26 protein-coding genes and 1 pseudogene (1 of these 27 only partly in view) are annotated in these 48,944 nt (G+C 68.8%); 15 read left to right on the top strand and 12 right to left on the bottom strand.

What is annotated here, in order from left to right; genetic code table 11:
- A partial coding sequence (locus FHS42_RS39225) for a transposase (protein WP_184576871.1) occupies positions 1–85 on the top strand: 85 nt, incomplete at its 5' end.
- Between the two features lie 310 nt (positions 86–395).
- Here the strand turns inward: FHS42_RS39225 and FHS42_RS28085 are convergent.
- Positions 396–1,001: an HD domain-containing protein gene (locus FHS42_RS28085; RefSeq protein ID WP_184576829.1), complete on the bottom strand. Its 606-nt coding sequence runs from the start codon at positions 999–1,001 to the stop codon at positions 396–398.
- 155 nt (positions 1,002–1,156) lie between these two features.
- Positions 1,157–2,185: a saccharopine dehydrogenase family protein gene (locus FHS42_RS28080; protein ID WP_184576826.1), complete on the bottom strand. Its 1,029-nt coding sequence runs from the start codon at positions 2,183–2,185 to the stop codon at positions 1,157–1,159.
- 111 nt (positions 2,186–2,296) lie between these two features.
- Here FHS42_RS28080 and FHS42_RS28075 point away from each other — a divergent pair, with 111 nt between their 5' ends.
- Both FHS42_RS28075 and FHS42_RS28070 read left to right on the top strand, forming a co-directional pair.
- Positions 2,297–3,262, top strand: a complete 966-nt coding sequence (locus FHS42_RS28075) for a helix-turn-helix domain-containing protein (RefSeq protein ID WP_184576824.1) — start codon at positions 2,297–2,299, stop codon at positions 3,260–3,262.
- 109 nt (positions 3,263–3,371) lie between these two features.
- The gene (locus tag FHS42_RS28070; RefSeq protein ID WP_184576821.1) at positions 3,372–3,587 is read left to right on the top strand and encodes a hypothetical protein; all 216 of its coding nucleotides are present in this window, start codon (positions 3,372–3,374) and stop codon (positions 3,585–3,587) included.
- Positions 3,588–4,050: 463 nt separating this feature from the next.
- Here the strand turns inward: FHS42_RS28070 and FHS42_RS28065 are convergent, their stop codons facing one another.
- The gene (locus FHS42_RS28065; protein ID WP_037751662.1) at positions 4,051–4,254 is read right to left on the bottom strand and encodes a cold-shock protein; all 204 of its coding nucleotides are present in this window, start codon (positions 4,252–4,254) and stop codon (positions 4,051–4,053) included.
- 178 nt (positions 4,255–4,432) lie between these two features.
- Positions 4,433–4,618: a hypothetical protein gene (locus FHS42_RS28060; RefSeq protein ID WP_184576818.1), complete on the bottom strand. Its 186-nt coding sequence runs from the start codon at positions 4,616–4,618 to the stop codon at positions 4,433–4,435.
- A 62-nt stretch (positions 4,619–4,680) separates the two neighbouring features.
- On the opposite strand from FHS42_RS28060, the pseudogene FHS42_RS37575 reads away from it, so the two are divergent.
- Positions 4,681–4,848: pseudogene (locus tag FHS42_RS37575) on the top strand (MmyB family transcriptional regulator); the annotation flags it as partial.
- A gap of 111 nt (positions 4,849–4,959) precedes the next feature.
- Here FHS42_RS37575 and FHS42_RS28050 read toward each other — a convergent pair.
- Positions 4,960–5,916 carry an Lrp/AsnC family transcriptional regulator gene (locus FHS42_RS28050; RefSeq protein WP_184576815.1) on the bottom strand — a complete coding sequence of 319 codons (957 nt, stop codon included), beginning with the start codon at positions 5,914–5,916 and terminating at the stop codon, positions 4,960–4,962.
- A 195-nt stretch (positions 5,917–6,111) separates the two neighbouring features.
- Between FHS42_RS28050 and FHS42_RS28045 the strand changes: the two genes are divergently transcribed.
- Positions 6,112–7,119, top strand: coding sequence for an isopenicillin N synthase family dioxygenase (locus tag FHS42_RS28045; RefSeq protein WP_184576813.1), 1,008 nt, complete (start codon positions 6,112–6,114; stop codon positions 7,117–7,119).
- Between the two features lie 214 nt (positions 7,120–7,333).
- On the opposite strand, the gene FHS42_RS28040 is transcribed toward FHS42_RS28045, so the two are convergent.
- The gene (locus tag FHS42_RS28040; RefSeq protein WP_184576810.1) at positions 7,334–8,194 is read right to left on the bottom strand and encodes an efflux MFS transporter permease; all 861 of its coding nucleotides are present in this window, start codon (positions 8,192–8,194) and stop codon (positions 7,334–7,336) included.
- 117 nt (positions 8,195–8,311) lie between these two features.
- Here FHS42_RS28040 and FHS42_RS28035 point away from each other — a divergent pair, with 117 nt between their 5' ends.
- Complete coding sequence (locus FHS42_RS28035; protein WP_184576808.1) at positions 8,312–9,247, top strand: alpha/beta hydrolase family protein; 936 nt, start codon at positions 8,312–8,314, stop codon at positions 9,245–9,247.
- Positions 9,248–9,311: 64 nt separating this feature from the next.
- On the opposite strand, the gene FHS42_RS28030 is transcribed toward FHS42_RS28035, so the two are convergent.
- The gene (locus FHS42_RS28030; protein WP_221476950.1) at positions 9,312–9,719 is read right to left on the bottom strand and encodes a hypothetical protein; all 408 of its coding nucleotides are present in this window, start codon (positions 9,717–9,719) and stop codon (positions 9,312–9,314) included.
- Positions 9,720–9,840: 121 nt separating this feature from the next.
- Between FHS42_RS28030 and FHS42_RS28025 the strand changes: the two genes are divergently transcribed.
- The gene (locus tag FHS42_RS28025; RefSeq protein ID WP_184576805.1) at positions 9,841–10,443 is read left to right on the top strand and encodes an ArsR/SmtB family transcription factor; all 603 of its coding nucleotides are present in this window, start codon (positions 9,841–9,843) and stop codon (positions 10,441–10,443) included.
- An 82-nt stretch (positions 10,444–10,525) separates the two neighbouring features.
- Here the strand turns inward: FHS42_RS28025 and FHS42_RS28020 are convergent, their stop codons facing one another.
- Positions 10,526–11,077, bottom strand: a complete 552-nt coding sequence (locus tag FHS42_RS28020) for a YciI family protein (protein ID WP_184576802.1) — start codon at positions 11,075–11,077, stop codon at positions 10,526–10,528.
- A 419-nt stretch (positions 11,078–11,496) separates the two neighbouring features.
- Here FHS42_RS28020 and FHS42_RS28015 point away from each other — a divergent pair, with 419 nt between their 5' ends.
- A complete protein-coding gene (locus FHS42_RS28015) occupies positions 11,497–12,435 on the top strand; it encodes a VOC family protein (RefSeq protein WP_184576865.1) in 939 nt (312 codons plus the stop codon).
- Between the two features lie 260 nt (positions 12,436–12,695).
- Here the strand turns inward: FHS42_RS28015 and FHS42_RS28010 are convergent, their stop codons facing one another.
- A complete protein-coding gene (locus FHS42_RS28010; RefSeq protein WP_184576799.1) occupies positions 12,696–13,127 on the bottom strand; it encodes a MarR family winged helix-turn-helix transcriptional regulator in 432 nt (143 codons plus the stop codon).
- A 136-nt stretch (positions 13,128–13,263) separates the two neighbouring features.
- Between FHS42_RS28010 and FHS42_RS28005 the strand changes: the two genes are divergently transcribed.
- Positions 13,264–14,649, top strand: a complete 1,386-nt coding sequence (locus tag FHS42_RS28005; protein WP_184576796.1) for an aldehyde dehydrogenase family protein — start codon at positions 13,264–13,266, stop codon at positions 14,647–14,649.
- An 85-nt stretch (positions 14,650–14,734) separates the two neighbouring features.
- The gene (locus tag FHS42_RS28000) at positions 14,735–15,223 is read left to right on the top strand and encodes a hypothetical protein (RefSeq protein ID WP_246495506.1); all 489 of its coding nucleotides are present in this window, start codon (positions 14,735–14,737) and stop codon (positions 15,221–15,223) included.
- 224 nt (positions 15,224–15,447) lie between these two features.
- Here the strand turns inward: FHS42_RS28000 and FHS42_RS27995 are convergent, their stop codons facing one another.
- On the bottom strand, positions 15,448–16,992 hold the full coding sequence (locus FHS42_RS27995; RefSeq protein ID WP_184576793.1) for an isocitrate lyase/phosphoenolpyruvate mutase family protein: 1,545 nt from the start codon (positions 16,990–16,992) through the stop codon (positions 15,448–15,450).
- A 65-nt stretch (positions 16,993–17,057) separates the two neighbouring features.
- Between FHS42_RS27995 and FHS42_RS27990 the strand changes: the two genes are divergently transcribed.
- Positions 17,058–17,735 carry an ArsR/SmtB family transcription factor gene (locus tag FHS42_RS27990; RefSeq protein WP_184576790.1) on the top strand — a complete coding sequence of 226 codons (678 nt, stop codon included), beginning with the start codon at positions 17,058–17,060 and terminating at the stop codon, positions 17,733–17,735.
- A gap of 412 nt (positions 17,736–18,147) precedes the next feature.
- On the opposite strand, the gene FHS42_RS27985 is transcribed toward FHS42_RS27990, so the two are convergent.
- Together FHS42_RS27985 and FHS42_RS27980 are read right to left on the bottom strand one after the other, a co-directional pair.
- A complete protein-coding gene (locus FHS42_RS27985; RefSeq protein ID WP_184576788.1) occupies positions 18,148–19,077 on the bottom strand; it encodes a PIG-L deacetylase family protein in 930 nt (309 codons plus the stop codon).
- 181 nt (positions 19,078–19,258) lie between these two features.
- Positions 19,259–21,271 (bottom strand): bifunctional serine/threonine-protein kinase/glutamate ABC transporter substrate-binding protein, encoded by a 2,013-nt coding sequence (locus tag FHS42_RS27980; protein WP_184576858.1) that lies wholly within the window; start codon positions 21,269–21,271, stop codon positions 19,259–19,261.
- Positions 21,272–23,665: 2,394 nt separating this feature from the next.
- Between FHS42_RS27980 and FHS42_RS27975 the strand changes: the two genes are divergently transcribed.
- From FHS42_RS27975 to FHS42_RS27960, 4 genes are all read left to right on the top strand, one after another.
- Positions 23,666–24,439: an AfsR/SARP family transcriptional regulator gene (locus FHS42_RS27975; RefSeq protein WP_184576786.1), complete on the top strand. Its 774-nt coding sequence runs from the start codon at positions 23,666–23,668 to the stop codon at positions 24,437–24,439.
- Positions 24,440–24,983: 544 nt separating this feature from the next.
- Complete coding sequence (locus tag FHS42_RS27970; RefSeq protein WP_184576784.1) at positions 24,984–33,011, top strand: type I polyketide synthase; 8,028 nt, start codon at positions 24,984–24,986, stop codon at positions 33,009–33,011.
- Between the two features lie 63 nt (positions 33,012–33,074).
- Positions 33,075–43,562 carry a type I polyketide synthase gene (locus FHS42_RS27965; RefSeq protein WP_446696886.1) on the top strand — a complete coding sequence of 3,496 codons (10,488 nt, stop codon included), beginning with the start codon at positions 33,075–33,077 and terminating at the stop codon, positions 43,560–43,562.
- Positions 43,563–43,608: 46 nt separating this feature from the next.
- Positions 43,609–48,944 carry the 5' portion of a type I polyketide synthase gene (locus tag FHS42_RS27960; RefSeq protein ID WP_246495504.1) on the top strand. It continues 175 nt past the right edge of the window, so only the first 5,336 of its 5,511 coding nucleotides appear in the window; it begins with the start codon at positions 43,609–43,611; its stop codon lies beyond the right edge, outside the window.

Raw genomic sequence — 48,944 nt, 5'->3', positions numbered from 1 at the left:
CCCGTCCTACTTCGCCGCGTCATGCGGCGGCGCACCACTGAGCATCGTCAAGAACTACATCGAAAACCAGAAGCGACCGGCGTGACCGTCACCCCCAAGACGCAGAGATCTCCGGCGCTACGCGCCTCCAGACCAAGGATCGCATTCCCGCCCGGCCTAAAGGCCGGAATTCCCTGCGAAGATCAAGGGATGGACGACGACAATCGACCAGTACGTTGTTGATCCACCGGTCAAGGTCGGGCCAGGTTCGATGCGCAGTTCCTGGCAGTTCCTCGTACGAAACGTCACCGCGACAGTCCGGCGCGCTACACGTCCGTGTCCGCGACCAGGCGGCATCCACCGCGCTTGACGCCCCCTTACCGATGCCGCATGACAAGCCCTTGAACCCACCGGCCTCAGTTGTGGTCGAGCGGATTGGACGCAGTCCGTTCCGCCCACTTTCCCGCTACCAGCCCCGCCGCCGCGCACCCCGGCTTACGTTCCGCCTGGTTCTGGAACAGACGTACGAAGGACTCGGCAAAGCCAAGCCGCGGGTACGCCGCAACGAGCGCGTCCTTGAAAGCCGGGTCGAACGCTTCCAAACCGGTCCCAGAAACGTCCGCGCTGGTCCCCACCTGCAACAGACGACTCTCCATGTCCACGTCCGGAGCGACGTCGCCCCGCATGTGCAGCACGATCAGTTCAGCCGCGCGGTCGCGTCGCTCAGTCGGCCAGCCGAGACCGGCCGTGAAGACCCGGGCCAGGTGGCCACTGGCCTCTTCAAAGGGGAGCGTGTGACTGTCGAAGGGCGGAACGAGAGCTAGGTCGTGGAGCAACGCCGACACAAAGAACAGCTCACGGTCGAAGTCGAAGCCACGCGCCCTCGCCCAGGCCGCACCGAAGAAATACGACCGCACACAGTGGTGGTACAACGCCTCGTCAGCGTATTCCTCGCAGACCGAACGCGCCGCCTCCGCCGCCCGCCCCACCGGTACGCGCACCCCTGCAACCTCGGTCAACATCCGCCCACCTCCTCATTCGAACACCGTTCCGCTCTGCGCAGCTTAGCCGGGGCCGGGCTCCCACCTCGGTGCGCGTTGCCGGCCGCAGCACCAGGCGCAGCGGACAGCGGACCGTTGATGAGTGCTGCCGCACGCAGCACCGCAGCACCGGGTCGCTAGGGGCGCAGGTCAAGTGCGATGTGCGGGGAGAGCGCACGAAGGAAGTCGGGTGCGTCGAAGATGTGTCCTGCGGAGGCGACGCCGACCGCCTTGGTCCGTCCCGTGAGGATGCGCTCAACCGCTTCCACCACGAGCGGCGCGGTGACGGCGTAGATGTCCTGACCGTGGGCCACGGCGCGCCGTTCGGTTTGGCCCGAGCGTACGACGACATCGACAAGGAAGGTCTGAGCGGACCGCCCGCGTTCGTCAACCGCAGCCGGCGTCGGTGTGTCCGGGGCCGAGACGTCCCGGGCCGCGTTGGCCGTCATGTAGGTGCGCACTTCGGGGATGGGCAGGTGGCTGGGTACGGTCACGACGTCGGCCATCGTGAACTCCCCGATGACGGGCAGGGGCCCCATCGGGTCGGGAAAGGGCCACTCCAGCATGGGCGGTGCGTCGTAACGGTGCTCCAGGCGTCCGTTGGTGTAGCGGATACGCCGACCGTCTCGACGTTGCCGAGAGACCGCGCCCGCCGAGCGGGTCCCGGCGGTGGGGTGCCAACTGCTCAGTGCGTACGCGATGTGTGCCTCGTCGGCCACTGTCCAGTCACCCATCGCCGCGGTGACCAGCAGGTCGCCCAAGCCGCCGAAGAAGGCCATCGCCGGGACGATCACGGCTCCCCTGTCCCGCGCCCGGTCGGCGAAGTGCTCGAACGTGTCAACGCTGGCCTCGATCTCGGCCGCCACGTCCAGATACGGAATTCCGGCCCGCAAGGCCGCTTCGATCACGGGGGCAGCCGTCGTGGCGAACGGCCCGGCGCAGTTGATCACGGCCGCCGCTCCGACCAGCGCGCGGTCGAGCGAGGCCGGGTCGTCAACCGACGCCGGGCAGGCCTGCGACTCGGTTTCGTACGCCAGCGCCTTCAGCTTGTCGGCGTCGCGGCCGACGAGTACGGGGAGAAAACCACGCTCTCTCAGCTCCGCCGACACGAACCGCCCGGTGTGCCCGTACGCGCCGAACACCGCCACCATCTTGTGGGACCTCATGGGTTCTCCCCCGCTCTTGAACGATCTGCTGCGGTCTGTCATGAGCATCCTGGCGAAGATCGGCACCCCACCGTGATTGTCTGGAACGCCATGCCTCGTACAATTTCGGACATGACCACCGTCGCCCTGGCCGTCACCGATGGCATGCTGCATTTCGAATTGGCCCTGGCCTGCGAGGTGTTTGGGGCCGACATGACCGGCGCGGCGGACCCCTGGTACCGCTTCTCGGTCTGTGGTCCGAGCACCGTGTCGTTCGGCCGCTTCACCCTGGAGCCCGACTACGGACTCGACCACCTCCCGCACGCCGACACCGTGATCGTTCCGGGCTGGGCCGACGTGGACCAGGACCCATCGGCCGAGCTGATCGGGGCGGTGCGCGCGGCCCATGAGGCGGGCGCACGCGTGGCCTCCCTTTGCACGGGCGCCTTCGTGCTGGCCGCAGCCGGTCTGCTGGACGGCAAGTGCGCGACCACTCACTGGGCGCACGCGCGGGTGCTGGCCGAGCGCCACCCCTTGGTGACGGTGGACCCGGATGTCCTCTACGTGGACAGCGGCAGCGTGCTCACCTCCGCCGGCAAGGCCGCCGCCATGGACCTGTGCCTGCACCTCGTCCGCCTCGACCACGGCTCGTCGATCGCCAACACGATCGCCCGCCGCCTGGTCGTACCGCCGCACCGGGACGGCGGCCAGGCCCAGTTCGTGACCACCCCAGTCCCCGCCCCCGGCAACCACCCGCTCGCCGCACTCTTCCCCTGGGCACTCGAACGGCTGGACCATCCGCTCACCGTGGAGGATTTGGCCCGCCAGGCGCGGATGAGCTCACGCAACCTGGGCCGCCACTTCAGGTCAGTGACCGGCACCACCCCATTGCAATGGCTGCTCAGCCAACGTATCCGCCACGCCCAGGAGTTGTTGGAGACCACCGACGTCACCATCGACACCATCGCGGCGGCCACCGGCATGGGCACCGCCACGACGCTACGCCGACAGTTCAACCGGACGGTAGGCGTGCCGCCGGACACCTACCGGCGCACCTTCCGCTCGCGCGCCCGCTCCAACCGCCACGGGAGCCTGTGAGGTTGGCAAGCTGCGCGTGGATGCGTCGCACGAGTTCCCGGCCCTGCCACCTACACGTCGCAGTCCGACCAGGGGAAGTCGTGGAATTCACGAAAGGAACAGGTTAGCGATGCTGGCGTTGACTTCGACGCCGGCGGCATGCAGCGCCGGCACGCGGAAGGGCTGTACACGCTGCCCAAGCTCCGAGGGCCCCGTCATCCACGTCGTTCATGCCATCCACGTCGCCTCCGTCATCCACGTCATCCACGTCATCCACGTCATCTACGTGAATGTCGATGCCGAGCAGCGGAAGGTTTCCGGCGGAGAAGGTTTCGGCGTCGGCTAGATAGAGGTGGCCGTAAGGAAGGGCATGGCCGGCGCTGGGTGCCACGGCGAGCACCATCTCAGGCAGCAGGCCCGGTACTCCTCCTGGTCGATCGGGGTGACGATCGGGGTGACGTAGGAGACGGCCCGGTTGTCGTCGCAGGTGTCCTGCGAACCCGCCTCGTGGGTGACGGGCGTCTAAAGGTCTTGCAGCAGCCGAGCCCAGCCAGCGGAGTCGGTGAAGTCGGTCCGGATGACGGGAATGGCGTCTATGCAGGGCAGGCGTACGGGCCGTTGGTGGCGATTCATGCCATGGACCCTAAAGCCAGCCACTGACAGCCAGGCGCTGAAGTGGGCCTACGACGTCCGTAACCCCGATTGGCCCCTGTCACCGGTTTTCACCGGCTGGCGAGCGCTGTGCTCATTGCGGCGTCATACGAACTAGGGCCCGGAGCGTCTGCTCCGGGCCCTAGTGACACCCGAGCCTAGGCGGGGGTGATGTTCTCCGCCTGCGGGCCCTTCTGGCCCTGGGTGATGTCGAAGGTGACCGCTTGGCCTTCCTGCAGCTCGCGGAAGCCGGAGGCGTTGATGTTGGAGTAGTGCGCAAAGACGTCAGGTCCGCCGCCGTCTTGGGCGATGAAACCGAAACCCTTTTCGGCGTTGAACCACTTCACGGTTCCGCTAGCCATGCTGAGCCTTCCAGTCGATATCGAATCCGCACCGCGCGAATCCGGAGGTAGTCGCCCTGGTCCGGCACAGCACAGCAAAGCGCCCGCGCGAAAGCGCGGGCAGGCACTGCGAACCACGGCATCTGACAGCGACGCTACACCGCGAAACTGGCTCTCACCAGAGAGCAATAGACGCGATTCAGCGGTTGTACTCCTCATCGAACAAATCGCTCATCACTGCTGTGACAGTCCGGCGCGCGAACCCAACCGGCCACCAGGCACCGCGGTGCGTGCGACAGGGATACCAAAGGCGCCCATTGGTGCCCAAAAGCAGCAAGTCGGGGGTGACGGTCTGGCCGGCGTTGCGCTGGTGCAGCTCGGCCATGAGTTCGCTCTCGCCGCCGCGCAGCGCGCTCGGATGGGTGGCCGGGTCTCCCCGCTTTCGCGGCGAGTTGGCTGAATCATGACGTACGCCCCATATCAACGTTACGCAAGCGTCTGCGCCACTCCGAGCTGGTCGAGCTCGCCCTGGACTGCCACACCCTGCTGCTGCCCGGCACCGACGTGCGGCTGGTGCTCTCCACCGCGGAAGCGGGCAGCCCCAGCGCCGCCGCACTCGCTCGACTCGGCACCCGCAGCGCGTTGACCCAGCTCACCCCCGGTGGCGGAAGGCACCCAGCGGGATCAGTTCGGGGCCTGTTTCGGCTCCGCACCCAAGCGACGAGCTCAGGGAATGGTGGGCGCGAGACGCTTGATCTCCCGAAGAACGGGGGCCGTCTCGATGCTCTGGATGCCGGGGAGGGGGCCGATGCGTTGGTCGAGGTAGTCGTACAGCTCGTGGGCGTCCCGAAAGACGCCGCTGGCGACCAGGTTGGAGGTGCCCGTGACCGCCGCCGCGAAAGGGATTTCGGGGTGCGTGGCAAGGGTCTCCCCCACGGTCCGCAGATGTGCGGGAGCCACGCGCATCCACAGCCGGGTACTCATGTGGTAGCCGAGGAGTACGGGATCGAAGTCCACGGCGAAGCACAACGCGCCCTCGCCGCGTAGCCGTTCGAGGTGGCGCTGAACACTGGAGGGTGAGCGTCCGGTGGCCGCGCCGAGTTCGGGCAGGGTCGCGCGGCCGTCCGCGGCCAGCTCCGTGAAGAGGGTGCGGTCGGTGGCGTCCAGCTTCAGGGGCGGAGTGCGCGCGCCGGAATCCACCGCGCCAGCGCTCGTTGCCGGGAGTAGCCGGCTGCCGTGCCAGGTGCTGGTGGCCCCGGCGAAAATTCGCATCATGCAGTGCGCGCCAACGGAGAGCACGTGCGGCGTACGGGGCAGCTTGTGGAGCAGCAGCGCGTCGCGCTCGTCAGCGGTACGCGTGGTGACGGCGCAGTACAGCTCCGTACCGCCGGACGCGAGCGTGACCCAACTCGTGTCGGAGCGGCGGGCCAGAGCCTTGGCGATGGTCCCCGCGGCGTCGGGAGTGCAGTGCAGTCGCACCAGCCAGCGTGTGAGCCCAAGGCGTGCGGGGACAGGCTGGCCGACGATGCGTAGGCCCAGCGTACGCAGCCGCTGGTAGCGGCGCGCCACCGTGCGCTCGGAGACCTCCAGGCAGTGCGCGAGGTGGCTGAAGGGGGCCCGGCCATCGAGCTGTAGGAGATGCAGCAGGTGTTGGTCAGCTTCCCCTAAGGCGCTGGAATCCACCGCGTCAAGCCTTTCGTTTGCCGGATCGTACCGACCTGCAGGGTATGGCTTGGGGCCGCCACGGCAGAGCGCGGAAGGTGGTCGGGACGCGCCCAGTGCGGCAGCCGAACTCACCAGCACACGGTGGGACTTGCCCATGGTCGCCGCCCTGCACGCTGCGCACTGGCCCTGTTCGCACACCGAAGGAGAATCACCATGACCACCACACCACGGGAGCGCCGTCCCGTGACGGTCCTGGACGGATATGTCCCCGTCATCGATCTGTCCATGGCACGGCAGGAGGGAAGCCGGGCCGCCGTGGCCCAGGCCATCGGCCACGCCTGCGAGAATTCCGGCTTCTTCACCGTCGTCGGACACGGGGTGGGGCAGGACCTGATCGACCGTGTGTACGCGCTCACCAAGGAGTTCTTCGAACTCCCATCGAAGGAGAAGGCCAAGACCGTCAGCGGCCCCGGTACCGGCGGACTGCGGTACTCCGCAGGCAGCGCGGGTAAGAGCATGGGCCTGGACACGCCTCCCGACCTGTGCGAGATCTTCACCTCGAACGTCCTCGGCGACCGTGGCGCGGACCGCCAGGCGATGACCGGCGACGCTAGCGCGCCGTGGAGCCGAACCAATGTCTGGCCATCCACGCCGCAGGCGTTTGAGGAAACCTGGATTGCCTACGGACAGGCGATGGAGCGCCTCGGCGCGGAGCTGATGGGGCTGTTCGCCCTCGCTCTTGGACTCGACGCGCACTTCTTCGACGACAAGATCGACAAGCACATCTCCACGATCGTCGCCAACTACTACTACCCGCAGCTCACTCCCCCGCTGCCGGGTCAAATGCGCAAGGGCCCGCACACCGATTGGGGCAACCTGACCATTTTGTACCAGGACGAGATCGGCGGGCTCCAGGTTCGGCAGGAAGGGCAGGGGTGGCGTGATGTCCCCTACCTTCCGGGGAGTTTCGTCATCAACATCGGCGACATGATGGCCTTTTGGACGGGCGGGCACTGGGTTTCGACCCTGCATCGGGTGCTGAACCCGGTGGCGGGCCACACTGGTTCACGGCTGTCCCTCCCGTTCTTCTATCTGCCCAACCACGACGCGGTGATCGAGCCACTCCCCCGGTTCAGCGGCGCCGAGGCGGCGCAGGGTCGCACCTCAGCGACCACACCGGGGCACTGGTACCGGGAGAAAATGGCGGCCACCTACTCCTGAGCACCCGGCGCGGGCAGCCTGCTCCCGCCCCCGGACGGCCTTACGGGTGACCGGCCGCCGTATCCCTGGGGTCCCACAGCCCCGGGGAGTCACGGCGGCCGGTGCCGCGCCAAAGGCCCCCGTCTCGCCGCACACGGCCGCAGTGGGCCAGGGGCTGCACCATCGGCGGTCGGGAGGTGCAGCCCCCGGGAGGCCGCGGAGCGCTAGTTGTCGGTTACCTCATCAGGTGCCGCGAGCAACAGCCCGGCGGCGGCTGCGAGTACCCCGACCAGTGAGTAGAGGAAAGCGGTGCGGAAGCCTTCGACGCCCGTGGCGCCCATGGAGGCTCCCACCAGCACCGCGAGCCCAAGAGCGCCACCCAACTGATCCACCGAGCGCTGGACGCCTGCCGCAGTCCCCGCGTCGTTCTCGGTGACGCCGTGCAGCGCCGCGTTTTGCAAGGCAAGGAGGCCGATCCCCATTCCGGCGCGACGCCCACCATGCCCGGCAGTACATCGACGGCGTACGCCCCCTGGTCGGGAAGGCGAGCCAGCCAGGCAAGCCCCGCCGTCGTGAACGCCAGCCCCAGCATCGCGGTGTACTTCATTCCCAGCACGCCGATGAGCCGAGGCACCTGGGAGATGGCAAAGAACAGCGCCGCACAAAACGGGAGGAAGGCCAGCCCTGCCTGGAGCGGGCCGAACCCGATCACGTCCTGCATATACAGCGTGAGGAGCAAGAAGGCGGTGGACAGCGCCGCGCTCAGCAGTACGGTCACGGCGTTGGCGACAGCCCGGGTGCGGTGGGTGAAGAAGGAGAGCGGTACGAGCGGGCGCCGCGTGCGCGCCTCCACGACGACGAAGGCGACCAGCAGCAATACACCTGCTGCGACCGCCAAGGGCGCCGACTCCAGCACTCCGTACACCAGGCTGAGCGGGCCCGCCGTCAGCAGTGCGGCGCCCGGCAGATCGAGGCGCCCGATGTGCAGGCGTGGCCCATCGGCCGGCAGGAGCCTCGGCGTGCGCAGCACCACCGCCGCCGCGAGCGGCACGTTGATGCCGAAGATCCAGCGCCAGTGCAGCAGTTCGGTCAGCACGCCGGACAGTTCGTAGCGGCAGCAGCTCGATCGCCACGAGGTCTTTTCGGCGACGGTGAAAACGAGTAAACGAGCGCGGCCGGCATTGGCTGCACCGCTACGGGGATACCTGAACCCATGACGAGTGATGAAGCTGTGCGCGAGGTCACTTTTGCCAACGGTGCGATGACCCTGGCGGGCTCCGTGATGTATCCCCGCACGAGTGAGGCGCGCGTGCCTGGGGTGGTCCTCATCGGCGGGTCCGGTGCGGCAGATCGGCACAATGACGGCTACTTGCTGCCGGTTCGTCAGCGGCTCGTGGACGCAGGCCTTGCGGTGCTGGCCTATGACAAGCGTGGAGTCGGTTCCTCCACAGGAGACTGGCGCAAGGCAACGTTGGGGGACTTGGCGAAGGATGCGGCAGCCGCGCTGGAGTTCCTCTGCCGTCAGCCTGACGTGCACGCTGATGCGGTGGGGCTGTTCGGCCACAGCGAGGGCGGCTGGGTCGCCTTGCGGGCCGGCGCGGGGCGGGATGACCTGGCCTGGGTCATTACCAGCGGCTGCCCCGGCGTAAGTCCTGCCGAGCAGGAGCGGTACGAGTTGGCCAGCCTTCTTCACACAACGCACCCGAATCCGCCCCCGCAACAGGCCCTGGACGAGCGACTCGCCCTGTACGACAGCCTCGTCCGAGCCGGGCGACGCGGCGCTGACTTCGCGGAAGTGACACGACTCATTGAGTCCGCAGGGAACCCCTCGTGGGTAGCTGGCCTGTGGGGACGCATGGACGAGTGCCTGTGGGAATTACTCAAGCGCAAGCAGGACCACGACCCGATTCGTGACGCCCTGCGCCTGCGGTGCCGGCATCTGGCCGTCTTCGGGGCTGCCGATCCGGTCGTACCCGTCACCAAGAGCATTCGCACGTTCACCGCCGCGGTCGGCAGCGTCGATCGCCATCCCCTGGCGACACTGACCGTGGAGGTCTTCCCGGAAGCTGACCATCGCGTTCAGGTGAAGGGAGGGTCGCAGTTCGCTCCGGGCTATCTCAGCACTGTGGTGCGCTGGATCGAGGGCTGAGCCGTGCCGCAATCGCGGGGAACCACGATCGTCGATCTCGTCCTGCGGCTGGGCATCCAGCGAGTCAGGTATGGACAGCCACCTGCCGCACCACAGTCACCTGCGTCACAACCACCACTGGCGTCCGCAGCGCGACGACAGCGCACAATGCCGCCAAGGGCAGCTCCAGCGTGCAGGCCAGCACCAGCGAGAACACGACGTCGTGGCCCGCCGTCATGACGTCGAACCAGGCGTCAACCAGCAACAACACGGCCGTCGCCATCGACGCCAACGGCGCCCGATGGCCACCACGCCGCACCAGCACCGCCGACGTCAGCAGACCGACGATCTCCAACGCGTCGAAACCGACCCAGGCGACTCGCCAATGCTGCGCTGGATAGGAATCCGGCAGCGTCGTCCACAGCACCGCGAGCCACGGCACCAGCGCCAGGCCAGCGGCTAACAGCAGCCTTCCCACCAGGTCTTTTCGCATCTCAACCCCCCAATGTTCTAGCGCCCGCTGACGCCTCAACAACCAACGTAGCGATTGCAGAGATATTCTGCAAACAACCTCTGCGATGTCTACAGAGGGTCTCTGCAGTACGCTGGTCGGCATGGTCGAGCGCTCCGAGCAGAGAGTCCTCACCGGCCCGGACCTCAAAGCCTTCTACAAGGCACTGTCCAACCCGGTGCGCCGCGACATCCTGAGCTACCTCGGAGAGCACGGCGAAGCGAACTCCACCAGCGTCGCCAAGGCGCTCGGCGAAAGCACCGGCACCACCAGCTACCACCTGCGTAAACTCGCCGACCTGAAGTTGATCGCCGAGATCGCAGAGCGATCCACCGGCCGCGAACGCTGGTGGAAGTCGCTCATGACGGACATCTTCACGCCGCCGGGCTTGGAACTGGCGGCTGACGAACGCGAGGCCGCGGTGAAGATCGGTGCGCTCAAGATGACCAATGACCTGAACCTGGTCGTGAGCGCATATTCGGGGTACGACTCCTCCGGGGGCTGGAACCAGATTTACCGCTCCGGAATGCGGATGACGAAGGAACAAGTCGCCGCGTTCGTGGAGGAGTACCGCACGTTGCTGCTCAAGTACGCGAGCGAGCCAGGCGACCACCCACCCGGCTCACGACAGATGGCCGTACGCCTGGTAGTTGTGCCTGACGAAGGCCCCTGGCCCACGATGCCGACCGAGCCGGACGACGAGTAGCGCCGCGGCAGGGCAATGCAGGGCAATGCAGGGCAATAGAGCCCTGGTAGCGAGGTGAGCCAAGGGCCGCGACGCCCTCAGGTCATGACGGCCGCCCGCCGAACTGCCAGTTGTGTACCTCAATGTCGGCGTACCGATCCGGGCTCAGTATGGCGCGTGCCGCTTCCGGGTCCGGCGCCTGGACCAGCGCGGCCGTGCCTAGCCAGGCGGTGCCGTTGTCGCTCAGCAGTGGTCCGTAGGTGATCAGGTCGTTCCGGTCGGGCGGCGCCGCGAGGTCGGCGGCAAGCCCTGCGCCGAGGCCGAGCACCAGATACCGGGGGCCACCGATCCGGCCGCCGGGGAAGTCCCACATGGTGCGCCCCAGCGTGTTGCGCCACCGGCGCAGCAACACGTCCCGAAACACGCCCGCCTGGTAGTTCGGCTCGTCCAAGGCGAACGCGCGGGCCGCGGCGAGGTCAGGCAGATCGACAATGTGCAGGCTGCCGGTGGGCGTGTCGCCATCGCTGGTGAGGGTCGGGCCCCGGGCAATCATCTCCTTCGCGTACCGGTCCATATAGGACCAGTGCTCTTCCAGTAGTTCGTCGCGCAGCGCTGTGGAGCCGGGCCGATCGCGGTGGTAGCAGAAAAACTCCATACCCGTAGGGTCTCTTCGACGAGGTAACCAGGTCGAGGGGGTTTCGCTTTCCGCATCGCGGCCCCATTTCGCTCTTCTTACCCTGGCGCGAGCTAGTGGTGTCGCAGGGCAAGGATGGCCCGTGCGCTGATGAGCGCGGCGTCGCGGATGGTCGCCAACGGCACTCTCTGCCTCGCCACCCTCCGGTTCAGCAGGCATACCACCGCAAATCCCACCGTAGGGCGCTGAGTTGCTCCGCCCTCACTCGAAGGACGTCGGAAACGGCTGGCGGCCGGCTACCGACCACGCGGATCGGGCTGGCCTGTTACGTCCTCACCTCGCCAAGGCTGACGGTGGTACTCGTGTATGGGCCGGTCGGTCCATTGCCCGGCCGCTGCGAGCACAAAGTGGTGCCCGTGCTCCGTCAACCGGGAGGAACGTTGGCCTCAACGCATCTCACGCATCTACGCCATGTCGATCTGGCGGTGCCTGAGCACGATAGACAGCTCGCCTTCTACACCGACATCTGGGGGCTGACCCGTACGGTCGGCGATACGGGCATATCTTTTTTGGCAGCACAAGGGTCGCCTGAACAGTTCGTAGTGAGGCTGCGCAAGGCCCCCGAGAAGCGGCTGGATCTGCTCGCTTTCGGTATCGCCGCGCGTGAGGACGTCGACGCTCTCGCCGAGCGGCTGGCAGCCGATGAGGTGCGGCTAGTGAGTGAGCCCGATGTGTTGTCCACCCCGGGCGGCGGTTACGGTTTCCGCTTTTTCGACGTGGACGGTCGCACCGTGGAGGTCTCCTCCAATGTCACGCCGCGCGAGCATCGGCGAATCGAGGCCGCGGAATCCATACCGGTGCGCCTGTCACATGTGGTGCTCAACTCGCCCGATATCGCGGTTACCACGGCGTGGTATCAGCAGCACCTTGGCTTTCGGCTCACCGACACCATGCACTCACCGCAGGACGGCGACCTGATGCACTTCCTGCGGATCAATCCGCAGCATCACTCCCTTGCGTTTTCGAAAGGGCCGCACACCTCTTTGCACCATGCCTCCTTTGAGCTCCGGGGCCTGGACGAGTATCTGCGAGCCTCCGGGCGGGCCATCCGATCGGGTGCCACCAAACTCTGGGGGCCCGGTCGGCATAAGGCGGGCGACAATGCCTTTACCTATTTCCTGGACCCGCACGGCAACACCGTGGAATACACCACCGAGATGGAGCAGGTGGACGAGGACACTTGGCACCCCCACATCTATGACGCCTCCCAGGCGGATGTGACCGACCAATGGGGCACGGCGAATCCGTGGGATGAACAGGTGGCCAAAGAGTCAATTAATGACCCTGACCACGGATGCTTCATCGCTCCCCCGCTATGAAGCCCAGCGTTCACGCGCCTGAACAGACCACCGGCCTGGGGAGAGTCGCTATGGCTCGGAGTCGTGACGTGGGCGCGGGCGGTTGAGCAGCAGGTCGGCGGCGTAGACGCGAACCTCGACTCGGCTCTACAGGGCCGGCATCGCACCCTTTCGACATGTCCTCGTTTACGCAGTCGCCCGGCCAGCGCGACTGAGGCCAAGGCGCCGGCTACTTAGCGCGAGCGCTGCCGTTGTCGGTGGTGGTGCCCGTGGGCGGTGGCTCAGCGGTGGCTGAGTAGGTCGCCCAGCCGGCCCAGCAAGGGCAGCAGGTCCGCGCGTTCCTGCGGGGTGAGTGCTTCGAGGGCGGCGTGCACCGTGTACATCTCGGCCCGCAGGCGGGACGCCAGTGCGGTGCCTTCCGGTGTGCGGCTGGCCATCTTGCTTCGACGGTCGTCAGGAGACGGTGCGCGGCGGACCAGTCCGCGGGCCTCCATGCGGGCGATCAGGCCCGTGGCGTTGGAGGCGTCGCACACCAGGTGCTCGGCCACCGCGCGCATGGGCATCGGCTCGTTCAGCGCAATGAGAACGCGCGCTTGGGACGTGCTCAGGCCGTGCCGGGCAGCGGCTGCGGCGAGGTCGTCGTAGTGGCCCCTGACCACCAGGGCCAGCGGCTCCAGCAGGTCGGCCGCCGAGAAGGGCTCAGGGTGGGTCATAAGGTCCCATTCACTTGACATCATCAATATTTGGCGTTTACATGTTTCTCATTGATTGAGCATATCAAGTAATGGGGCGATCGCGCCGCTGAGCCCGACACCTGCACGCCGCCGCAGCGCCACAGAAGGAACATTCATGAGCCTGCCCGCCGCCACCCGTACCCCCAGCACCTCCAACAACGCCAGTAACCCCAGCAACCCCAGTGCGAGCGCCGCGCCCGAGTCTCCCGCCGAGATCGTCGCCCGGTTGCGCGCCACCTTCCGTACGGGGCGTACGGCACCGCTGTCCTGGCGCACCGGGCAGCTCCGCGCGCTGCGGGCCCTGCTGAGCGAGCACGGTGCCGATCTCGCTGAGGCCCTCCACGCCGACCTGGGCAAGAGCCGCACCGAGGCGTACCGCTCCGAGATTGACTTCACCCTCCGCGAGATCGACCACACCCTCGAACACCTCACTCAGTGGCTACGGCCCGAGCCCGTGCCCGTACCGGCCTCGTTGGGTCAGGCGAGCGCGTGGACGGTCTATGACCCGCTCGGTGTGATGCTCGTGATCGCGCCGTGGAACTACCCCGCTCAGCTACTCCTCGCCCCCATGGTCGGCGCCCTTGCGTCCGGCAACTGCGTGGTCGTCAAGCCCAGCGAGCTGGCCCCCGCCACCTCGGCCATCCTGGCCAGGTTGCTGCCTGCCTTCTTGGACACCGAGGCCGTTGCCGTGGTCGAAGGTGCCGTACCGGAGACCACCGCCCTGCTGGCAGAGCGTTTCGACCACATCTTCTACACCGGCAACGGCACCGTGGGCCGCATCGTGATGACCGCCGCTGCCCAGCACCTCACCCCGGTCACGCTCGAACTCGGGGGCAAGTCCCCCGCGTACGTCGACCGGGGCATCGATGTGGAGGCCGCTGCCGCGCGGCTGGCCGCAGGCAAGTTCCAAAACGCCGGGCAGACCTGCGTTGCCCCCGATTATGTGCTGGCCGACCCACAGACGGCGAAGGCGCTGGAAGGCGCGCTGACCAAGGCCATCGAGGCGCTGTACGGGGACGATCCGGCGCACTCCCCCGAGTACGGGCGCATCATCAACGAGCGACACTTCGACCGGCTCACGGCCCTGCTCGGCTCCGGCCGCACGGTGGTCGGCGGCGCGCATGACCGCGCGGCGAAGTACATCGCGCCCACCGTGCTCGCCGACGTCGCTCCCGACGCGCCCGTGATGCGCGAGGAGATTTTCGGGCCCGTGCTGCCCATCATCGAGGTCGCCGGGCTCGACGAGGCCATCCGCTTTATCAACGACCGGGACAAACCCCTGGCCCTGTATGCCTTCACCGACTCGCAAACCACCCGGGAACGGCTGGCCTCCGAGACCTCTTCCGGCGCCCTGGGACTCGGTCTGCCGCTGGCCCACCTGGCCGTCTCCGACCTGCCGTTCGGCGGTGTCGGCGAGAGCGGCATGGGCAGCTACCACGGCCGGTACTCGATCGAGACGTTCAGCCACCGCAAGGCCGTACTCGACAAACCACTCGGGTGACCAAATCGGGTGACCAAAGGCGAAGAGCCACCCAGCAGATGCTCACATGGTGAGCGCTCACGGGGGGAGTTGAGAGACTCCCGCCATGGGATCTTGGGCAACCTTGGGGCCGGCGCTGCTGTCTTTGGCGGGTGTCGCGCTCGGCGCGGGCGGATCGCTCTTTGGCCAGTACATGGTGTCGCGAGCGAGCACTCGGCAGCTTGAGGTACAGGAGTCGGCCGCGCATCGTGCGGAGCTCAAGCACGTGATCCTGAAGTTCTTGAGTATCGCGGCGCAGGTGGAGAAGGTGGCGTTCAGGCGTCAGCCCAGTGGCGAGACCGCGACCCATCCCGTACTCGACCAACTCGTCGATGACCTGTGGCTTGCGCAGGCGGAGATCGACCTGGCTGCCAGAAGCGAGCCCCTACGAGGTGCTACGTACCGCTATGCGGCGCGCCTTGCTGAGGCCGCCCGAGGCGAGACGGCCGACGCGTCGGCGCTGCGCGCGCCACAGGTGCAGTTCATGGACGCCGCGTACGACGACCTGTGGCCGGGACAGCGACGAAGCGTAGGACAAGCTCCGCCGGTTCCTTAGCTTGGGCTGTTACGCGGCGGGCGAGGGGCGGCCTGATGTCTCGGCGTGGTGGTGCGGCGCCTTGCGGCGATGGGTCGATTCGGCGCGGTCAGCGACCATCTGCGGCTGGAGCGCGACCACGGCTCCGGTGAGTACACCGTCGATACGAGCTCACTGTCGTTATCCTGCCGGCCGAAAACCGTTCGGGCCCCTGCGAGAGGCGTTCGCGCGAGCCTCCCGCTGTGCTACCTCGGTCCCCGTCTCGCTGTCGCCAGTTGCTGCACCTCAGCGTAGGAGGGGGCCGTCAGGTCCGCCGACTGGCCGTCTCGGATGGCCGTCGCGGTGGCAACGGCCGTCTCCAGGGCCCTGCGGTAGAGCAGCGAGCCGAGGCTTACCCTGCGCACACCCAGCGCGGCCAGCTCACGCAGGGCGGGGCCGGCCGGCGTGTACAGGATGTTCAACGGCACGAGGAGGGTGGCCGTCAACTCGGCGATCTTGTCCGGGTCCGAAAGGCCGGGCACGAACACCCCGTCCGCGCCCGCCTGTTCGTAGATCGCGAGGCGGGTCGCGGTCTGTTCCTGCTGGCGGCCCCACCAGTGGGTGTCGGTGCGTGCGTTCACGAACAGCGCTGGCACTGCCGCCTTGACGGCGGCGATCTTCGCCGCGTGCAGTTCCGCAGGGGCCAACGTGCCGTCAGGGCGGCCGTCTTCCAGGTTGACGCCCGCCGCGCCCGCGTCGTACAGCGCTCGGGCCAGCTCGGCCACCTCCTTCGGGTCGTCGCTGAAGCCGCCTTCGGCGTCAACGGTGAACAGGAAGGAGCCCTGTGCGAGCCGGCGGGACAGCGCCAAGGTCGCCTCGGCGGTGACGGCCGACCCGTCCGGCAGGCCGGCGGCGGCAGCCACCCCCAAGCTGGTGGTGCCGATGGCGGCGAACCCCTGCGCCGCCAGGGCGGCAGCGGAGGCGTAGTCCCAGGCATTGGGCAGCAGCAAGGGGGCTGCGGCCTGATCGTGCAGCCGAGCGAAGGGGGTCAGTGGGCGCTGAAGCAGACCGCCGGCCAGGGCGAGGGCATGGGCGCGACCGGGGCAGACGCGAGGTGGGGCGCCGAAGGCGAGGGGGACCGGGTGCGTGAGCTGGGCGGTCGCAAGATCGAGGAGCACCACGTCGCCTTCGGCGATCCCCCGGCCGGCGAGCTCGGTGGCCCTGACGGCGATGCGACGCATGGTCCGAGCAGGGGGATGCTCCCGCAGTACCCGGGCCAGTGGTCGATCGCCGCAGTCGGCTGCGGCCTCGACCAGCGCAGCCGTCGCCTCACACGCCTGCACCAGCAGCCCGATGCGGTTGGCCACCACCTCCAATGCGGCGTCATCCGCCGGCTCCGGCGCCAGTTGCCGCACCAGTTGGGCCACCGCCGCGTCCGCACCCGCGTCCGCGCCGCCCAAGTAGGCCCCGGCCACCACGATCACGGCCTCAGCGACCGCCCCGGGCGCCGGCATTCCCAGGGCCTGGGCGAGGCTGCGCACCACCCGTGTCCGGAGCTCCCCCGCGCGCCCTACCGCTGCCGCCTGCCACAGTGCGGCAGGCTCCAGCCGAGCCAGTTCAGCCTCGACCACGGCCCGCCGACGCCGGTGTGACTCCCCGGAGCTGAACCGGCACACCGTGGCACGCAGCCAGCCGATACTGGCCCCGACCGGGCCGTCGCCCGCAGTAGGCAACTCGGGGACAAGCGCCGGGTCGGCCAGCGCCGACAGCACGTCCACGTACCGGTCGAACGTATGCATCGTGTGCGTCATGGCCCTGACGATAGGGCCGTAACAGTTCGGCGCTGCCCGAACCATCTCTGCGGCATCATGACCCCATGCCCCCGCTCGCCGAGACCGCCAGCCTGCTTGCCGACCGCACCCGGGCCGCCTTCTGCCAGGTTCTCCTCGACGGCCGTGCCTGGACCGCGGGCGAGCTCGCCCGGCACGCCAAGGTCCAGCCCTCCACCGCCAGCGAGCAGCTCTCCCGCCTCGTCAAGGGCGGGCTGTTGACCGAGGAACGCCAGGGCCGACACCGCTATGTCCGGCTGGCCGGCCCGGAGGCGGCTGCCCTGATCGAGGCCGTCGCCGCATACGCCCCCGACTCCCCTCGTCCGCAAAACCTACGCCAATCGGTACGACTCAACGCCGAGGCCAGGGCCCGCACCTGCTACGACCACCTCGCGGGCCAGTTGGGCGTGGCCCTGGCCGACGCGATGATCACCCGAGGACTGGTCGCCGATGACTCCGGGCTCGCCGTCACCCCGGCGGGCCGAGCCTGGTTGGCCGATGCCCTGGGCTATCAGCGGCCTGCGGGCGCCCGACGCCCCTTGGTGCGAAGCTGCCTGGATTGGACAGAACGCCGCCCTCATCTGGCCGGAGTGCTGGGCGCGACCCTGTGCGCGACCGCGCTGGAGCGGCAGTGGGTGCAGCGGGTGGGCTCCGGGCGCGCCGTGAAGGTGACGTCGATGGGGGTGCAGGCGTTCGAGGAACTGCTGGGAGCGAAGGTCAGCTAGTGCCTGCGCCGCAGACTCGTCGCTTGTTCGGGTACGACTGCTGCTGGCGATGTGGCGGTGCCTCGTCGTGGTCCGAGGTTGGAGCCGTCGTTGCTGTCGGTTCTTTAGCGTGTGGCGGGGAAACGTTATGCCCGTAGGGCGTCATCCACCGGATGCGGCGCGAACGAGATCGCTGTGGCGCCGTGGTGAGTTGGCGCCGTCCGCGGGCCGCAAGCGGAAGTCATCGCGCTTTGTGACCTGCACATTTGGCCTGCCGGACGCGAGGTGCGCCACAACGTCTACGGCCCGGAGTCGTCGGAGCGCTGGCTGCTGGTCAAGTGGCACCCACCCGTGAGAGCGAGTCGGTGCAGTTCCGGCTGCCGCACCTGCCACCACAACTCACTCGTACTGATACGAACCCGCCCACGCGCTCCTACTTCCCCCGACCAGCCTTGTAGTGGGAAGGCAGCTCGTACACGAACTCCCGCGGGTCGTTGTATGCCTCCTCCAGCATGGTGGGCACACTGTGGTAACCGGCGGTGTAGAGGTTCCGGCTCGGGTCCCACGTGTTGTACGCGAGAATCGCGGCCCGCTTCTTCTTCATGTGCGCGGGCGGGATGTGGACCACGTAATCCGCGCCGCGGTCGCGCTGGTCGCGGCTGAACGCCTCGTAGGTGTAGATGTGGTTGAACCGGACGTCCTTCAGCTCACCGTTCTTCATGAGGAAGTACGCGGCGTCACTGCACGCCTTGTGCGTGGCGTTCGTGGGCCACTGCGGGTTGGTCGTGTCGAGCCATCCCGCGGTGAACTTGTGCGAGGCGCCCGGATACCGCTCGGCGAGCTCACGCACCTTGCCCCTGATCTTGTTGACGAAGGCCGTGTACTCGCTGGGCGTGCCGTAAGCGTCGTCGGGGAGCTTGAAGTTGATGACCTTGTCAACGCCGATGGCCTTGGCCGACAGCATGAACTCCGACGTACGGCCCGAGACCACCTCAGGCGTGCCCTGCTTCGTCTGCCACCCCAGCTCGTGGTAGTGGTTCGGGGCCGAGCACTTCTCTCCCAGATAGGTGCACGGGAACGCGTTGAGGTTTTCCGCTATGCCTCCGTTTTCGCCCTTGGACACCAGGACCAGGTAGACCGGTCTCCCGGCGGCCTTGTGCTCCAGGATGGTGCCGGCCATCCCGATCGCCTCGTCGTCCTGGTGCGGCGAGTAGAAGATCGCGGGGGCCGTCGCCGCAGCGGCGCTGGACGTACCCAAAGATCCGTGGAGCGCGACGCCCGCGGCTGTCAGGCCGGCGGCGGTCAGTACCGACCTCCGGGAGAGACCGGCTGAGACGGCATCATCGTGATGAGGGGCGGACATGCGGCGGCTCCTGGTTTCGTCGTACGCTGCGCCCGCCCAGTCGCGCACGAGAGACCGGGCGGGCGCAGCGGCTGTGTGTGTCGTCACGCTCCCAGGACTCGCTCACGTCCCGCTCACGTCCCGCTGACGTCGCCTCGCAGACGGCACCGAGCGGCGCGGACGGCACGAGCGGCGCGGACGGCTATGACGCCAGCAAGGGCACGTTTTTCTGTACGGCCTGGTCCCAGGCGCCATCGGTCGTCATGTTCGTCAGCGCCTTTTCCACCTTCCCCTTGAGCGGGCTGTCCTTGGGCAGGCCCACCCCGTACGGCTCGTCGCTCAGCTTGAGGCCCGCCAGCCGGAAGGCGCCCGGCTGCTGGGCGGCGTATCCGGCGAGGATCGCGTCATCGGTGGTGACCGCGTCAACCTTGCCGTCGCTCAGCGCGTCGATGCATTTTGCATAGGAGTCGTACTCCACGAGCTGGGCCTGTGGCGCGATCTGGGACTTGAGGCGGGCGGCTGGGGACGAGCCGGCGGCCGAGCAGACCTTCTTCCCGTTCAGATCCGATGGCCCGTGCACCGAGGTGTTGTCGGCGGCCAGCAGCACATCTTGGTGTGCGGTGAGGTAGGGGCCCGCGAAGTCAATCTGCTGCGAGCGGCTCGCGTTGATGGTGTACGTGGCCACGACGAAATCGGCTTTGTGACCAGCCAGCACGCTCTCACGGTTGCTGCTGTGCACTTCCTTCCACGTGATGTCGGCGTCCTTGATGCCGAGCGAGCGGGCGATGTATTTCGCTACGTCTATGTCGAGCCCGGCGTAGCTGCCGTCCAATTGCCGCAAGCCCAGTCCTGGCTGGTCGGCCTTGACTCCGATGGTGATCTTTTCGCCGTTCCCGGTCTCGGTGCCTGCATGGGCGGGTGATTCGGCGCCGGGCGCCGTGGGGGTGGCCGTGGAGTCGCTGCCCTGCGAGGGGCGGTCGCTGGCGTTGTCTGAACCGCCATCGGGAAGCAGAACCCATATCAAGGCCCCCGCCAGCGCCGCCGCGCCGACCCCGGAGGCGTACAGCCAGATCCGTTTGGTCCGCGGGGCGGGCTGTGGGGGCGCAGTGGCCTGTAGTGGCGCGGAGTAGGGGGTGGGTGTGGGCGGCGGGTAGGAGGGCGCGGGGAGGCGCGGGGCGACCTCCGGTGGGGCCAGGTGGTAGGAGTCCGGGGCTGCGGCGGACGACGGGGAGTGGGGGCCAGGCGCTGCGAGCGGGGCGACGCCGGGCGACGGCGCGGGGGAGTCGGGAGCTGCGGCCGGGGCGGCGCGCGGGGCCGGGGCCGTGCTGGTCGGCTCGGCACTGGCCGACTCGGCACTGGCCGACTCGGCACTGGCCGACTCGGCGGATGCGGGCTTGTGTGCCTCGGCCGCCACCGCCGCCAAGAGCCGGTCGAGGGCTGTGGCGTCGGGCCGCGCCCCCGGGTCGCGGGAGAGCAACGCCTGGAGCGGCGTGGTGAGTGTTCCCGCAGTGCGGGGCGGGGGGACGTCCTCGCCGACGATGGCCGCGAGGGTGGCGAGCGTGTTGGCGCGGCGCATGGGGTGGCGCCCCTCCACCGCCACGTACAGCATCATGCCGAGTGACCACAGGTCAGCCGCCGCGTCACCGTCCTGCCCCGCGGCACGCTCGGGCGCCATGTACTCGGGGGTGCCGATCATGGAGCCGGCGGCCGTGAGCATGGTGGAGCCCTGAATGGCGGCGATGCCGAAGTCGGTGAGGACCGGATGGCCATCGGGGCGGATGAGGACGTTGGCGGGTTTGACGTCCCGGTGCTGAATGCCGGCCGCGTGCACGGCGACCAGCCCAGCCAACACCCCGCGGCCCAGGGCCGCCGCATCGACCGGTGCGAGGGGCCCACGGGCCAGGCGGTCTTGGACGTTCTCACCGGCGATGAGTTCCATGACCAGCCAGGGGTACGCGTGCTCGGCACCATCCACGATGTGATAGATCGTCACCACATGGGGATGGCTGATGCGGGCCAAGGCGCGGGCCTCACGCAGTACGCGCGCGCGGAGCTGCTGGGCGCCAGCCGGATCGGCCTCGGCGAGTGCGGGGTCGGGCGGGCGCACCTCCTTGAGTGCCACATCCCGATCCAGCGCCAGGTCCCTAGCACGCCACACCGTGCCCATGCCGCCACCGCCGAGCCGTTCGACCAGTTGGAACCGGCCGTCGATCACGCGCCCCACGCGTCCCCCTCACCCTCGCGCCGCCCGCATCTGTGCGGCGGCCCGCGGCCTCCCGACCCCGCCATGCCTGACTTTGCCACAAGGACGCGGCAGGCGAGCGGCCAGGCGGCACGAACACCGAGTAGCAGGCGCTGGTTTGGTGTGGCGGAGTGATGGGCGTGTGGGGCGGCGCGTTGGGACCCGGTCGGCGTGTGGCACAGGCAACTACCCGCACATACCGACCATTCCGCTAACGCAGTTCTGCTACTCAGCGCAAAACCAGCCGATCGGTGGCGAGTTGTTTTGGATGGACAGCTGCAAGGCGATGGACGACTTCCGGCACAAGCACCGACACGGCTCGATCTGTTGGTGTCCCCCGCCCGCGACTTTGGGCAGGTCTAAACCTCTTGGCGATTTCTCCACCACGTTCGCCGTCCGATCATTTCGCTGGCCAACGATGGCGTGATCGACGGGTTCACCTCGGGGCACTCCCGCGCCTTGGCCTGGGAGGTCGTGCTCGTTGTCTCAGGGCTAGCCGCACGCACCATGAACACGGTCGTGGGATACGGGACGCCCATCACCTTCTCGCTCTCTTCACGCTCTGCTGACCGTGGAGCCGACACCGGTGACCGGCGACGTCATGAACGACCTGAACATCACAGGGCAGGCTCCGGGCTCGACGAGCGGGACCCATCGGGCTACCGAGACGCGGCGCCACGACCGTTACGCGAGGCTGTGTGGTTGGTGGTGACGGCGAGGCTCGGGGCGGCAGTTGGCGGCGGGGTCCTCCTTCTTGCCTTCCCGCACCTTCCGAACCATCGCGCCTGTGCTCATCGGCGTCGCCGTGCTCCTCACGGCGCTACCACCACGCCTCGACCCCATCCTCCTCAGCCGACAACTCACCACGCTGCACCGCGGGTTCGTCCCGCCGATCGCTGCGATGTTCCCTACTCGCGTGCACGCGGAAACTTCGGAGCGGGCAAGAAATCCTGCTGTTCTCGTCCATGAGCATCCTTATACGCGAGCCGCTTCAGCAGGTGAACGGGTTGAGAACCTTACGAGGCCGACAAGGCCGGGCCAGCGCTGCCACACCGACCGTCCAATGGAAATCGACCCCGACACTCGGTCGCCCGGCCAACTCAACTCCCGAAAGATGTGGGCGGTTGATTCCTTAACCGGCTCGCCAGCTAGATATTTTCCGTGCCACGCCTGACGAATATTGCTTCAGCGCCCCAATGCCGATCATTCAGTCAACGCTATAGCCATTGTCTTGTATATGCACTGCGGATTAGCCACACTTAATCCCTCTTTCCATATCCGTCGCCGCCCATGACACCCGCTTCCTCCTCGATGTCGAGTCGTCGAGTCCGGCGACGTCCCTGGGCATTTCTCGAACCGCTGCCGGGCCGGCGCGTTCGGGGCATGCTCGGCAACGCCGACCGGGTGGCCGGCGGTCGCCAGCGTCCGCGACAGACGAGGGCGAGCCGTCGCGTGCATCTCAACCCCACGGCCCTGCGATGAGACGTGTGCTTTCTCACCGCACGCGCACTCACTTCCGTGCGCGTGGGTCGCCCATGACGGGCCGGTGTGCGGCGTTCCGGTTCGCGCGCGTACCGCTTGCCCGGACAGCGACGCCCATGCGCGAGGGGCGGCACCGGACTACGACCGGGCGCTTTGTTCCCCTCCGCCTTTGCCCCCAAACCACCGCGCCCGCGCCGCGTTACGGCTGCTGGGGGCGCTCCTCGGGGTCGCGGACCGGTTGCAGGGAATGATGTTTGCTCGGGGCCGGGCGCGGCGATATAGCCGCTCACGGCGAGGATCAGTTCGCCGAGACCGTGTCCAGGCACCGCCGCCCAGTACGGGACGCTCGCTCTTCGGCGCGCGGCGGTGGTTGATCGGCGAGCGACCTGGAAGGTGGCAGGTGCATGATCGTGGCCGTGCTTCCCGCCGGGCGCGTGGGCCGTCATAGGGCGCGACATCAGGCGCGTAGCCCGGTCCGTCCGCCGGCGAATAGGAGATTTTATTCAGAGATTAATGTTTCGATCGACTGAACGTTGTTCGTCAAGGGCGGTTAAGGGCTGCGAAGAAACACACACCGGTGGTTTGCGCAGCCGACGGAGCCTGAGCACAACCGTCCGCCTGCACCGAGAGAATGCCAACAGCTTGATAAAAGTGCTGGCCAGCAGCATGCACGGCTGCACTCCCCGGCTAGCCATCGCGCCCCAGTGACCGCCCCATATCAGTCGATGCGCGGCAAATCCAGTCCTTCACTTTCGCGTATGGGCAAGTACGCTGTCATTGCTCGTGTAAGAACCCGTGACCACACCTATCGGAGTTACCGCTTCCGCGTTCCGTCGCAACGTTCTATCGGCACATTCGGGGGTCTCGTCGACCATGGGTTATCCAGTGAATTTCAATGTCCTTGGTCCGGTCGGTGTAAGCGTTCACGACAAACAAGTAAGTCTCGGTTCGGCTCGGCAGCGCGCTGTTTTGTCTGCCCTGCTTCTCACGCCGGGCCAGCCGGTGACACCGGAGCAACTCACCGAGGCCGTCTGGCCGCGCAGGGCACCTGATGCGGCGATGGCGAATTTGCATAGCTATGTGTCTAACCTCCGGCGCACGCTGGAGCCGGACCGACCGCCACGCGGCCGGGATAATGTCCTGCGGCGCGAGGCGGCCGGCTACGTTCTTGCGGTCGAACCGGAGAGCATCGACGCGGTGCGCTTCGAGCGGCTGATGCAAGAGGGCCGGCGACTGCTGGTGGCCGGCATGCCCCGCAAGGCGAGCCGGCCGCTGGAGCGGGCGCTCGCGCTATGGCGCGGCGGTGCTCATCCGGAGGTCAGCGATTACACGCTAGGTGCTCAAGTAGCCGCACGGTTTGAGGAGCTGTGGTTACTTGCGTTGGAGAGCTACTGGGAAGCCGAGCTGGCGGAGGCCAGCGACACTTCGGTGATTGCCGCCGAGCTATCCGCCCTCAGCTTCAGGTTCCCCACCCGCGAGCGCTTTAGCTGGCTGCTGATGAAGGCGCTGTGGCACTCGGACCGTCGCGCCGAGGCAATCGACACGTACCACCGCACGCGGCGAACCCTGGCGGACGAGTACGGCATCGATCCCGGCGAACAGCTACAGAAGCTGTTCCGGCGGATTCTGTGCGGCGACCTGATGACCGAACGTCGCTGACCGAACCGCAGGTCGCGCATTTGTGAGGCACGCGCCGCCCGGACAGACCGCACCTGATGGGCGGCGCGAAGCCGATGACGGGCCCAGGACGGACAGCAGGAACGTGTCATGGGCATGCCCGCGACCAGCAAGCCGTCGGAGCGCTGGGGTGTTCGCGTACGACCCGTCATGCGAACACTCCAAGATGCCGCCAAGACGGCTCCAAGAGTGCCGTGGCAAGGTGCTGATCAGCGCGCGGGGCAGGCCCGGAAATCGACGGGGTCAGTGCCCTGCCCTTCGCGCGGGGACGAATCGATCGCCGTGGGCACAGGGGGGCGATGAAACGGGGGCAGGGCCCGGGTAGCCGGGCACCTGACGGGGGATCAGGCCAGTCCTACGCGGCCGGCGGCTCGCGCCGTGCGGCCGGCCCGGTGACGAGTCGCCGCCCGCTTCGCTCACGGAAATCCATGTGCACACGAGCCATCACCTTGACCGGTGGACCGGACGGTGAGACGAGTCGATGAGGAAGCCCGTGCCCCAGCCAAGCCATCAAACCGACCCAGTCGTGATCGTCGGAGTTGCGACCTGCCAGGAGTCCTGTGACGCGCTCGCCACGGGCGATGACTCCGCATTCTTCGACCTCCCGTCCGCGGCGGCAGCGGTGCCGTGCGCTGACCGGTCGCTGGCGCTGCGGCTCGCCTGGACCGCGCTGGAGGATGGCGGGATCGTTCCCGGCACGCTCGCCGGCGGCAGTAGGGCCGGGGTCTTCCTCAGTGCTTCCCCCAGCGGGCTCGCGGAACAGGTCGCCAGTGTCCTGCGGCTGGACGGCGAGCACGCCACTCTCAATGCGGCCGACCAGCCGGACTCCGCGGGCCTGACCCAGTCCGCGGTGCGAGCGGCCGTGGCACTCGCCGCCGACCACTTGCGGCGCGGCGACGTCGATCTCGCTATCGCCGGCGCTGTCGGCACGGACGCCGCCGGCACGAGCGGTGTCGTCCTCGTACTCCGACGCCACTCCCAGGCGGTGCGGGACGGGGGCCGGATGCACGGCGTACTGACCATGGACACAACGATGGTCACCGACGCCACCATCGCGTCCAAGGCGCCGGTCACCACGGACGGCGTCCTCGCCCTCGTCGGCGCGGGCCCAGCACCGGCCCTCGCCCCATCCGGTGGATCAACGGCCGACACCTCGGCGGCACGCAGCGACGACGTACCGCTCTTCACCGCGCCCGTAGCCCCCTTGGTGCTCTCCGGACACACGGATGCGGCCCTTCGGGCCAGCGCCAGGGCTCTGTACGAACTGGTCCAGACGGACCCCGCACTCGATGTCGCGGACCTCGGGCTGTCGCTGGCGACCACCCGATCGGTGTTCGCACGGCGAGCCGTTGTGCTCGCCGGCGACCGCGAGGACGCCCTGCACGGGCTGCGCGCGGTGGCTGAGGGGGCGTTCGCCCCGATGGTCATCCGCGCTGCCGTCCACGACGGTGACGGCGAGAGCGAGCAAGGCACGCAACGGCGCCCGGTCTTCGTCTTCCCGGGGCAGGGAACGCAGTGGCAGGGGATGGCCCTGGACTTGCTGGAATCCTCAGAGGTCTTCCGGCAGCACATGCGTGCCTGCGCGGATGCGCTGGAACCCCACGTCCCCTGGTCACTGCACGACGTGCTGCGTGGTGCGTCGGGCGCGCCCGCGATGGAGGCCGTGGACGTCGTCCAGCCCGTCTTGTTCGCCGTCATGGTCTCGCTCAGCGAACTGTGGCGCGCGTGCGGCCTGGAACCCGGCGCCGTGGTGGGCGCCAGTCTGGGCGAGATCGCCGCCGCCCAGGTCACCGGGGCACTCACGCTGGAGGACGCCGCCCAGGTGGTGGCGCTGTGGAGCCAGGCTCAGGCGGGCGCCATTGGCCAGGGCGACCTGGCCTCCGCCCTGCTGACCCGCGAGGAGTTGGCGGCACGGCTGGGGCGATGGGGCGATCGGCTGCATGTCGCGGGCACCAACGGCCCGCTCTCCGTGCTGTTCAGCGGCGATCGCGACGCCGTGGACGAACTCCTGGGCGAGCTGTCGGACGACGGCGTACGCGCAAGGAAGCTGGGCAACGACCTCGCGGCGCACTCACCGACCCTGCGACTCGACAGCGAGCGCCTCATCGACGGTCTTGCCGCGATCACCTCCCGCGCGTCGTCGGTCCCCTTCTACTCGTCGCTGACCGGCGGGCTCGTGGACACCACCGAGCTCGACGGTGCGTACTGGCACCACAACATCACCCGGGAAATTCGGTTTGAACAGGCCACGCGAGCCCTACTCGCCAACGGCTACCGAACTTTCCTGGAGGTGAGCCCGCACCCCGTTCTCCTCGGCGGAGTACAGGAAACCCTGGAGGACTGCGGGCTGAGCAGTCACGCCACCGTGGCCGCCACCCTGCGACGCGACCAGCCCGGCGTGGCCGCCCTCCTCACATCAATGGCGGAACTGCACGTGCGCGGAGTGACAGTGGACTGGGGCGCCGTCTTCCGGGGCTCGGGCGCCCGGCGCGTGGAACTGCCCACGTACCCCTTCGGCGCGGACGCAACCGACGCCACGACCGGGTCCGATACGGCCGCTGGCGACGGGCCCACCGCCTCGCTGCGCCGCCGGCTTGCTGGACGCACCGGCCACGAGCAGCACGCATGGCTGACGGAGCTGGTGTGCTCCCAGGTCATCGCACTGCGCGGGCTGCGGGCCATGGACGACAACGATGCGCGGCGACCGTTCAAGGACCTCGGTGTCGATTCGATGACCGCCGTTGAGGTACGCAACCGGCTGGTGGAAGCGACCGGGTTACCGTTGCCGATGACGCTGCTCTTCGACCACCCGACCGTCAACGCCGTCGTCGGTCAATTGCAGAGCGTCCTGCTCGCGCCGGAGGCCACAGCGTTCGAAGAACCGGCCGCAACCGCCCCGGGAACCGACGACGAGCCGATCGCCATCATCGCGATGAGTTGCCGGCTTCCCGGTGACGTCAGCACGCCGGACGGTCTGTGGAAACTGGTGGCGGACGGTACGGACGCCATCTCCTCCTTCCCCACGAACCGGGGTTGGGACGTGGAGGCCCTGTACGACACCGATCCGGACCGCCCCGGCACGACGTACACCCGCGAAGGCGGTTTCCTGCACGACGCCGACCTGTTCGACGCGGACTTCTTCACCATTGGTCCGCGGGAAGCGTTGGCGATGGACCCGCAACAACGGCTGCTCCTGGAGGCGTCCTGGGAGGCGTTCGAGCGCGCGGGCATCGACCCGGCCGCGCTGCGCGGCAGCCCGAGCGGGGTGTTTATCGGCGCGATGACGCAGGACTACGGCGAGCGCATGCACGAGGCATCCGAAAGCGCCAAGGGCCATGTGCTGACCGGCAACACCGTCAGCGTGCTGTCTGGACGCCTGTCGTACGTGTTCGGGTTAGCGGGCCCCGCGATCACCATCGACACGGCGTGCTCCTCGTCGCTGGTCGCTCTGCACCTGGCCGTGCAATCCCTACGCCGCGGTGAATCCACCATGGCCCTAGCCGGAGGCGCCGCCATCATGGCCGCCCCCGGCATGTTCGTCGAATTCAGCCGCCAACGCGGCCTCGCCCCAGACGGCCGCTGCAAAGCCTTCGCCGCCTCAGCAGACGGCACCGGCTGGGGCGAAGGCATCGGCGTACTCCTCCTCGAACGACTCTCCGACGCCCAACGCAACGGCCACCACATACTCGCCCTCGTACGCGGCTCCGCGATCAATCAGGACGGGGCATCCAACGGACTCACCGCGCCGAGCGGACCGGCCCAGCAGCGCGTCATCCGCCAAGCCCTGGCCGACGCACGACTGACCGGGGACCAGATCGACGCCGTAGAAGCGCACGGCACCGGCACCCGCCTCGGCGACCCCATCGAGGCCCAGGCCCTGCTGGCCACCTACGGGCGGCATCGGGCGGCGGGCAACGAGCCGCTGTGGCTAGGTTCGCTGAAGTCGAACATTGGCCACACGCAGGCCGCCGCGGGCGTCGCCGGGGTCATCAAAATGGTGCAGGCCATGCGGCACGGCGTACTACCGCGCACGCTGCACGTCGATGATCCCTCGGCGCACGTGGACTGGTCGTCCGACACCGTACGGCTTCTCACCGAGCAACAGGACTGGCCCGATATGGGACGCCCGCGCCGAGCCGCCGTCTCCTCCTTTGGCATTAGCGGCACCAACGCCCACGTCATCCTGGAAGAAGCCCCCCAACCGGCACCCGCACCGGAGTCAGAGGTGGCTGCTGAGACGGGGCCGGGGGTTGCGGTCGGTACGACCGTCGAGCCCGAAGCTTCGGTCACTCCCGTGGTGATTTCCGCGCGGGACCGGCACGCGCTCCAAGCCCAGGCGCAACAACTGGCCACGTACGTGGAAGACCACCCAGAAGCAGACCTCTACGACGTCGCTGACACGCTGCTGACGGCCAGGGCCACGTTCGAACACCGCGCCATCATCCTCGCCGAAAACCGCGCGCATCTGATCACCGAACTGCACGCCCTCGCCAACGGACACGACACCCCCCACACCGTCACCGGCCACGCCAACCACACCAAACCCGTCTTCGTCTTCCCCGGCCAGGGCTCCCAATGGACCGGCATGGCCACCGGGCTCCTCGACACCTCCGCCGTCTTCCGCGAATCCATAGCCGAATGTGAAAGCGCCCTCGCCCCGTACGTGGACTGGTCACTGACCGAAGCCCTGCGTAGTGAGCAACCACTAGAACGCGTAGACATCGTCCAACCCGCCCTCTTCGCCGTCATGGTCTCCCTCGCACGACTATGGCGCTCCCTAGGCGTTCACCCCACCGCCGTCATCGGCCACTCCCAAGGTGAAGTCGCCGCAGCCGTCACCGCCGGAGCCCTCACCCTCCACGACGGCGCCCGCATCACCGCACTCCGCAGCCAAGCCATCCACACCACCCTCACCGGCCACGGCACCATGGCCTCACTCCCCCTCACCACACACGACACCACCCAACTCCTCACACAGTGGCAAGACCGCCTCCACATCGCCGCCCACAACGGACCCCACACCACCGTCATCGCCGGCGAAACCACCGCAATCCAAGAACTCCTCACCCACTGCGAACAACACAACATCCGCGCACGACGCATCAACGTCAACTACGCATCGCATAGCCCCTACGTCGAAGCCATCCAACAACAACTCGCCCAAGACCTCGCCGACATCGCACCCACCACCAGTGACATCCCCTTCTACTCCACCGTCACCGGCACCCAACTCGACACCACACAACTCACCGCCCACTACTGGTACACCAACCTCCGCCAACCCGTCCTCCTCACCAACGCCACCACCACCGCACTCAACAACCACCACACCACCTACATCGAAATCAGCCCCCACCCCATCCTCACCCCCAGCATCGAAGACACCCTCGACAACCACACCAACACCGGCACCGGCACCGGCACCGGCACGACGAACAACACCACCCCCACCGCCACCATCACCAGCACCCTGCGCCGCGACCAAGGCAACTGGACCCAACTCCTCACCAACGCCGCCCAAATCGCCGTCCACGGCACCCCCGTCAACTGGACCACCCTCCATGGCAACGGACCACGACGCCAACTAGACCTCCCCACCTACCCCTTCCAACGACGGCGCTACTGGCTGGTCGCCTCCACCACGCCCGCCACCCCGCACACCACTGAACACCCCTTCCTCCACACTCACACCACCCTTGCCACCACCCACGACACCCTCTTCACCGGACACATCTCCACCCACACCCACCCCTGGCTCACCCACCACGCACTATGGAACACCCCACTCCTCCCCGGCACCGCACTCCTCGAACTCGCCCTCCACACCGCACACCACACCGGACTCCACCACCTCGAAGAGCTCACCCTCCACACCCCACTCCTCCTCCCCCACAACCAACCCCTCCACATCCAAATCCACATCGGCACCCCCAACACCACCGGACAACACCCCCTCACCATCCACTCCACCCCCCACACCAACCCACAGGGAGCGGACGACGGTGGATGGGTCGAGCACGCGGTGGGGGTCGTCACAGCGAAAAGCCCTCGGCTGCACCAGGACGGCGACGATCCATGGCCAGCTCAGGGCCTGGCGCTCGCCCCGGCTGATGCCCTCTACGAGCGGCTCGCCGATGTTGGCTTCGACTACGGTCCCGCGTTCCAGGGCTTGCGGTCGCAGGGCCGGTTGGGTGCTGACGTCGTCGCGGAGGTCCAGCTACCCGAGCCGCAGCACGATGACGCCGACCGCTTCGATATCCACCCGGCTTTGCTGGACGCGGCACTGCACGCGGCCCTCCTCGAAGGTGCGGACCAGGTACGGCTTCCCTTTTCCTTCAGCGGGGTGACCCTGCACGCCACTGGCGCCACCGCCCTACGCGTACGGCTGACTCCGACCGGGCCGGACACGGTCTCCCTCGTGGCGACCGATGGCGAGGGGCTCCGGGTCATCTCGATTGACACGCTGACGCTGCGCGCGGTGACTCCGGAGCAGTTCCGCGCCTCCACCAACCGGCTGAATGACCCGCTGTACCAGCTGGAGTGGGCCCCGCCGCCCATCGACGGTGCGCCTTCGGCGAGTGCTGAGCGGCCGGTACTGGTCGGTTCGGCCGCACGTCTTCCCGACCTTGCGGATGCGGCCCCGGCGAGCGCGGGTCCCGACCTCGGCGCGCTGATCGCTGCGGTGGCCGCCGGTGGCCCCGTGCCGGAGACCGTGCTGGTGCCCTGTCTGCCGGCGGCCGGGGCGTCGGACGCGGAGGGCCTGGCCGCCTCCGCGCACGCGGCGGTTCTCCGTGCGCTGGAGCTCGTACGGTCCTGGCTGGCGGAGGAGCGGCTCGCGTCCTCCCGGCTGGTGCTGCTCACCCGCGGCGCGGTGGCCGTACTCGGCAGCGAAGACGTGGCGGACCTGGCGCACGCGCCACTGTGGGGCCTGGTCAGGAGCGCACAGTCCGAGCATCCCGGTCGCCTGGTGCTGGCCGACCTGGACGACAGCGCCGACTCGTACCGAACCGTGCTTCGTGCGCTCACCCCGGGAGCGATGGAGGAGCCGCAACTCGCTGTGCGCGCAGGGCAGGTACTCGTGCCTCGGCTGGCCAGGGCCGCCCACGCCGCCGAGGACAGCGTGAGCCCGTTCGATGGCACCGGCACGGTCCTCATTACCGGAGGGACGGGCCTGCTCGGCGGCATGCTCGCCCGCCACCTGGTCACCGAACACGGCGTGCGCAGCCTGCTGCTGCTCAGCCGCCGGGGCCCGGATGCCGAGGGGGCGGGGCAACTCCGTGGGGAGCTGGAGCAGCTAGGCGCGAAGGTCACCGTGGTCGCGTGTGACACGGCAGACCGGGCGGCCCTGGCGGCGGCTCTCACCGCCGTGCCGTCCGAGCACCCGCTGACCGGCGTGGTGCACACGGCCGGCGTGCTCGATGACGGCGTGATCGCCTCATTGACACCCGAGCGGGTCGCGACGGTGTTGCGGCCGAAGGTCGATGCCGCGTGGAATCTGCACGAGCTGACGCGCTCGTACGAGCTACGAGCCTTCGTGCTCTACTCCTCGGCCGCTGGCACCCTCGGCCAGGCGGGGCAGGCAAGTTACGCGGCGGCCAACGCGTTCTTGGACGCTTTGGCGCAGCACCGTCGCAGCGAGGGTCTGCCCGGCCTCGCGCTCGCTTGGGGGCTGTGGGCCGAGGCGGGCGGAATGACCGGCCACCTCGCCGAGGCGGATCTGCGTCGGTTGGGCCGTACGGGCCTGTCGCGCATGCCGTCCGAACAGGGGCTCGCACTGTTCGATGCGGCAATGCGGACGGAAGCGGGGGCGCAGATCGCGACCGTGGCGACGGCGAGTGGCGGCGGGTCGCAGGCCGGGCGGGCCATGCTCGTACCCGCGGTACTGGACTTCGCCACCCTGCGCGCACAGCCCGATATCCCGGCGCTGCTTCGGGGCCTGATGCGCCCCGCGCCCCGCGCGACGCGGCGAGTAGCTGAGGCGCCCGACGCGGCGATGGTCCAGCAGCAGTTCGCGGGCCTGGCGCCCGGCGAGCGTCGGCAGGCCCTGCTCGACCTCGTACGGACCCACGTCGCGACCGTGCTGGGCCATCCCACGCTGGATCTCATCGACCCCTCGCGCGGGTTCCTCGACCTCGGTGTCGATTCACTCACCGCGCTCGATCTCCGCAACCGACTTGGCGCGGCAATCGGCCAGCGGCTGCCCGCCACCCTCATCTTCAACTTCCCCACCCCCGTGGCCATGGCGCGCTTCCTTGAGGCTGAACTCTTCCCCGGGGAGAGCCTCGCGGGGCCCAGCGCCGGCACGAGCGGCGAGGCAGGCACGACCGAGGCCGAAGACGGTACCGACGAGGCGGAGTTCCGCCGAGCCCTGGCCGCGATTCCCCTGCTCCGCTTCCAGGAAGCCGGGCTGACGCAGACCTTGCTACGCCTCGCCGAAGCCGAAACCGAAGGCGAGAACCAGCACGACGCCGCGCACCCGGCAAAGGAGCCGGGCAGCGCACTGGACGCGATGAACCTGGACGATCTGATCCGAGTGGCCCTCGGTGACAACTGACCGCTCTTTCCCCGAGGTTCGGAGTTATCGATGACCACATCGAGTGAAGAAGTCGTCAAGGCGTTGCGTGCCTCCCTCAAGGAGGTCGAGTCCCTGCGGCAGCGCAATCACGCGCTGAGCACAGCGGCCTCCGAGCCAATCGCCATCGTCGGCATGGCGTGCCGATACCCCGGGGACGTCACGTCACCCGAGGAACTGTGGCAGCTGGTGGCGAGCGGGAGTGATGCCATTTCTGACTTCCCGCAGGACCGCGGCTGGGATGTCGAGGACCTCTACGACCCAGACCCGGACGCCATCGGCAAGAGTTACACCCGCTCGGGCGGCTTTCTGCGGGACGCCGCCGCGTTCGACCCCGAGTTCTTCGGCATCAGCCCACGCGAGGCGACGGCCATGCACCCCCAGCAGCGGCAGCTGCTTGAGGTTTCGTGGGAGGCGCTGGAACGCGCCGGAATCGACCCCACGTCGGTGCAGGGCAGCCGTACGGGGGTGTTCGCCGGCGTGATGCACCAGGACTATGCCGCCGCGATGGACGCGACGCCGGACGACCTTGAGGGCTACCTGATGACGGGCAGCCTGGGCAGCGTCGTGTCAGGCCGCATCGCCTACGCCCTCGGCCTGGAGGGCCCCGCCGTAACGGTGGATACGGCATGCTCGTCGTCGCTGGTCGCTCTGCACCTGGCGGGCCAGTCGCTGCGGGGCGGCGAGTGCTCCATGGCGCTCGTCGGCGGTGTCACGGTGATGACCTCGCCGATCGGATTCGTGGACTTCAGCCGCCAACGGGGCCTCGCCCCCGATGGCCGTTGCAAGGCCTTCGCCGCTTCGGCCGATGGGACCGGCTGGGGCGAGGGCGTCGGCGTCCTGGTGCTGGAACGCCTCTCGGATGCTCGGCGCAGCAACCACCATGTACTCGCCGTGCTACGCGGCTCGGCGATCAACCAGGATGGCAGCAGCAGCGGCTTCTCGGCGCCCAACGGCCCGGCGCAGGAGCGCGCCATCACGCAGGCTCTCAAGAACGCGCGGCTCTCCGCTGACGACATCGACGCGGTGGAGGCGCACGGTACGGGCACCACGCTCGGTGACCCCATCGAGGCAGAGGCGTTGCTGGCCACCTACGGGCGGCGGGCGGCGGGTAACGAGCCGCTGTGGCTGGGTTCGCTGAAGTCGAACATCGGCCACACACAGGCCGCGGCAGGTGTCGGCGGGGTCATCAAAATGATCCTCGCCCTGCAACACCGCACCCTGCCCAAAACGCTGCACATCGACCAGCCCACCCCCCACGTTGACTGGACCACCAGCACCGTACGGCTTCTCACCGAGCAGCAAGACTGGCCCGATATGGGGCGCCCGCGCCGAGCCGCCGTCTCCTCCTTTGGCATCAGCGGCACCAACGCCCACGTCATCCTCGAAGAAGCCCCACAACCGGCACCCGCACCGGAGTCAGAGGTGGCTGCTGAGACGGGGCCGGGGGTTGCGGTCGGTACGACCGTCGAGCCCGAAGCTTCGGTCATTCCAGTGGTGCTCTCCGCACGCGACCGGCACGCACTCCAAGCCCAAGCACAGCAACTGGCCACCTACATCGAAGACCACCCCGAAGCGGGCCTCGCCGACATAGCTGGCACGCTCCTGGCTGGCAGGGCCACGTTCGAACACCGCGCCATCATCCTCGCCGAAAACCGCGGCCACCTCGTTACTGAACTGCACGCGCTAGCCAACGGACACGACAGCCCCCACATCGTCACGGGACACGCCAACCACACCAAACCCGTGTTCGTCTTTCCCGGCCAGGGCTCTCAATGGACCGGCATGGCCACCGGGCTCCTTGATACCTCCGCCGTATTTCGTGAATCCATAGCTGAGTGTGAGAGCGCCCTCGCCCCGTATGTGGACTGGTCACTGACCGAAGCCCTGCGTAGTGAGCAACCACTAGAACGCGTAGACATCGTCCAACCCGCCCTGTTCGCCGTCATGGTCTCCCTCGCACGCTTGTGGCGCTCCCTCGGCGTTCACCCCACCGCCGTCATCGGCCACTCCCAAGGCGAAGTCGCCGCAGCCGTCACCGCCGGAGCCCTCACCCTCCACGACGGCGCCCGCATCACCGCACTCCGCAGCCAAGCCATCCACACCACCCTCACCGGCCACGGCACCATGGCCTCACTCCCCCTCACCACACAACAAACCACCCAACTCCTCACACAGTGGCACAACCGCCTGCACATCGCCGCCCACAACGGACCCCACACCACCGTCATCGCCGGCGAAACCACCGCAATCCAAGAACTCCTCACCCACTGCGAACAACACGACATCCGCGCACGACGCATCAACGTCAACTACGCATCACACACTCCCTACGTCGAAGCGATCCAGCACCAACTCGCTTTGGATCTAGCCGATATCGCACCCACCGCCAGTGACATCCCCTTCTACTCCACCGTCACCGGCACCCAACTCGACACCACACAACTCACCGCCCACTACTGGTACACCAACCTCCGCCAACCCGTCCTCCTCACCAACGCCACCACCACCGCACTCAACAACCACCACACCACCTACATCGAAATCAGCCCCCACCCCATCCTCACCCCCAGCATCGAAGACACCCTCGACAACCACACCGGCACCATCGACCCCACCAACACCGGCACCGGCACCGGCACCACAAACAACACCACCCCCACCGCCACCATCACCGGCACCCTCCGCCGCGACCAAGGCAACTGGACCCAACTCCTCACCAACGCCGCCCAAATCGCCGTCCACGGCACCCCCGTCAACTGGACCACCCTCCTCCCGTGCCCCACCACCCACCAGCATCAACCCAACCTCCCCACCTATCCATTCCAGCATCAGCACCTCTGGATTGAAGACGAGGGAACCGAGAAGGACAGGTCCAGCGCGGCGTCGCTGAGCGGGCCGGACGCGGGGTTCTGGGCGGCAGTTGAGGGAGAGGACGTCACCGCGCTGGCGGAGACGCTTCAGGTGGAGGACGAGGCCCAGCGTTCGTCGCTGTCTTCGCTGCTACCGACGCTGTCGTCCTGGCGTAAGCAGAGCCGTGGCCGCCTCGCCGTCGATGGCTGGCGCTACGGCATCGCCTGGAAGCCGGTGGCACGAACCACGCCTGCCCCGCTGACCGGGGCGTGGCTTGTCGTGGTGCCGGCCGGGTACGACGCGGACCCATGGGTCGCCGAGGCGCACCGCATGCTCGGAGCTCAGGGCGTACGGGTCGTACCGGTGGAGCTGACCGAGCCCGACACCGACCGTGTGGCCCTCGGCGCGCGACTGGGTGACGTACTCGCTGAGGTGCGAGATGCGGAAGCAGGGCGTGAGCCGGCGGGGGTGCTGTCGTTCCTGGCGCTGGACGCCCTGCCGCACTCGCGGTACGGCACGCTCACGACCGGCGTGGCCTTGACGCTGACCTTGGTGCAGGCGCTGAACGACTTGGGGGTGCGGGCGCCGTTGTGGAGCGCCACTCGGGGTGCGGTGTCCGCGGGGCCGGCCGACGCTCCGGCGGACCCGGTGCAGGCGCAGGTCTGGGGGCTGGGGCGGGTGGTCGCCCTCGAACATCCGGGGCTGTGGGGCGGGTTGATCGACCTGCCGCAGATGCCGGATACACGGGCTGTTGCCCTGCTGCACCAGACGTTGTCCAGTTCGGCGGGCGAGGATCAGGTGGCGGTGCGTGCTGGGGGCCTGGTAGCCCGGCGCATGGTGAGCGCCGCGCTCGGTGACGCCCAGCGATCTCGCCGCTGGCGTCCGCGGGGCACGGTCCTGGTCACCGGCGGTACGGGGAGCCTTGCGCCGCGGCTCGCGGACTGGCTGGCCACTCAGGGCGCCGAGCATCTGGTGCTGGTCAGCCGGTCAGGGCCGGAGGCGCCCGGCGCCGCGGAGTTGGCGGCGGATCTCGATCGGCGCGGCGTCGCTGTGACCGTCGCGGCGTGCGACGTGGCCGACCGCGACGCGGTGGCGGCGCTGCTCGGCAAGCTGCGGGAGGATGGCCATACCGTTCGGGCCGTCCTGCACACCGCCGCCTTCATCGAGCTCGCGCCCGTGGATGCAACGACGCTGCAAAGCCTCGACTCGGTGCTGGCTGCCAAGGTGGACGGCACTGCCCATCTCGCGGAACTGCTCGACCCCGACACGCTGGACGCCTTCGTTCTCTTCTCCTCCATCGCCGGGTTCTGGGGCAGCGGGGACCACGCCGCGTACGCGGCAGCGAACGCGGCGCTGGACGCCCTGGCCGAACAAGGCCGGGCCCGCGGACTGCCAATGACATCGGTGGCCTGGGGCGTGTGGGAAGACGCCCTGTCCACCTGGAAGAACCTCGACGGCGTGGACGTCGAGGAGACGCGGGCGCGGGTTAGCCGGCAGGGCCTGCCGCTGATGCGGTCCGAACTGGCCGTCGCGGCCCTCCAGCAGGCGCTCGATCACGAGGACACCTTCGTTGCGGTCGCCGAAATCGCCTGGGAGCGCTTCGTCCCCCTCTTCACCTCGATGCGGCCGAGCCGGCTGCTCGACGAACTGCCAGCGGCCCGACAGCTTCTGGAGCGGGCCCGCGCCACCTCGTCCGGCTCGTCCACCTCGGACACCAGCGTCGCGTCGGAACTCCGCGACCGGCTGGTCGAGTTGTCCGAGCCGGATCAGCACCTGCTGCTGATCGACCTGGTCACCACGCACGCCGTCGCGGTCCTGGGGCACAGCACGTCGGAGCCGATCCGCCCGGAGCGGGCCTTCAAGGACACCGGGTTCGATTCCCTGACGTCCGTGGCCTTACGCAACCGGCTGGCCGAGGCGACCGGCCTCCGGTTGCCGGCGACGCTGGCCTTCGATTATCCGACACCCCACTCGCTGACGGCTCATCTGCGCGAGCTGATGGTGGAGCCATCGGCGGCACTGGGCACGGGGACGACCGCGGTTGCTGAGTTGGCGCCGATGGCCTCGGAGGCGGCCACGGACGACGACATGATCGCCATCGTCGGCATGGCCTGCCGCTTCCCCGGCGACGTCAGTAGCCCCGACGACATGTGGAAGCTACTCAAGAACGGCGGCGACGCCGTCTCGGAACCGCCGTCCGACCGCGGCTGGGACCTCACCGGCCCTCTCGATACAGGCGCCGACAGCGACGGCACCGACCACCGGCGCGTACTGGAGGGTGGTTTCCTGCGGGACGTCGCCGGTTTCGACGCCTCGTTCTTCGGCATCGGTCCGCGTGAGGCGCTGGCCATGGACCCCCAGCAGCGGCTACTCCTGGAAACGTCCTGGGAGACGTTCGAGCGGGCGGGCATCGACCCCGCCACGCTGCGTGGCAGCCGCACCGGGGCCTTCGTCGGGGCGATGGCACACGCGTACGGGCCCCGGGCGAGTGAGGCGCCGGCCGCGGTTCAGGACTACATCATCACGGGCGGCGTCACGAGTGTGATCTCGGGCCGGCTGGCCTACACGTTCGGTCTCGAAGGTCCGGCCATCACGGTGGACACGGCATGCTCGTCATCGCTGGTCGCCCTGCATCTGGCCGTCCGGTCGCTACGGGCCGGTGAGTGCTCCATGGCGCTCGCGGGCGGTGCGGTGGTGATGCCCACACCGGACGTCTTCATCGGCTTCAGCCGGATGGGGGCTCTCTCCGAGAGCGGTCGCTGCAAGGCGTTCTCTGATGAGGCTGACGGCTTCGGCCTGTCCGAAGGCGCGGGCGTGGTGCTGCTCGAACGGCTCTCCGATGCCCGGCGCAATGGACACCAGGTACTCGCCGTCGTACGCGGCTCGGCGATCAACCAGGACGGCGCCTCCAACGGGCTCGCCGCCCCCAACGGGCCCTCACAGCAGCGCGTTATCCGCCAGGCCCTGGCCGATGCCCGGCTGACCGGGGACCAGATTGACGCAGTGGAGGCGCATGGCACCGGCACCCGCCTCGGTGACCCCATCGAGGCACAGGCGCTGCTCGCCACCTACGGCCAGAACCGCCCCGCCGACCGGCCCCTGTGGCTCGGGGCGGTGAAGTCCAACATCGGCCATACGCAGGCCGCGGCAGGCGTGGCCGGGGTCATCAAGATGGTGCTGGCTCTCCAGCACGACACGCTCCCCAAGACGCTGCACGTGTCCGAGCCGACCACGCACGTGGACTGGTCAGCGGGCGCGATCGAGCTGCTGACCGAGGAGCGCGCCTGGGCGCGCAGTGACCACGGGCTCCGGCGGGCCGCCGTCTCCGCCTTTGGCATCAGCGGCACCAACGCCCACGTCATCATCGAAGAAGCCCCACAACCGGCACCCGCACCAGAACCGGAGGCGGTCCTGGATACGGAGGGCACGGAGAGCGACGCCACCGTCGAGACCGGACCTTCGGTCGTTCCGGTGGTGCTCTCCGCGCGGGACCGGCACGCGCTCCAAGCCCAAGCACAGCAGCTGGCCACCTACGTCGAAGACCACCCCGAAGCGGGCCTCGCCGACGTCGCTGGCACGCTCCTGGCTGGCAGGGCCACGTTCGAACACCGCGCCATCATCCTCGCCGAAAACCGCGCGCATCTGATCACCGAACTGCACGCGCTAGCCAACGGACACGACACCCCCCACACCGTCACCGGCCACGCCAACCACACCAAACCCGTCTTCGTCTTCCCCGGCCAGGGCTCCCAATGGACCGGCATGGCCACCGGGCTCCTCGACACCTCCGCCGTCTTCCGCGAATCCATAGCCGAATGTGAAAGCGCCCTCGCCCCGTACGTGGACTGGTCACTAACCGAAGCCCTGCGTAGTGAGCAACCACTAGAACGCGTAGACATCGTCCAACCCGCCCTCTTCGCCGTCATGGTCTCCCTCGCACGACTATGGCGCTCCCTCGGCGTTCACCCCACCGCCGTCATCGGCCACTCACAGGGTGAAGTCGCCGCAGCCGTCACCGCCGGAGCCCTCACCCTCCACGACGGCGCCCGCATCACCGCACTCCGCAGCCAAGCCATCCACACCACCCTCACCGGCCACGGCACCATGGCCTCACTCACCCTCACCACACACGACACCACACAACTCCTCACACAGTGGCACAACCGCCTCCACATCGCCGCCCACAACGGACCCCACACCACCGTCATCGCCGGCGAAACCACCGCAATCCAAGAACTCCTCACCCACTGCGAACAACACAACATCCGCGCACGACGCATCAACGTCAACTACGCATCGCATAGCCCCTACGTCGAAGCCATCCAACAACAACTCGCCCAAGACCTCGCCGGCATCACCCCCACCGCCAGTGACATCCCCTTCTACTCCACCGTCACCGGCACCCAACTCGACACCACACAACTCACCGCCGACTACTGGTACACCAACCTCCGCCAACCCGTCCTCCTCACCAACGCCACCACCACCGCACTCAACAACCACCACACCACCTACATCGAAATCAGCCCCCACCCCATCCTCACCAACGCCCTCCAAGAAACCACCGAAGAAACACACCACCAAGCCACCATCACCGGCACCCTCCACCGCGACCAAGGCAACTGGACTCGCCTCCTCACCAACGCCGCGCACCTCCACACCAACGGCACCCCGGTGAACTGGACCGCGCTATACGGAGTCGGCCCCCACCATCACCTAGACCTCCCCACCTACCCCTTCCAACGCCAACCCTTCTGGTTGGCCGCCCCCACGACTCCCGCCACCCCGCACACCACTGAACACCCCCTCCTCCACACTCACACCACCCTTGCCACCACCCACGACACCCTCTTCACCGGACACATCTCCACCAACACCCACCCCTGGCTCACCCACCACGCACTATGGAACACCCCACTCCTCCCCGGCACCGCACTCCTCGAACTCGCCCTCCACACCGCACACCACACCGGACTCCACCACCTCGAAGAACTCACCCTCCACACCCCACTCCTCCTCCCCCACAACCAACCCCTCCACATCCAAATCCACATCGGCACCCCCAACACCACCGGACAACACCCCCTCACCATCCACTCCACCCCCCACACCAACCCACAGGCGGATGAGCCAATCTGGACGTGCCACGCCACGGGGGCTCTGACGGCGGACGCCGCGGAACCAGGTTGGGTAGCGGAGTCCGTCTGGCCACCAGCCGATGCGGTTCCGGTCGAGATCGATGGGCTCTACCCGCGGTTGGCCGAGGACGGGCTCGTGTACGGGCCGGCGTTCCAGGGTCTGCACGCCGCCTGGCGGCGCGGCGCGGAGGTCTTCGCGGAGGTCCGGCTGCCCCAGGCCCAGCACGCTGACGCCGGTCGCTTCGATCTTCACCCCGCATTGCTGGACGCGGCTTTGCACAGCACCTTGCTGGACGGCGCGGAACAGGTCGTGTTGCCGTTCTCCTTCAGCGGGGTGACCTTGCACGCCACTGGCGCCACCGCCCTACGCGTACGGCTGACTCCGACCGGGCCGGACACGATGGCCCTCGCGGTGGCCGACGAGGCCGGGGAACCGGTGGCTACGGTCACGTCGCTGGCCGTACGGCCGGTGAATCAGCAGCAGTTGCAGACCGCGGCTCGCGATAACGTGGCGGACTCGCTGTTCCATCTGGCGTGGACCGAGTTGGCCCCCGGCTCCGTGACGGTGAGCGAGACTGCCCGTTACGCCGTGGTGGGCCGTGATGACCTCGAAGTGGGTTCGGCCCTGGCGAAGGCCGGTGTCGCTGTGCAGGCCCATCCGACGCTGTCCGCGCTCGCGGCGGCCATTAGCGCCGGCACGACCGTGCCCGAGGCCGTGGTCGTTCCGTGGCCGGTGCCGCACGGTACGGAGAGCCGTACGGCTGATGCGGCCCATGACGCGGTGACGCGGGTGCTCAGTCTGCTCCGGGAGTGGGTGAGCGATGACAGGTTCGGTGCGGCGCGGCTGGTTCTGCTGACCAGCGGGGCGGTGAGCACCACGCCCGATGCCAGCGGTAGGACAGGGGCGGCCAGTGCGACGACGGGCGAGGGCGTAACGAATCTAGCGGCGGCTGCCGCGTGTGGTGCGGTGCGGTCCGCGCAGGCGGAGCACCCCGGCCGGTTCGCTTTGGTGGACCTGGATGCGGACGCCGCCGGCTGGCGTCACGCGCTGCCGGGCGTGCTGTCCGGGTCCGAGCCTCAGTACGCGGTTCGCGGTGGGCGGGTATGGGTGCCGAGGTTGGCGCGCAGTCGTCCCTCGCCGGCGGCCGACGCCCCGGTGCTTGACCCCGAGGGCACGGTGTTGATCACTGGTGGTACCGGCACCCTAGGCGCCCTCGTAGCACGCCACCTCATCACCCACCACGGCGTACGCCACCTCCTCCTCCTAGGACGCCGCGGACCACACGCACCCGGCGCCACCACACTCCACAACGAACTCACCCAACTCGGCGCCACCGTCACCATCACCGCCTGCGACACCTCCAACCTCAACCAACTCACCACCACCCTCAACACCATCCCCACCCAACACCCCCTCACCGGCATCATCCACACCGCCGGCACCCTCAACGACGCCCTCCTCACCAACCTCACCCCCCAACAAACCAACGACGTACTCCAACCCAAAATCAACACCGCGTGGCACCTCCACGAACTCACCAAGGACGCCAAGCCCGCCATGTTCGTGATGTTTTCGGCCGCCGGGGGGGTGCTGGGTAACGCCGGTCAGGCCAACTACGCGGCGGCCAACGGGTATCTGGATGCTCTGGCGGACCACCGCCGGGCGCTGGGGCTGCCCGCTGTGTCGATGGCATGGGGGCTGTGGTCGGCGGTCAGCGAGATGACCGGTGGGCTGGACGAGGCGGATCTGTCACGGATGCGACGGGCTGGTGTGCTGCCCCTGTCCACAAAGGACGGCCTGGCGCTCTTCGACCTTGCCCTTGGGCAGGAGCACGCTTTGGTGCTTCCGGTCCGCCTTGACCTGGCGGCGCTGCGCGGCGAGTCCAGTGCGCAGCCGCCTCTGTTGCGAGGTCTGCTCGGTGGTGCTCCGCTGCGCAGCGTGCGGGCTGCCGCCTCGTCGGGTGCGCTCGGCGGCGTAGGAGACACCAAGGAGCCCGCCGGAAGTCTGGTGTTCGATGGCCTTTCGGACGCCGAACGGGCTCACAAACTCCTGGAGTTGGTCCGCTCGCAGGCTGCCACGGTGCTGGGCTACGCCACGCCGGACGCGATCAGTGACGAGCGTGGGTTCCTCGACGCGGGCTATGACTCGCTCCGCGCGGTGGAGCTGCGTAACCGGCTGAACGCAGCGACCGGCCTGCGGCTTTCCGCGACCTTGGTCTTTGACCATCCCACCCCGGTGGAGGTGGCGGCCCACCTCGGCGAGTTGCTGCGGGCAAGGGAGCGGCCGGCCGCGAGCACGGTGTTCGCCCAACTCGACGGCCTGGAGGCCGGTCTGTTGGAGGTGGCCGCCGACGCCCCGGCGCGTGAACGGCTCACCACCCGGCTGCGCGGGCTGCTGGCGCGAGTGGAGGGCGCGGAAACGGCAGCCGACGCGGGCGGTGGTCCCGGCGGGGAGCAGTCAGGCCGGGAGAGCGATGAGTTCGGTGACGTAACCCTCGACGAGATCCTCGACATCGTTGACGACGAACTGCGCAGGTCCTGACATGAACGACGCGGATATCACCTCGCGAGGGGAGACGCACAGCAGCATGCTGAACGACAATAAGGTCCTCGACACCCTCAAGCGACTGACTTCGGACTTGCGTAAGACCCGGCAGCGGCTGCGCGAGGTCGAGTACGGGATCAGCGAGCCGATCGCGATTGTGGGCATGGCGTGCCGGTTCCCCGGTGGGGTGGCCTCCCCGGAGGATCTGTGGCAGGTGGTCACGCAGGGGCGGGACGTCATTTCCCCGTTCCCGACCGACCGGGGCTGGGAGAAGAACCTGTACGACGCGGACCCGGCACGACACGGCACGGTCACCGTGCGCGAGGGCGGTTTTCTGCACGATGCGGCCACCTTCGACTCGGGATTCTTCGGGATGAGCTCCCGCGAGGCCATGGCGACGGACCCGCAGCAGCGGCTGCTCCTTGAGACCTCCTGGGAGGCGATCGAGCGGGCCGGCATCGATCCGATGGCGCTGCGTGGCACCCGTACCGGGGTGTTCGCGGGCGTCATCTACCAGGATTACGCGGCTCGTCTGCGGCGTGCGCCTGGCGAGTTCGAGGGCTATCTCGGCAACGGCAGTACCGGCAGCGTGGCGTCAGGGCGGGTGGCGTACGCGCTGGGCTTGCAGGGTCCGGCGATCAGCTTGGACACGGCCTGCTCGTCGTCGCTCGTCGCCCTGCACCAGGCGGCGCAGGCGCTGCGGGCCGGTGACTGCGCACTGGCGCTGGCCGGCGGAGTGACGGTGATGGCCTCGCCGATGGCGCTGATCGAGTTCAGTCGGCAACGCGGGCTTGCGGGTGACGCGCGCTGCAAGGCGTTCGCAGCCGGCGCGGACGGCACCGCGCTGGGCGAGGGTGTCGGCATGCTGCTACTGGAGCGGCTGTCGGACGCGCGGCGAAGCGGGCGCCGTATCCTCGCGGTGATCCGGGGCAGCGCCGTCAACCAGGACGGTGCCAGCAGCGGACTGACCGCGCCGAGCGGCCCCGCACAGCAGCGGGTGATTCGGCAGGCCCTGGACGGGGCGGGCCTGGTTCCCTCGGATGTGGACGCCGTCGAGGCGCACGGCACGGGCACCGCACTCGGTGACCCCATCGAGGCACAGGCCCTGCTGGCCACCTACGGCCAAGATCGCCCCGCGGATCGGCCGATGTGGCTGGGTTCGGTGAAGTCCAATATCGGCCATGCGCAGGCCGCCGCGGGCGTCGCCGGGGTGATCAAGACGGTCCTTGCGCTACGGCACGGGGTGCTGCCGCGCACCCTGCACGTCGATGCGCCCAACCCGCACGTGGACTGGTCCGCCGGTGCCGTCCAGTTGCTGACCGAGCAGCGAAAGTGGCCGGACACGGGCCGCCTGCGCCGGGCGGGGGTGTCCTCGTTCGGGGTCAGCGGCACCAATGCGCATGTGGTGCTTGAGCAGCCTTCCGAGACGGAATCGGCCTCCGGCACCGAAGAGACCGATGGGGCTGCTGGGGCCGATGGGGCTGATAGGGCCAGCAGCGTCAGCGAGTCCGGTGCGGCGCCTGTGGCTTCCAGCCGCGCCGCCGATGGAAGCCCGCTCACGCCCGCCCCGGACGGCGTCGCGTGGGTGCTCTCCGGTCGGGGTGAGCCAGCGCTACGAGCGCAGGCCGAGCGGCTGGCCGCGTATGTGGCGGGGCGTCCGGAGTTGACGGCGGTGGAGGTGGGCGCGGCGCTGGCCCGGACCCGCTCGGTGTTCGACCATCGGGCGGTGGTCCTCGGCGCCGACCGCGCCCAGTTGCTCGCGGGGGTACGGGCCCTCGCGGCGGACCGTGTCACGCCGGGGGTGGAGCGAGGGATCGTACGCTCCGACGCCCGTGCCGTGTTCGTCCTCGCGTGGCCCGCGCAGCGGCCCAACTCGCTCGACTGGGCCGCCGAGTTGGCCGCTTCATCGCCCGCGTTCGCCCACCGCCTCGCGGAATGTGACCAGGAGCTGAGCAGCTTCGCCAACTGGTCGGTGCGCGAGGTGCTGCGCAGCGGCTCTCATGCGCAGGCTGGGGCCGGGGACGCCACGGGCCGAGCGGTGCGGTGGGCTGTGCTGGTGTCACTGGCCGGCCTGTGGGAGGAGTACGGCGTACGGCCCGCTGCGGTGATCGATGAGGACGCGGCCGGCATCGCCGGGGCGTGCGTGGCGGGGGCGCTGTCGCTCAAGGAGGGCGCCCGCGCGGTGACCTCCGCTGTTGCGGAACCGGTCGATCCGACCGGCGCCCGGGTGCCCTTCTTGTCGACTTCGGCCGGTCTTGACGCCGCCGTGCGCGAGGCCCTGGGGCGTGGCCACACGGTGTTCGTGGAGGTCGGCGAGGGCCACACGGCCGCGCCGACGATCACCGCGCTCGCCGGCGATGCCGGGCGCCAGGTGCGCGTCATCGCCTCGCCCACCGGCGGTGACAGCGGCGCCGATGGCTTACTTGCTGCGCTCGCGCAACTGCACGTCCATGCCCTGACGGTGGACTGGTCGGCAGCGTTCCCCGCCACTGGGTCACCCGCCGTGGAACTGCCCACCTATGCCTTCCGCGGTCGGCGCTACTGGCTGGACGACGGCCCCGCCACCGCCGACACAGCTGCGGCCGGGCTGGCCCCTGCCGACCATCCGCTGCTCGACGCGGCCATCGAACTGCCGGACGCCGGCGGGCTGTTGTTCACCGGCCGACTGTCCACCCGCTCGCATCCCTGGCTCGCTGATCACCGGGTCCTTGACCGGGTGCTACTGCCCGGCACGGCGGTCGTTGAACTGGCGTGCTGGGCGGGCGCCCAGGCCGGGTGCGGCCACATCGAGGAACTGACGCTGTCCGCCCCGCTGGAGTTGCCTGAGCCGGACGCGGACCCGCTGGAGGGCAGCGCCATCCGGCTGTTCGTCGGCGCCCCGGATGCGACCGGCCGCCGCCGGCTGGAGCTCAGCGCCCGGCCGGCGGCCGACACCGACAGCCGTTGGACCCGGCACGCCGTGGGAACGCTGACGGCCACCGGTCCAGGCGTCACCACGGCCCATGGATCACTCACTGCAACCGACTGGCCGCCGCCCGGCGCCGAGCCGGTCGCGCTTGACGACTTCGCCGCGCGATCCGTGCGGCTCGGCATCGGCGCAGGCCCTGCCTTCAGCGGGCTGCGCGCCGTGTGGCGGCGCGGCGACGAGGTGTTCGCCGCGGCGGACCTGCCGTCCGAGCTCCAGTCGCAGGCCGGCCATTACGGGCTCCATCCGGCGCTCCTGGACGCCGCGCTGCGGGCCGCTGTCGCTGCCACGCCGCCAGACGCCGCGGAGCGGTTGGTTCCGTACGCGTGGCACGGCGTGTCGATGCCGGCGACCGGCGCCGACACCCTGCGCGTACGACTGGTGCGCACCGGCCCGCACGCGGTGAGTGTGGAGGCCACCGACGCGGCCGGTACGCCGGTCTTCTCCGCCACGAGTCTGCTGTCCCGGCCGCTGCCGGACAGTGGCCACGCGGACGGCCCGGGGCCGCTGTTGCGTACGCACTGGGTCCCGGCTGTAGTGGCGGGCCCGGCAGCGGACCCGGCGCGGGGCACGGCAGCGGGCACCGGGGCGGGCACCGTGGCGGTCCTTGGCTCAGGGGGCGCCGCGCCGCTCACCGCCGATGCGGCCTACCCCGATCTCGACGCGCTGGTCACCGCGGTGGCCGGGGGCGCGGTACTCCCCGCGGTGGTGCTGTGGCCCGTCCCGGCGAGGCCGCAGCAGGTGCCGGGGCAGGAACCCGTGTCGGTGCCGGACGCGGTACGCGCCACGACGAGCGAGCTGCTGGGTTTGGTACGGGCCTGGTTGGCCGAACCTCGTCTGGGGGCAGCCCGGTTGGTCGCGGTCACTCGCGGTGCCGTGGCCGCCGGGCCGCAGGTTGCCGACCCCGATCTGGTGGGTGCGGCGGTCCAGGGCCTGTTGCGTAGCGCGCGCTCGGAGCACCCCCGCAGGTTCGGCCTGCTTGACCTGAGCGGCGATGCGCCGACCGACTGGGCGCCAACCATCTCGCTGCTCGACACGGAGCCAGAGCTCGCGGTGCGTAACGGCCGGGCGCTGGTGCCCCGCCTGACGCCGGTCACCCGCGCGGTGGCTCCCGCCACCCCCGACTCCCCCGCGCTCCCAGGCTCCGCACGGCACGGCACGGTATTGATCACCGGCGGCACCGGCACCCTCGGCGGGCTGGTCGCGCGGCGGTTGGCCGCGGAGGGTGCCGAGCACCTGCTGCTGGTCGGCCGCCGTGGTGCGCAAGCGCCCTCGATGACCGAACTCGTCGCGGAGTTGACCGAGTTGGGGGCCTTGGTCACGGTCGCGGCCTGTGACGTTGCCGACCGGGAGGCGCTGGGCGGGTTGCTGCGCTCGGTGCCCGCCGAGCATCCGTTGACGGCCCTGGTGCACGCGGCCGGTGTCGTGGACGACGGTTTGGTGACGGCGCTGACGCCGGAGCGGCTCGCGGCGGTGCTGCGGCCGAAGGTGGACGCGGCCTGGAACCTACATGAGCTGACCAGGGGGTTGGGGCTGCGGGAGTTCGTGCTGTTCTCCTCCGCGTCCGGCACCTTCGGACCACCGGGCCAGGCCGGTTACGCGGCGGCCAACGCCTTCTTGGACGCGCTCGCCCGGCACCGGTGTGCGCAGGGCCTGCCGGGCCTGTCGCTGGCCTGGGGCCTGTGGGAGGAACGCAGCGCGCTGACGGGCGACCTGGATCGAACCGAGCTGAACCGGCTGGGCCGAGACGGAGTACGCGCACTCGCCACACCGGATGCGCTCAACCTTTTCACCACCGCCCGCGCGATGACCGGCGAGCCGGTGCTGATCCCGCTCCAGCTCGACTCCGCGCAGCTGCGGGCGCGCATCGAGCAGGACCAGGTGCCGGCCCTGCTCCGGGAGCTGGCCACACCGCCCGCACCCCCCACGGCACCGGCTGTGCCGACAGCGCCGGAACTGGCGACAGCCGCAGAACGGACCACGGGCCCGGCCACGGCAGTTGAACCGGTGCCAGCCAGGCCGACAACACCGGCCGGTGACGGGGCGGCACCGTCCGGGTGGCGGCTGCGGGCCATGGTGGAGCCGGAGCGGCGGCGGGCCGTGACCGACCTTGTCCGCAGGCATGCGGCGACGGTGCTCGGCGAAGCGACGGAGCACGGCATCGAACCGGATCTCGGCTTCGTGGACCTGGGCTTCGACTCCCTGTCCAGCCTCGAACTCCAGGGTCTGCTGCACGACGACACCGGTGTCGAGCTGCCCAGCACGCTGATCTTCGACTACCCCAACGCCACCGCACTGGCCAACCATCTCTGCGCCGAGTTGAACGGGGAGCAGCACACACAGATGGGCCCTGCTTTTACCGAACTGGATCGCCTGGAGACCTTCCTGACACCCTTCGCCGCCGACGACGATGC

It is taken from the genome of Streptomyces zagrosensis, assembly GCF_014203645.1.
Taxonomy (GTDB): domain Bacteria; phylum Actinomycetota; class Actinomycetes; order Streptomycetales; family Streptomycetaceae; genus Streptomyces; species Streptomyces zagrosensis.
Note: the sequence above shows the minus strand (reverse complement) of the source record. Positions and strands in the feature narration are given on the sequence as shown.

Excerpts from the sequence above, each read along its gene's own strand:
- FHS42_RS28085 (WP_184576829.1), bottom strand. The coding sequence starts at position 1,001 with ATGTTGACCGAGGTTGCAGGGGTGCGCGTACCGGTGGGGCGGGCGGCG.
- FHS42_RS28080 (WP_184576826.1), bottom strand. The coding sequence starts at position 2,185 with ATGAGGTCCCACAAGATGGTGGCGGTGTTCGGCGCGTACGGGCACACC.
- FHS42_RS28075 (WP_184576824.1), top strand. The coding sequence starts at position 2,297 with ATGACCACCGTCGCCCTGGCCGTCACCGATGGCATGCTGCATTTCGAA.
- FHS42_RS28070 (WP_184576821.1), top strand. The coding sequence starts at position 3,372 with ATGCTGGCGTTGACTTCGACGCCGGCGGCATGCAGCGCCGGCACGCGG.
- FHS42_RS28065 (WP_037751662.1), bottom strand. The coding sequence starts at position 4,254 with ATGGCTAGCGGAACCGTGAAGTGGTTCAACGCCGAAAAGGGTTTCGGT.
- FHS42_RS28060 (WP_184576818.1), bottom strand. The coding sequence starts at position 4,618 with ATGGCCGAGCTGCACCAGCGCAACGCCGGCCAGACCGTCACCCCCGAC.
- FHS42_RS28045 (WP_184576813.1), top strand. The coding sequence starts at position 6,112 with ATGACCACCACACCACGGGAGCGCCGTCCCGTGACGGTCCTGGACGGA.
- FHS42_RS28035 (WP_184576808.1), top strand. The coding sequence starts at position 8,312 with ATGACGAGTGATGAAGCTGTGCGCGAGGTCACTTTTGCCAACGGTGCG.
- FHS42_RS28030 (WP_221476950.1), bottom strand. The coding sequence starts at position 9,719 with ATGCGAAAAGACCTGGTGGGAAGGCTGCTGTTAGCCGCTGGCCTGGCG.
- FHS42_RS28025 (WP_184576805.1), top strand. The coding sequence starts at position 9,841 with ATGGTCGAGCGCTCCGAGCAGAGAGTCCTCACCGGCCCGGACCTCAAA.
- FHS42_RS28020 (WP_184576802.1), bottom strand. The coding sequence starts at position 11,077 with ATGGAGTTTTTCTGCTACCACCGCGATCGGCCCGGCTCCACAGCGCTG.
- FHS42_RS28010 (WP_184576799.1), bottom strand. The coding sequence starts at position 13,127 with ATGACCCACCCTGAGCCCTTCTCGGCGGCCGACCTGCTGGAGCCGCTG.
- FHS42_RS28005 (WP_184576796.1), top strand. The coding sequence starts at position 13,264 with ATGAGCCTGCCCGCCGCCACCCGTACCCCCAGCACCTCCAACAACGCC.
- FHS42_RS28000 (WP_246495506.1), top strand. The coding sequence starts at position 14,735 with ATGGGATCTTGGGCAACCTTGGGGCCGGCGCTGCTGTCTTTGGCGGGT.
- FHS42_RS27995 (WP_184576793.1), bottom strand. The coding sequence starts at position 16,992 with ATGACGCACACGATGCATACGTTCGACCGGTACGTGGACGTGCTGTCG.
- FHS42_RS27990 (WP_184576790.1), top strand. The coding sequence starts at position 17,058 with ATGCCCCCGCTCGCCGAGACCGCCAGCCTGCTTGCCGACCGCACCCGG.
- FHS42_RS27985 (WP_184576788.1), bottom strand. The coding sequence starts at position 19,077 with ATGTCCGCCCCTCATCACGATGATGCCGTCTCAGCCGGTCTCTCCCGG.